This is a genomic window from Bordetella sputigena, assembly GCF_965137885.1.
Classification (GTDB): Bacteria; Pseudomonadota; Gammaproteobacteria; order Burkholderiales; family Burkholderiaceae_B; genus Bordetella_C; species Bordetella_C sputigena.
In genome coordinates this window covers 1-56,101 of sequence record NZ_CBCSCA010000005.1, presented here as the reverse complement: position 1 = coordinate 56,101, position 56,101 = coordinate 1, and the positions used below count along the sequence as shown (strand labels likewise).

At 66.2% G+C, this 56,101-nt stretch carries 54 protein-coding genes (1 of these 54 cut by a window edge); 28 read left to right on the top strand and 26 right to left on the bottom strand.

Translation table 11 applies throughout. The annotated features are described in order from the left end of the window. The 5 genes from flgL to ACNA0R_RS11390 all read left to right on the top strand — a co-directional run. Window positions 1–415, top strand: the final stretch of a protein-coding gene (gene flgL / locus ACNA0R_RS11410) for a flagellar hook-associated protein FlgL (RefSeq protein WP_415826125.1). It extends 1,127 nt beyond the left edge of the window; 415 of the gene's 1,542 nt are visible here — the last part of the coding sequence; the start codon falls outside the window, past its left edge; its stop codon occupies window positions 413–415. A 71-nt stretch (window positions 416–486) separates the two neighbouring features. Continuing rightward, complete coding sequence (locus ACNA0R_RS11405; protein ID WP_415826124.1) at window positions 487–2,370, top strand: methyl-accepting chemotaxis protein; 1,884 nt, start codon at window positions 487–489, stop codon at window positions 2,368–2,370. 7 nt (window positions 2,371–2,377) lie between these two features. Continuing rightward, window positions 2,378–2,878, top strand: coding sequence for a hypothetical protein (locus tag ACNA0R_RS11400; protein ID WP_415826123.1), 501 nt, complete (start codon window positions 2,378–2,380; stop codon window positions 2,876–2,878). A gap of 90 nt (window positions 2,879–2,968) precedes the next feature. Next, window positions 2,969–4,714, top strand: a complete 1,746-nt coding sequence (locus ACNA0R_RS11395; RefSeq protein ID WP_415826122.1) for a methyl-accepting chemotaxis protein — start codon at window positions 2,969–2,971, stop codon at window positions 4,712–4,714. A 379-nt stretch (window positions 4,715–5,093) separates the two neighbouring features. Further along, a complete protein-coding gene (locus ACNA0R_RS11390; RefSeq protein WP_415826121.1) occupies window positions 5,094–6,767 on the top strand; it encodes a sulfatase-like hydrolase/transferase in 1,674 nt (557 codons plus the stop codon). Between the two features lie 19 nt (window positions 6,768–6,786). On the opposite strand, the gene fliR is transcribed toward ACNA0R_RS11390, so the two are convergent. The 13 genes from fliR to fliF all read right to left on the bottom strand — a co-directional run bounded on the left by fliR (window position 6,787) and on the right by fliF (window position 18,167). Next, a complete protein-coding gene (gene fliR, locus ACNA0R_RS11385; RefSeq protein WP_415826120.1) occupies window positions 6,787–7,572 on the bottom strand; it encodes a flagellar biosynthetic protein FliR in 786 nt (261 codons plus the stop codon). A gap of 22 nt (window positions 7,573–7,594) precedes the next feature. Then, window positions 7,595–7,864 (bottom strand): flagellar biosynthesis protein FliQ, encoded by a 270-nt coding sequence (gene fliQ / locus ACNA0R_RS11380; protein WP_415826119.1) that lies wholly within the window; start codon window positions 7,862–7,864, stop codon window positions 7,595–7,597. Between the two features lie 13 nt (window positions 7,865–7,877). After that, on the bottom strand, window positions 7,878–8,624 hold the full coding sequence (gene fliP / locus ACNA0R_RS11375; protein WP_415826395.1) for a flagellar type III secretion system pore protein FliP: 747 nt from the start codon (window positions 8,622–8,624) through the stop codon (window positions 7,878–7,880). Between the two features lie 59 nt (window positions 8,625–8,683). Further along, a complete protein-coding gene (gene fliO, locus ACNA0R_RS11370) occupies window positions 8,684–9,058 on the bottom strand; it encodes a flagellar biosynthetic protein FliO (protein WP_415826118.1) in 375 nt (124 codons plus the stop codon). Window positions 9,059–9,065: 7 nt separating this feature from the next. After that, window positions 9,066–9,608, bottom strand: coding sequence for a flagellar motor switch protein FliN (gene fliN / locus ACNA0R_RS11365; protein WP_415826117.1), 543 nt, complete (start codon window positions 9,606–9,608; stop codon window positions 9,066–9,068). Continuing rightward, entirely contained in the window at window positions 9,601–10,608 is a 1,008-nt protein-coding gene (gene fliM / locus ACNA0R_RS11360) for a flagellar motor switch protein FliM (protein WP_415826116.1), read from the bottom strand. The genes fliN and fliM overlap by 8 nt, the downstream gene beginning before the upstream one ends. Window positions 10,609–10,610: 2 nt before the next feature. Beyond that, complete coding sequence (locus ACNA0R_RS11355; RefSeq protein ID WP_415826115.1) at window positions 10,611–11,201, bottom strand: flagellar basal body-associated FliL family protein; 591 nt, start codon at window positions 11,199–11,201, stop codon at window positions 10,611–10,613. A 179-nt stretch (window positions 11,202–11,380) separates the two neighbouring features. After that, window positions 11,381–12,826 (bottom strand): flagellar hook-length control protein FliK, encoded by a 1,446-nt coding sequence (locus ACNA0R_RS11350; protein ID WP_415826114.1) that lies wholly within the window; start codon window positions 12,824–12,826, stop codon window positions 11,381–11,383. A 14-nt stretch (window positions 12,827–12,840) separates the two neighbouring features. Continuing rightward, a complete protein-coding gene (gene fliJ / locus ACNA0R_RS11345; protein ID WP_415826113.1) occupies window positions 12,841–13,290 on the bottom strand; it encodes a flagellar export protein FliJ in 450 nt (149 codons plus the stop codon). After that, the gene (fliI, locus tag ACNA0R_RS11340; protein WP_415826112.1) at window positions 13,283–14,761 is read right to left on the bottom strand and encodes a flagellar protein export ATPase FliI; all 1,479 of its coding nucleotides are present in this window, start codon (window positions 14,759–14,761) and stop codon (window positions 13,283–13,285) included. The genes fliJ and fliI overlap by 8 nt, the downstream gene beginning before the upstream one ends. Beyond that, entirely contained in the window at window positions 14,758–15,495 is a 738-nt protein-coding gene (gene fliH, locus ACNA0R_RS11335) for a flagellar assembly protein FliH (protein WP_415826111.1), read from the bottom strand. The genes fliI and fliH overlap by 4 nt, the downstream gene beginning before the upstream one ends. After that, entirely contained in the window at window positions 15,488–16,495 is a 1,008-nt protein-coding gene (fliG, locus tag ACNA0R_RS11330) for a flagellar motor switch protein FliG (RefSeq protein WP_415826110.1), read from the bottom strand. The genes fliH and fliG overlap by 8 nt, the downstream gene beginning before the upstream one ends. Further along, a complete protein-coding gene (fliF, locus tag ACNA0R_RS11325; RefSeq protein WP_415826109.1) occupies window positions 16,485–18,167 on the bottom strand; it encodes a flagellar basal-body MS-ring/collar protein FliF in 1,683 nt (560 codons plus the stop codon). Before fliF ends, fliG begins: the two co-directional genes overlap by 11 nt. 293 nt (window positions 18,168–18,460) lie before the next feature. On the opposite strand from fliF, the gene fliE reads away from it, so the two are divergent. Both fliE and ACNA0R_RS11315 read left to right on the top strand, forming a co-directional pair. Further along, entirely contained in the window at window positions 18,461–18,805 is a 345-nt protein-coding gene (gene fliE / locus ACNA0R_RS11320) for a flagellar hook-basal body complex protein FliE (RefSeq protein ID WP_415826108.1), read from the top strand. Between the two features lie 79 nt (window positions 18,806–18,884). Beyond that, window positions 18,885–20,048, top strand: coding sequence for a putative bifunctional diguanylate cyclase/phosphodiesterase (locus ACNA0R_RS11315; RefSeq protein WP_415826107.1), 1,164 nt, complete (start codon window positions 18,885–18,887; stop codon window positions 20,046–20,048). A 97-nt stretch (window positions 20,049–20,145) separates the two neighbouring features. Here ACNA0R_RS11315 and ACNA0R_RS11310 read toward each other — a convergent pair whose 3' ends face one another. The 7 genes from ACNA0R_RS11310 to ACNA0R_RS11280 all read right to left on the bottom strand — a co-directional run bounded on the left by ACNA0R_RS11310 (window position 20,146) and on the right by ACNA0R_RS11280 (window position 25,906). Beyond that, a complete protein-coding gene (locus ACNA0R_RS11310) occupies window positions 20,146–20,970 on the bottom strand; it encodes a flagellar brake protein (protein ID WP_415826106.1) in 825 nt (274 codons plus the stop codon). A gap of 20 nt (window positions 20,971–20,990) precedes the next feature. After that, the gene (locus ACNA0R_RS11305) at window positions 20,991–21,317 is read right to left on the bottom strand and encodes an EscU/YscU/HrcU family type III secretion system export apparatus switch protein (RefSeq protein WP_415826105.1); all 327 of its coding nucleotides are present in this window, start codon (window positions 21,315–21,317) and stop codon (window positions 20,991–20,993) included. A gap of 145 nt (window positions 21,318–21,462) precedes the next feature. After that, the gene (gene fliK / locus ACNA0R_RS11300) at window positions 21,463–22,914 is read right to left on the bottom strand and encodes a flagellar hook-length control protein FliK (protein WP_415826104.1); all 1,452 of its coding nucleotides are present in this window, start codon (window positions 22,912–22,914) and stop codon (window positions 21,463–21,465) included. A gap of 232 nt (window positions 22,915–23,146) precedes the next feature. Then, a complete protein-coding gene (locus tag ACNA0R_RS11295) occupies window positions 23,147–23,500 on the bottom strand; it encodes a flagellar protein FliT (RefSeq protein ID WP_415826103.1) in 354 nt (117 codons plus the stop codon). Window positions 23,501–23,546: 46 nt separating this feature from the next. Beyond that, the gene (gene fliS / locus ACNA0R_RS11290) at window positions 23,547–23,975 is read right to left on the bottom strand and encodes a flagellar export chaperone FliS (protein WP_415826102.1); all 429 of its coding nucleotides are present in this window, start codon (window positions 23,973–23,975) and stop codon (window positions 23,547–23,549) included. 5 nt (window positions 23,976–23,980) lie between these two features. After that, a complete protein-coding gene (gene fliD, locus ACNA0R_RS11285) occupies window positions 23,981–25,390 on the bottom strand; it encodes a flagellar filament capping protein FliD (protein WP_415826101.1) in 1,410 nt (469 codons plus the stop codon). Window positions 25,391–25,510: 120 nt separating this feature from the next. Beyond that, the gene (locus ACNA0R_RS11280) at window positions 25,511–25,906 is read right to left on the bottom strand and encodes a flagellar protein FlaG (RefSeq protein ID WP_415826100.1); all 396 of its coding nucleotides are present in this window, start codon (window positions 25,904–25,906) and stop codon (window positions 25,511–25,513) included. A 283-nt stretch (window positions 25,907–26,189) separates the two neighbouring features. On the opposite strand from ACNA0R_RS11280, the gene folC reads away from it, so the two are divergent. The 4 genes from folC to purF all read left to right on the top strand — a co-directional run bounded on the left by folC (window position 26,190) and on the right by purF (window position 30,628). Then, window positions 26,190–27,500, top strand: a complete 1,311-nt coding sequence (gene folC / locus ACNA0R_RS11275) for a bifunctional tetrahydrofolate synthase/dihydrofolate synthase (protein ID WP_415826099.1) — start codon at window positions 26,190–26,192, stop codon at window positions 27,498–27,500. Between the two features lie 47 nt (window positions 27,501–27,547). Continuing rightward, window positions 27,548–28,546 (top strand): SPOR domain-containing protein, encoded by a 999-nt coding sequence (locus ACNA0R_RS11270; RefSeq protein WP_415826098.1) that lies wholly within the window; start codon window positions 27,548–27,550, stop codon window positions 28,544–28,546. Further along, complete coding sequence (locus ACNA0R_RS11265; protein WP_415826097.1) at window positions 28,543–29,031, top strand: CvpA family protein; 489 nt, start codon at window positions 28,543–28,545, stop codon at window positions 29,029–29,031. Before ACNA0R_RS11270 ends, ACNA0R_RS11265 begins: the two co-directional genes overlap by 4 nt. A 76-nt stretch (window positions 29,032–29,107) precedes the next feature. Beyond that, complete coding sequence (purF, locus tag ACNA0R_RS11260) at window positions 29,108–30,628, top strand: amidophosphoribosyltransferase (RefSeq protein ID WP_415826096.1); 1,521 nt, start codon at window positions 29,108–29,110, stop codon at window positions 30,626–30,628. 70 nt (window positions 30,629–30,698) lie between these two features. On the opposite strand, the gene ACNA0R_RS11255 is transcribed toward purF, so the two are convergent. The 4 genes from ACNA0R_RS11255 to map all read right to left on the bottom strand — a co-directional run bounded on the left by ACNA0R_RS11255 (window position 30,699) and on the right by map (window position 35,746). Beyond that, complete coding sequence (locus ACNA0R_RS11255) at window positions 30,699–31,193, bottom strand: disulfide bond formation protein B (protein WP_415826095.1); 495 nt, start codon at window positions 31,191–31,193, stop codon at window positions 30,699–30,701. A 44-nt stretch (window positions 31,194–31,237) separates the two neighbouring features. Next, window positions 31,238–31,954: a MarC family protein gene (locus ACNA0R_RS11250; protein WP_415826094.1), complete on the bottom strand. Its 717-nt coding sequence runs from the start codon at window positions 31,952–31,954 to the stop codon at window positions 31,238–31,240. 280 nt (window positions 31,955–32,234) lie between these two features. Further along, window positions 32,235–34,874: a [protein-PII] uridylyltransferase gene (locus ACNA0R_RS11245; RefSeq protein WP_415826093.1), complete on the bottom strand. Its 2,640-nt coding sequence runs from the start codon at window positions 34,872–34,874 to the stop codon at window positions 32,235–32,237. A gap of 50 nt (window positions 34,875–34,924) precedes the next feature. Then, entirely contained in the window at window positions 34,925–35,746 is an 822-nt protein-coding gene (gene map, locus ACNA0R_RS11240; protein WP_415826092.1) for a type I methionyl aminopeptidase, read from the bottom strand. Window positions 35,747–36,057: 311 nt separating this feature from the next. On the opposite strand from map, the gene rpsB reads away from it, so the two are divergent. The 16 genes from rpsB (at window position 36,058) to ACNA0R_RS11160 (ending at window position 51,870) form a co-directional block, all read left to right on the top strand. After that, a complete protein-coding gene (gene rpsB / locus ACNA0R_RS11235; RefSeq protein WP_415826091.1) occupies window positions 36,058–36,807 on the top strand; it encodes a 30S ribosomal protein S2 in 750 nt (249 codons plus the stop codon). 114 nt (window positions 36,808–36,921) lie between these two features. Further along, window positions 36,922–37,800, top strand: coding sequence for a translation elongation factor Ts (tsf, locus tag ACNA0R_RS11230; protein WP_415826090.1), 879 nt, complete (start codon window positions 36,922–36,924; stop codon window positions 37,798–37,800). A gap of 118 nt (window positions 37,801–37,918) precedes the next feature. Beyond that, on the top strand, window positions 37,919–38,635 hold the full coding sequence (gene pyrH / locus ACNA0R_RS11225) for a UMP kinase (RefSeq protein ID WP_066349092.1): 717 nt from the start codon (window positions 37,919–37,921) through the stop codon (window positions 38,633–38,635). Window positions 38,636–38,650: 15 nt separating this feature from the next. Then, window positions 38,651–39,211 carry a ribosome recycling factor gene (gene frr / locus ACNA0R_RS11220; RefSeq protein ID WP_415826089.1) on the top strand — a complete coding sequence of 187 codons (561 nt, stop codon included), beginning with the start codon at window positions 38,651–38,653 and terminating at the stop codon, window positions 39,209–39,211. Between the two features lie 31 nt (window positions 39,212–39,242). Then, the gene (uppS, locus tag ACNA0R_RS11215; RefSeq protein ID WP_415826088.1) at window positions 39,243–40,007 is read left to right on the top strand and encodes a polyprenyl diphosphate synthase; all 765 of its coding nucleotides are present in this window, start codon (window positions 39,243–39,245) and stop codon (window positions 40,005–40,007) included. 117 nt (window positions 40,008–40,124) lie between these two features. Continuing rightward, window positions 40,125–40,988, top strand: a complete 864-nt coding sequence (locus tag ACNA0R_RS11210) for a phosphatidate cytidylyltransferase (protein WP_415826087.1) — start codon at window positions 40,125–40,127, stop codon at window positions 40,986–40,988. Further along, window positions 40,985–42,229 carry a 1-deoxy-D-xylulose-5-phosphate reductoisomerase gene (locus ACNA0R_RS11205; protein ID WP_415826086.1) on the top strand — a complete coding sequence of 415 codons (1,245 nt, stop codon included), beginning with the start codon at window positions 40,985–40,987 and terminating at the stop codon, window positions 42,227–42,229. The genes ACNA0R_RS11210 and ACNA0R_RS11205 overlap by 4 nt, the downstream gene beginning before the upstream one ends. A gap of 70 nt (window positions 42,230–42,299) precedes the next feature. Then, window positions 42,300–43,634 carry an RIP metalloprotease RseP gene (gene rseP, locus ACNA0R_RS11200; protein ID WP_415826085.1) on the top strand — a complete coding sequence of 445 codons (1,335 nt, stop codon included), beginning with the start codon at window positions 42,300–42,302 and terminating at the stop codon, window positions 43,632–43,634. 212 nt (window positions 43,635–43,846) lie between these two features. Continuing rightward, the gene (bamA, locus tag ACNA0R_RS11195; protein WP_415826084.1) at window positions 43,847–46,180 is read left to right on the top strand and encodes an outer membrane protein assembly factor BamA; all 2,334 of its coding nucleotides are present in this window, start codon (window positions 43,847–43,849) and stop codon (window positions 46,178–46,180) included. A gap of 101 nt (window positions 46,181–46,281) precedes the next feature. Then, window positions 46,282–46,839, top strand: coding sequence for an OmpH/Skp family outer membrane protein (locus ACNA0R_RS11190; protein WP_415826083.1), 558 nt, complete (start codon window positions 46,282–46,284; stop codon window positions 46,837–46,839). A 9-nt stretch (window positions 46,840–46,848) separates the two neighbouring features. After that, complete coding sequence (gene lpxD, locus ACNA0R_RS11185; protein WP_415826082.1) at window positions 46,849–47,964, top strand: UDP-3-O-(3-hydroxymyristoyl)glucosamine N-acyltransferase; 1,116 nt, start codon at window positions 46,849–46,851, stop codon at window positions 47,962–47,964. 61 nt (window positions 47,965–48,025) lie between these two features. Next, complete coding sequence (gene fabZ / locus ACNA0R_RS11180) at window positions 48,026–48,487, top strand: 3-hydroxyacyl-ACP dehydratase FabZ (protein WP_415826081.1); 462 nt, start codon at window positions 48,026–48,028, stop codon at window positions 48,485–48,487. Then, entirely contained in the window at window positions 48,488–49,282 is a 795-nt protein-coding gene (gene lpxA / locus ACNA0R_RS11175) for an acyl-ACP--UDP-N-acetylglucosamine O-acyltransferase (RefSeq protein WP_415826080.1), read from the top strand. After that, window positions 49,279–50,487: a lipid-A-disaccharide synthase gene (gene lpxB, locus ACNA0R_RS11170; RefSeq protein ID WP_415826079.1), complete on the top strand. Its 1,209-nt coding sequence runs from the start codon at window positions 49,279–49,281 to the stop codon at window positions 50,485–50,487. Before lpxA ends, lpxB begins: the two co-directional genes overlap by 4 nt. Then, window positions 50,474–51,082 (top strand): ribonuclease HII, encoded by a 609-nt coding sequence (gene rnhB, locus ACNA0R_RS11165; protein ID WP_415826078.1) that lies wholly within the window; start codon window positions 50,474–50,476, stop codon window positions 51,080–51,082. Before lpxB ends, rnhB begins: the two co-directional genes overlap by 14 nt. Continuing rightward, entirely contained in the window at window positions 51,079–51,870 is a 792-nt protein-coding gene (locus ACNA0R_RS11160) for a TrmH family RNA methyltransferase (RefSeq protein WP_415826077.1), read from the top strand. The genes rnhB and ACNA0R_RS11160 overlap by 4 nt, the downstream gene beginning before the upstream one ends. A 32-nt stretch (window positions 51,871–51,902) precedes the next feature. On the opposite strand, the gene ppsR is transcribed toward ACNA0R_RS11160, so the two are convergent. Further along, window positions 51,903–52,733, bottom strand: a complete 831-nt coding sequence (gene ppsR, locus ACNA0R_RS11155) for a posphoenolpyruvate synthetase regulatory kinase/phosphorylase PpsR (protein ID WP_415826076.1) — start codon at window positions 52,731–52,733, stop codon at window positions 51,903–51,905. Window positions 52,734–52,893: 160 nt separating this feature from the next. On the opposite strand from ppsR, the gene ppsA reads away from it, so the two are divergent. Next, a complete protein-coding gene (ppsA, locus tag ACNA0R_RS11150; protein ID WP_415826075.1) occupies window positions 52,894–55,257 on the top strand; it encodes a phosphoenolpyruvate synthase in 2,364 nt (787 codons plus the stop codon). Between the two features lie 6 nt (window positions 55,258–55,263). On the opposite strand, the gene ACNA0R_RS11145 is transcribed toward ppsA, so the two are convergent. Beyond that, entirely contained in the window at window positions 55,264–56,082 is an 819-nt protein-coding gene (locus ACNA0R_RS11145; RefSeq protein ID WP_415826394.1) for a methylated-DNA--[protein]-cysteine S-methyltransferase, read from the bottom strand. Window positions 56,083–56,101 lie beyond the last annotated feature (19 nt).

The following is a 56,101-nucleotide window of genomic DNA, read 5'->3' as shown; positions in this document are numbered from 1 at the left end:
CGGCAACCCGGAAGACGGCGACAGCTTCACGGTCAATCCGACCGGCAGCGCCAGCGTGGATATGTTCGCCACGCTGGGCGAGCTGATCACCGCTTTGAAGTCGCCGGCGCAGAACGATCCGGCGGCCCAGGCCAAGCTGGTGAACTTGCTGGCAACCGCCAACAAATCGCTGTCGATCAACCTGGACAACGTGTCCACGGTGCAAGCCTCCGTCGGCGCCCGCCAGAACGAACTGGACGCGCTGGACACGACCGGCAGCCAGCGCACCTTGACGCTGAACAAGACACTGACCGACCTCACGCAGATCAATTACTACGACGCCATCTCCACGATGAGCATGCGCCAGTTGTCGCTGCAGGCATCGATGTCGGCTTTCAACGCGGTCAAGGGCACCACCTTGTTCAGCATGAAGTAGTGAAGTCCTTTCGGTTTTGATAGATATGTGTTTCCCCATAGGGAACGACGGTTCGGTGGATAGATAACGATATGTTTGCCAATATGAAAATCCGCACTTCCATCATCGCGCTGCTCGCGTTGTATCTGGCGGCGATGCTGGTATCGAACGCCGTCGCGTGGTTGGGATTGCAGTCCAGCAACAGCAAGCTCGACACGGTCAACACGCTATACAGCGACCAGGTCACGAATCTGTACGCGTCCTATGCACAGGTGTTGCGCGCGCGCCAGGTCCTGAACAACGCCTACGAGATGATCCAGACCAACCGTCCGGATGAGGGCATGAGCCAGATCTCGCGCGCCGCAGCGTTCAAGGCGGACGCCGATAAGCGCATGGGTCTGTTCAGCCAGTCGCCCAAGCTGCCCGCGACGGTGGATATGTCGACGGCCATCATGGCCAACTACAAAACCTACGCGGGACTGATCGACGAGCAGATCAACACCCTGCGTTCGAAGCAGATAGACTCGTATCTGGCATCGTCCAAGGCATCGTCGGCCGCCAACCAGACCTTGGACAAATCGGTCCAGGCCATGCTGGAGTATCTGGACAAGGCAACGGACGAGATGGTGGCGCTGGGGCACACCGACTTCTCGCTGGCGCGTACGGTGACGGTGGTCATGGTGGCGTTCGCGATCTTCCTGACGATCGCCTGCTGGCTCGTGTTGAGCCGCATGGTATTGCGTCCGCTGCGCGAGGCCGGTGCGCATTTCGACAAGATCGCCGCCGGCGACCTGAGCCAGCACGTGGAGGTGCGCAGCGCCAACGAGATCGGCCTCCTGTACAGCGCGGTCAGGCGCATGCAGGAAAGCCTGACGCGTACCGTGTCGGCGGTGCGCCGCGGGGTCGATGAGATCAATGTGGGCTCGCGTGAAATTTCCGCCGGCAACACCGACCTGTCCAGCCGCACCGAGCAGCAGGCATCCTCGCTGGAAGAAACGGCGGCGTCGATGGAAGAGCTGGCCTCCACGGTCAAGCAGAACGCGGAGAACGCGCGCCAGGCCAACCAGCTGGCGGCCAGCGCCTCGGACGTGGCCGAGCGCGGCGGTTCGGCGGTGGCCGAGGTCGTGAACACGATGCAGGAGATCTCCGGCAGCTCGCGCAAGATTTCGGAAATCGTCAGCGTGATCGACGGCATTGCGTTCCAGACCAACATCCTGGCGCTGAACGCGGCGGTGGAAGCGGCGCGCGCGGGTGAACAGGGCAAGGGATTCGCGGTGGTGGCGGGCGAAGTGCGCTCGCTGGCGCAGCGCAGCGCGCAGGCGGCCAAGGAAATCAAGGCGCTGATCGAGGACTCGGTGACCAAGGTGGGCGCGGGCTCGCAGCAGGTCGAGCGCGCGGGCGCCACCATGCAGGAGATCGTGACGTCGGTGAAGCGGGTGACCGACATCATGGGCGAGATTTCGGCGGCGTCGGAAGAACAATCCAGCGGCATCGACCAGGTCAATCGCGCGGTGTCGCAGATGGACGAGGTGACGCAGCAGAACGCGGCGCTGGTGGAAGAAGCGGCCGCCGCGGCCGGTTCGCTGCAGGAACAGGCACAGCGCCTGGCCGAAGCGGTGGCGGTGTTCAAGCTCAGCCAGGGACATGTGATCGACGTGCCCGCGCGCGCGATCGCGTCGCCGGCCGCGCCGCGTGTCGCGGCACCGGCCGCCCAGCCGGCGGCTCCGGTCGACGCGCCGCGCCTGAATAATGCGGCTCCGGCGAAGGCAGCGGCGTCTTCCGCGCCCCCGACGACCGCCGCCGCGCCCCGCGCGGCCAAGCCGGCGCCCGCACGCGCCGCCGCGGCGCCGCGCACGCGTGCGCCGGCCGCCAATGATCACGCCGCGCCGCGCACGCCGCCCGCCGCCAAGCCCCGTGCCGTCGCGGCCGGCGGTGGCGCCGCGGCCATGAGCGACGACGATTGGGAATCCTTCTAGGACCGCCATGATTCGCACTTCGCATCTCATCGTGAAATGGCGCGCCGGCCTGCTTGCCTGCCTGGCAAGTATGGCGCTGCTGGGTGGCTGCGCGACGGGACAGTATTTCTCCAGCGACGCGGTGGCCGGCCTGCAGCCGGGCAAGACCACCATGTCCGACGCGGTTTACGCGTTTAACGGCATGCCGCAGCAGGTCCTGCCCCAGTCGGATGGTTCCACTATCGCGCTGTGGTCCTATAAGACGACCGTGGTGACGGACGCCATCTACTTCCGCCGCGAGGCGAGGTTGCAATTCGCGCCCGACGGCCGGCTGGCACGCGTGCTGGATACCACCAACGTTCCCTTGCAGGGCAACACGCGGCAGCGGCTGCTGGGCAATACATCCGTTCCCCAGGATCCCGCGCTGGCCTCGGCCGAGACGACGCAGCCGTCGGCCGCGCAAGGCAGCACGGCCAGCGGCGGCACGACAACGAACGGCACGACGGCGATACCCGTGCCCGCGCAATAACGCGCGGCATCCGACCACCAGTACGCCGCCCCCCGAGGGCGAGAGTACTTGGCGTTTTTTTCGAATCTGATTGCGAGTTTGGAGGGCCTCATGGAAGCCATCGCAGAAACGAGCCGTAAGGCCAAGGCCAGCAAGCGCAAGGCGACCCGTCCGCCCAAGGTCAAGCGCAAATTCTCGGTGCGCGATACGCGTGTCGGCACGCTGTTGATGATCGTCCTGGGTATCTTCGCCCTGCTGATCGCCGCGGTGGGCGGCATGGCGGCCTTCTTCCTGAACCAGAACTACCGGGCGGTGATAGACCTGGGCGCATTGACCGATCGCGCAACCCAGGTGCAGATCATCAACGCCAACATGCTGCGCGCCCGCGTCGCGCTGCTGGTCTCGGCCCGCGAGCTGCAGGAAGCCGGTGCCCCCAATGTTTCGCCCGAAACCGCCGCGACCGCCAAAAAGGATGCGGCCGATTCCCTCAAGTCGGCCAACGACCTGCTGGCGGACGTGCGCAACAGTTTCGGCGAATTCCAGAAGAACATGCTGGAAGACGATACCGGCCGGCAGCTGTCGATGAACCTGGTGCGGCGCTACCGCTCCTATATCGACGACGGCGTGGACACCATGGTGGAAGCCCTGCGCAGCCAGGACTACAGCACCTTCTACATGGTGAATACGGAATACGGCACGCCCCGCAGCGCGGCCTTCGTTGACGCGATCGAGGAATTTTCCAAGTACATCAAGGCCGCGCAGACCGAAACCGGTACCCAGGCCAGGCAGAACCTGAACCTGGCGTTGATCGCCGTCGCCGGCGCCGTGGGCCTGGCCATCGTCTTGATGATCCTGGCGCGCATCGTCTTCGGCCGCATGGTCGTGCGTCCGCTGGTCGAAGCCGGCCAGCACTTCGATAAGATCGCCAATGGCGACCTGACGCAGCGGGTGGACATCCGTTCGCAAAACGAAATCGGCATGCTGTATGGCGCGCTCAAGCGCATGCAGGAAAGCCTGACGCGTACGGTGTCGTCGGTACGCCGCGGCGTCGATGAGATCAATGTGGGCTCGCGTGAAATTTCCGCCGGCAACACCGACCTGTCCAGCCGCACCGAGCAGCAGGCGGCCTCGCTGGAAGAAACCGCGGCGTCGATGGAAGAGTTGGCCTCCACCGTCAAGCAGAACGCGGATAACGCGCGCCAGGCCAACCAGCTGGCGGCCAGCGCCTCGGACGTGGCCGAGCGCGGCGGTTCGGCGGTGGCCGAGGTCGTGAACACGATGCAGGAGATCTCCGGCAGCTCGCGCAAGATTTCGGAAATCGTCAGCGTGATCGACGGCATTGCGTTCCAGACCAACATCCTGGCGCTGAACGCGGCGGTGGAAGCGGCGCGCGCGGGCGAACAGGGCAAGGGATTCGCGGTGGTGGCGGGCGAAGTGCGCTCGCTGGCGCAGCGCAGCGCGCAGGCGGCCAAGGAAATCAAGGCGCTGATCGAGGATTCGGTGACCAAGGTGGGCGCGGGCTCGCAGCAGGTCGAGCGCGCGGGCGCCACCATGCAGGAGATCGTGGCGTCGGTGAAGCGGGTGACCGACATCATGGGCGAGATTTCGGCGGCGTCGGAAGAACAATCCAGCGGCATCGACCAGGTCAATCGCGCGGTGTCGCAGATGGACGAGGTCACGCAGCAGAACGCGGCGCTGGTGGAAGAAGCGGCCGCCGCGGCCGGCTCGCTGCAGGAACAGGCGCAGCGCCTGGCCGAAGCGGTGGCGGTGTTCAAGATCAACGAAGGACAGGTGATCGACGTACCGGCGCAGCAACTGGCGGGCGGCGCGGCGTACGCGCCGCTGGCGGCAAGCTGACCCGCAATCCCCGCGTTGCGACAAAAGGCGTCCCGGTGCAATCCGGGCCGCCTTTTTCTTTGGCGCCACGGCGTGGCGCTGCTGCGCGAACATGCCCGCCGATGCCCCGGTCGACATTGCGGCCCAGGGCGCGGCCGGCAAGGGTAGCGCCCGCGGATGCCATGGGCAGGGGTGCTCCTGGACGGGTTCCGTTGGAAAGGCGTGGAACGCGGTCGTATCGGCGGACCGGCGGCAGCGAATCTATTCGGCGCTCCCGTATCCAAATCTGCTTTCCATTTTTCGATGGCTCGAAGAGGGGATGTCGACGTAGCGGTACGGCCGGTCCGGTGGCGCATGCAACGGCGTGCCCCGAGCCCATGCCCACGTGTCCGCGTCCTGCTTGCGTCCGACGACGAAATCCGCCGCCTGTCTTCATCGCGCCCTGCGCGCCATCCTGCCGCGCGGCATACCGGAATGGCTGATCCTGTTCTACGCCGCCGGCGCCTATCTTGCGCTGGATGGTTTCTTCGCCGTGCAACGGTTCCACGCCATCGGCCTGAACACGCAGGGACACCTGGGGCCGGCCGAGTACCTGCGGCAGGGCGTTTTCATACTGGAATACCTGGTCGCCATCCTGGCGTTGTATGCCGCCACGCGGGTCCGGCCCGGCGTGGGCGCGCCCTTGCTGCTCCTGCTGTGGTTGCTGGTGACGGTGGACCTGGCCGCGCATGCGATCTACGGCCGTCCGGCGGGCATAGGCAACATCAGCGCGTTGAATGCATCGGCGGCCATGCTGGGCGCGGCCTTGCAGCAGTATGGCCACACCATCGCGGTGGCGGCCGGCAAGGGCGCGGCGCTGTTCGTACCGCTGGTGCTCAAGAGCCTGGTCCCGCGGCGGCAGCGCGCGCCGTGGGCCACGCCGGTGCTGCTGGTTTGCGTACTGGCGGGCATGTATGGGTACATCCTGGCGCAGCGCGGGCCGCCCGCGCTGATCGGCTTTCCCAAAGGCTTTTCCTATGGTTTCGGCACCCTGGCCATCCAGGCCAATGACCTTCTGGACCATCCGCGCTTCCAGCAGGCTCGCGCGTCCATGGGGGACACCCACGACTTCCGCAACGTGATCGTGATCGTCGACGAGTCGGTCGAATACGCGCATTTCGCACGGGCGTTCCGGGACCAGGGCGGACTTTACGCCGATTTCGGCCGTGCCTATAGCGGCGCCAATTGTTCAGCCGCGTCGAACTACATTCTCAGAAAGGCGTGGTGGCGCCGTGCCGACAGCGGCCATGTGGATATTGCTCGCACCGATAGCCTGTTCGCCCTGGCCAGGCAACGGGGATACACCACCACGTACATCGACGACCAGGGGGTGCTGGACGATCCCGCCACGCGCAACTACATCAGCGATGACGAGCTTGCCGACATCGACGACGTCGTCGAGAACCGAGGCCCGCTGTACCAGCGCGATGCGCTGGCCGCGCGCCAGATCGAACAGCGCGCCGCCTCGGGCAGGAATTTCATCTTCATCAACAAGGATGGCGCGCATTTCCCGTATCGGGACTACATTCCGCCCGGCCTGGTGTCGGGCGACAAGAACACCGATTACATGACGGCGATCCGCAGGAACTCCGTCGATTTCCTGGCGGCGCTGGAACACGGACTGCCCCCCAACACCATTGTTTTCTACACCTCGGACCACGGCCAGAACCTGACGACCCGCGCGACCCATTGCAATACGGGCGACGATGCGACGGCGGAGGAGTATCGCGTGCCTTTCCTGGTGCGGGCGACGGATCCCGCCGTCCAGGCTCGCCTGCGACTATCCGCGGCGGTCCAGCACGACAGGCTGACCCACCTGGAGTTCTCCGAATCGGTGCGCGAGGCCTTGGGCTATCGGGTCGCCGGCGTGGCGTCGCTATTTGCCCCGGCGCCTATCGATACGCCGTTCTGCGGACTGTATGGGTCGCCCAAGGTGTTTTTCGGGGTAAGGCCGGCATGCAAGCCGCTGGGGGTAGCGCTGGCCGGGGCCGCGGCCGGCGGCCCGCCCGCCGGCGCCGGCGCCGGCGAGCCGTGAGCCTTGGCCGGGACGACCGCTATCCCGCCAGCAGTCCCGCCAGCCGTTCCATCGCGTTGGCGCCTTCCTGGAACAGCTCCGCCAAGGACGCGGTGCTTTTCGGCAGGGCGACGGCCAGCAGTATGACGCCCGCCGAGAGGGTGATGGGAAATCCCACCGCGAACACCGACAGCTGCGGCGCGGCGCGGTTCAATATCCCCAGCGCCAGCTGGATCGCCAGCAGGGAGGCCAGCAGCGGCAGGGCCAGCAGCAGCCCGGACGAGAAAATCTTGGTGCCCAGCTGCGCCACCATGAGCCAACCGTCGGAGTGCAGCGATGCCGTGCCTATTGGTACCAGGGTGAAGGTCTTGACCAGCATGCCCAGCATCAGCAGGTGCCCGTTCACGCTCAGGAAGGTCAGCATCGCCAGAATGTTGAACAGCCGCGCCAGTACTTCCGTATTCGCCTGGGTGGTGGGATCGAAAATGGTCGCCAGCGACAGGCCCATCTGCAAACCGACGAAATCGCCCGCCGTCTGCACCGCCGCGAAGCAGACGCGCATGCAGAAACCCATGGCGATGCCGATGAAGACCTGCTGCGCCAGGATCCACAATCCGGCCAGCGAGCCCGGCGCCACCGCGGGCATGGGGGGCAACGACGGCGCGATCGCCACCGCCAGCACCGCGGCCAGGCCGATCTTGGTCGTGCGCGGTGCGCTGCTTTCGCCGAACAACGGCGCGATGCCTATCAATGCCAGCAGGCGGGTGAATGGCCACACGAAGGTGTTGATCCACCCGTACCATTGATCCAGCGTGAAGGTGATCATGGCGCCATGCCGCGAGGGCGGCTCACGAGACCAGGTTGGGTATCTGGTCCATGATCTGGCGGATATAGTCGGTCATCATGCCGATCAGCCAGGGGCCCAGCAACACCAGCGTGGCGGCAACGGCCACCAGCTTGGGAATGAAGGACAGCGTCATTTCATTGATCTGCGTCGCCGCCTGAAACACGCTGATCAGCAGGCCGACCGCCAGCGTGACGAGCAGCAGCGGCCCGGCCACGACCATGATCATGCGCATGGCCTGGTACGTCATCGTCATTACGGTTTCGGCATCCATGGCGGACCTCCGGTCACTGGTAAAAGCTGCGGGCCAGCGAGCCCAGCAGCATGTGCCAGCCGTCGGCCAGCACGAACAGCATCAGCTTGAACGGCAGCGATACCGAAATCGGCGGCACCATCATCATGCCCAGGCCCATCAGCACGCTGGCGACCACCATATCGATGATCAGGAAGGGGATGAAGATGGTGAAGCCGATCTGGAAGGCGGTCTTCAGTTCGCTGGTGATGAAAGCCGGCACCAGCACCTTCATCGGCACCGCCGACGGATTGTCCAGCGGCGGCTGGTTCGTCAGGTTGGCGAATAGCGATAGATCGGTTTCGCGCGTCTGGTGCATCATGAAGGTGCGCAGCGGCTGCGCGCCGCGCTCGATCGCGGTTTCGAACGAGATCGCGCCATTGGACAGCGGTTCGTAGGCGTCCTTGTAGATCTGGTCGAACACCGGTGACATGGTGTAGGCGGTCAGGAACAGGGCGAGGCCGACCAGCACCAGATTGGGCGGCGTGGTCTGCGTGCCCAGCGCATTGCGCATCAGGCTGAGTACGATGATGATGCGGGTGAAGCCGGTCATCATCAGCAGCGCGGCCGGAATGAACGTCAGCGACGTCAGCATCAGCAGCGTCTGCACGCTCAACGAATAGGTTTCGCTGCCGTTCGGGCCCGGCGTGGCGGTCAGCGCCGGCAGGGTGGCTTGCGCCGATGCCGCCAGCGGCGCGCAGGCCAGCGCCAGCAGGGCCAGGACGCGCAGCATGCGGCGCATGGCGCCTGCTTCGCCGGGTCCGGCGCGAAAGATTCGATTCATGGGACCATCCGACCGCATCAGCCGCGGCGCAAAGCCTGGGTGAGTTTGCTGGCGAAGGAAGCGTCCGCGCCGGTTTTCGCGCCACGGCGGGCCAGTAGCGACGTCACCAGGGCGCCGGGCTGCTTCGCCGGCGCGGCGACTTCGCCCGCGGGCAGGGTGTGCAACAGATTCATCTGGCCGACCGTCACGCCCACCAGCAGCCAGGCGTCGGCGACTTCGACCAATACGATGCGCTGGCGCGGGCCGAGCGTCAGGCTGTCGATGATGCGCATCGTGCCGCCCGGCGCGCGTCCGGCCAGGCCGGCGCGGCGCGCCAGCCAGCCGCAGGCCAGGATCGCCGCGATGACGACGATCAGGCCCACGATGACGCGGAAGGTTGCGGCGTCGCCCATGCTGCGCTCAGCGGCGGCCGTTCAGGCGGTTGATGCGTTCGGCGGGCGTGATGATGTCGGTCAGGCGGATGCCGTACTTATCATCGACGACCACGACTTCGCCCTGGGCGATCAGGTAGCCGTTCACGAAAATGTCCATGGGCTCGCCGGCCAGGCCGTCCAGCTCGACGACCGAACCCTGCCCCAGCTGCAGCAGGTTCTTGATCGTCAGCCGCGTGCGGCCCAGTTCCACCGTCAACTGGACGGGCACGTCCATGATCAGGTCGATGTCGGCGCTGGATTTCTCGGCGGAACCGGACAAGGGCTTGAATACGGATGCGCCGGCCGGCTTGGCCGCGGGCGCCGCGGGAGCGGCAGGCGCGGCGGCCGTGGATGCGGCGGTGGCGGCGGTCTGTTCGGCCAGCGCGTCGGCCCAGTCGTCGGCCGGCTTCAGGCCGTCGGCTTGCGTGGGCGGGGCCGCGCGCGACTGTTCCGCCAGGGCGTCGGCCCAGTCGTCGCTTGGCGCGGCGGGTTTGTTTTGATCGGGCCGCTCGGCGTTCTGGTCAGTCATGGTCGGGGGCCTCGTTCTCGGGGTCCAGAGGTGTAAGCAGTTTGTGTACGCGCAGCGCGTACTGGTTGTTGAACACGCCGTAGCCGCATTCCATGACGGGCACGGCATCGATGTTGGCGGTCACGATTTCCGGCACGTCGACCGGCAGCACGTCGCCCACCTTCAGCTTCATCAGGTCGCGTATCGATGAAGGGATGCGGGCGAACTCTGCGATCAGTTCGACGTCGGCGCTGCGGATCTGGCGTGACAGCTGGCGCGCCCAACGCTGGTCCACGGCTTCCAGCGCGGTTTCCTGCAGGGGCCGGGTCAGGATGTCCCGCACCGGTTCGATCATCGAGTAGGGCAGGCAGATATTCAGATCGCCGCCCGTGGCGCCGAACTCGATATGGAAGGGGGTCACCACCACGACTTCGTTCGATCCGGTGATGCTGGCGAACTTCGTGTGCATTTCCGACCGCACGTATTCGAACTCGATCGGATAGACAGCCTCCCAGGCCTTGCCGTAGCTTTCCAGGGTCAGGTTCAGCAGGCGCCGGATGATGCGCTGTTCGGTGGTGGTGAAATCCCGGCCTTCGACCCGGGTGTGGTAGCGGCCGTCGCCGCCGAACAGGCTGTCGATGACCAGGAACACCAGGTTGGGGTCGTAGCTGAACAGGGCGGTGCCGCGCAGCGGCTTCATCTGCACCATGTTCAGGTTGCTGGGCACGGGCAGATTGCGTTCGAAATCCGAGTACTTCAGGATGCGGATCGACCCGACGGTGATGTCGGCGTTGCGGCGCATGAAGTTCAGCAGCACGCTGCGCATGTGCCGCGCGAAACGCTCGTTGATCAGCTCCAGCGTCTGCATGCGGCGCCGCACGACCCGCTCCGGAGAGCTCAGGTCATAGGCGCGCACGCCGTCCTGTTCGTCCTGGCTGGTTTCCTTGCCGTCGCTTTCGCCGGTGACGCCCGCCAGCAGGGCGTCTACTTCGTCCTGCGATAGGAACGCCTCGTAAGCCATGCTTATTGCACCACGAATTCGGTGAACAGCACGTCGGTGACGTACTGTCCGTCAGGCAGGGGGGTGAATGGCTTGTTGATCGCCTTCATCAGGGCGTTGGCCAGGTCGACCTTGCCTTGCGGCGTCTGCACGCTTTCCGGCGTCTGCGCCGACAGCAGCATCAGCACGCGGCTGCGCACTTCCGGCATGTACTTCTCGATGCGCTGGCGCGATTGCTCGTCGGCCACGCGCAGCGTCATGGCGATATGCACGATGCGCTCGCGGTCGGCGCTCAGCAGCGTCACGGTAAAAGGCGTGATCGGGATAAAGATCGGCGCCGGCACGGCCTGCGGCGTCTGCGGCGGCGGAACGAAAGTCGTCGGCGCGGCGCCAACCGGCGGCTGCTGGGCCTGCCCCACATTGATCTGCACGGCGGAATTGGCCGCGTTGCGTTGTGACCGGGTCGTGATCATCCAGGTCGTCGCGACGCTGGCGCCGGCGACGATCAGCAGAACCAGCAGGCCGATGATCGGGCGGAGGAATCGCGACGAGCCGCTATTGCGCATAGGCAGCGTGCTGCGCGGCGGCATGGTGGGGGTTTTGGATGTCGCCATCTCGGATGGTGGTTGGTTTACCGGGAAAACGGATATCGATTATTCGCTTGCATTTTGCCTGACTTGGGCAGGCGGCACGCAAGGGAAAAACAGGGCGAAAACTGGGTATCTCCGCCTATTGCTCGCGGGGTTTCGATGGGTGCCGCCGGGCGCGGTTCGCCCGGGCCGATTGCGCGCGCTCATGCGAAGGTGTCGACTCGTCCGGCTTCGGCGCGGCGCGCGGTCGGCACGGCGATCTGCACCGTGTCGCCCGATGCATCCGTCTGCGCTTGCGCGGAGCCGCCGGCGCCATGTCCCGGACGGTCGCCGCCCTGGTTCATGCCGCCGAAGCCGGCCTGCGCGCCCTGGTCGCTGACATTGGCCTGGCCCAGCGAGATACCGGCCTGCGCCAGGCTTTGCTGCAGCTGCGGCAGGGCGGATTCGACGGCCTGCCGCACCGCCGCGTGGGCCGACACGAAGGAAGCTTCCGCCACGCCGTTGTTCAACTTGATGGTGACGCTGAGCGGACCCAGGTCGGGCGGATCCAGGCGCAGTTGGGCGGTGTGCGAGTCGTTGCCGGCGCGGTGGGTCATCAGGACCAGTTGGCCGCCAAGCTCGGCGCCCCATTGCGGCTGGCCGACCGGCGTGTGGATGGCGGGGGCGGCGGCGCTCTGGGGAGTGCCGGACGCCGGCGCCTGCCAGGTGGAGGCCAGGGCTTGCGCCATATCGGTCGGCGCGGCATGGGCATTGGCGCGCGGCACGGCGTCGGCCGGCGTGTCCTTGTCGGCGCCGGATCGCGTGAGGTTGGCCGCGGCACGCAGCGCATCGTCCTGCGAAGGCGCGGAGGCATCCGCGCGGGTGTCCGCCATGGCGGCCGCGGGCGCCTGTTCGTTGGCGCGCGGGTCCGCGCCGGCGGCGCCACGCGCATCGGCGGCGACGTGCGCGCCCGGATGCGCCGTCGCGCCGGGATGGGCGGCGCCAGCGGCGGCGCGGGCATTCGTCGCTCCGTTCAGCGTACCGTCCGCGGACGGCATGGGGGCCGAGGACGCTGGTGCGGTCGCCAGTCCCGCGGCTGGGCCGGTCGCGGGCGCCGTCGCGCCCGGCGCCGGAGCGGCGCCTGCCGCGTCCGTGCCGGCCGTCGCTACGCCGTTTGCGTCGGCAAGCAGGGCGCCCGCGGCAGTGGCGCCGCCGGCCGCTGCCGTGGCCTGGCCATCCGTGGCGCCCGCCGCCGCATTGGCCGGGGCCGCCTGCAACTGCATCGACAGCGTGGCGATAGCCAAGGCCTGCTGCGCCAGCGTCGGCGCGGCGTCGGCGGCGACCGCCGCGGCGAGCTTGTCGTCATCACGCTGACCGTCGTCGGCCAGCGCGTCTTCACCGGCCGGCGTCGTCGCCTGCGGATCGGCGGCCGCGGCGTCGGCCGGCGCGCGCGGGGCGCCGTCGGCGGGCGCGGCGGCGTCCTGGCTGGCGCGCTGGCGCGCCATGATGTCGGAAAAGCGCGAGGCGTCCTTGCCGTCGCGCGCGCCGCGGCTATCCGGCACGGACGCGGCGGGCTTCGTCGCGCCGGACGTCGCCGCGCCGGAGGCCGATGGGCCGGACGGAGGAGCGGAGGGCGTGGCCAAGGCAAGCATGGCAAGCGGGGAAGTCATGGTCGGCGTCCTCTTCAATGCAATCCTCCGCCGCGCCGGACCAGGCGCGCGGAATACTCGTCGTTCAGGCGTTGTTCGCGGCGCGCGTCCTCGCGCGCCTGCACTTGCTGCTGGCGCTGCGCCAGCGCGTCGAAGGAATTCAGCTTGCGGCGCTCTTCACGCCAGTGCTCCTTGCCCTGTTCCAGATGCGTGGAGGCTTGCTCCAGGACCGCGCGCTGCTGGTCGATCGCATCGTCCAGCGTGGCGATGAAGCGCTGGTAATTGTGGCAATCGGCGGCCGACATGCCGCTCATCATGGCATTCTGCAGGCGTTGCAGATAGTCGGCGCGATAGTCGTTCAGCATGGTCAGCTGCTGTTCCGCGTTGTTGCGCGCCACATGCAGGCCGCCCAGCCGCTTGGCCGCTTCGTCCGTATTGTCCTGGGCCAGCGAGATCAGCATATCCAGGGGGAGTTGGCTAGGCATGCGATTCACCCATCTGTAAAGTGGCCTGCAACTGCGCGATGGCAGTGGTGTAGTCCACGTTTTCGCCGACGTTCTGCTGCAGGAAGGCTTCCAGCCGCGGATAGCGCGCAATGGCGTCGTCCAGCGCCAGATCGTGCCCGGGCGCGTAGGCCCCCACGGCGATCAGGTCGCGGTTGCGTTGGTAGCGCGACACCACCTGCTTGAAGCGCCGGACCACGGCGAACTGCTCGTTGCTGATCAGCGAGGTCATGGCGCGCGAGATGGAAGCCTCGATGTCGATGGCCGGGTAATGCCCGGCTTCGGCCAGCTGGCGCGACAGCACGACGTGGCCGTCCAGAATGGCGCGCGCGGAATCGGCGATCGGATCCTGCTGATCGTCGCCTTCCGCCAATACGGTGTAGAACCCGGTAATCGAGCCGGCCTTGCCATTCGGCCCGGGCGCGCCCATGCCGGCGCGTTCGACCAGGGCCGGCAGGCGCGCGAAAACCGACGGTGGGTAGCCCTTGGTGGCCGGCGGCTCGCCGATGGCCAGGGCGATTTCGCGCTGCGCCATCGCATAGCGGGTCAGCGAATCCATGATCAGCAGCACATCCAGGCCCTGGTCGCGGAAGTGTTCCGCGATGCGGGTGGCGTAGGCGGCGCCTTGCAGACGCAGCAGCGGCGACACGTCGGCGGGCGCGGCCACCACCACCGAGCGCGCCAGGCCTTCGGGCCCCAGGTTGTGCTCGATGAATTCCTTGACTTCGCGCCCGCGTTCGCCGATCAGCCCGACCACGATGATGTCGGCCTTGGTGTAGCGCGCCATCATGCCCAGCAGCACGCTCTTGCCGACGCCCGAACCGGCGAACAGGCCCATGCGCTGGCCGCGGCCGACGGTGAGCAGGCCGTTGATGGCGCGCACGCCGACGTCCAGCACCGTATCGATGGGCGCGCGCGACAGAGGATTGATGGGCAGGGCGGACAGGGGGGCCGCGTCGGCGCCGACCAGCGGACCCAGATCGTCCAGCGGCCGCCCGCCGCCGTCCAGCACGCGTCCCAGCAGGGCGTTGCCCACCGGCAGGTGACGACCCAGCGCGGGCTTGGCGTTGCCGTTCAGAATGGCCTTGCGCGGCAGGGGAATCTGGCGCTGCAAGGGCGGTTCCCCGGGGACGACGCGCGCGCCGGGAGGCAACCCGGAGATATCCGACTGCGGCATCAGGTAAAGCGTATGGCCGTCGAAGCCTACCACCTCGGCATCGGCCCAGTGGTCGTGGCCCGGCGCGATCTCGATGCGGCACACCGCGCCCACGGGCAGGCGCAGGCCGGTGGCCTGCAGCACCAGACCGGTGGCGCGCGTCACGCGGCCGGTCGCCAGCCACGGGTCCGTCGAGCTGGCGCGTATGGAGCCGATCTGCAGTTGCGTGACCCAGCGGTCCACCACCGGAACGGCGGGGACGCCGGGCAGGGTGGGGGCAGCGTGGGCGTCGCTCATTCGGCGCTCTCCAGCGGCATGTCGCGGCCCAGCGAGGCCGCGACGCGGCGCCAGCGTGTTTCCAGCGTGGCGTCGATTTCGCCCAGCGATGTCTCCGCCCGGCAGCCGCCGCGCGTGATCGATTCGTCGGCCAGCACGCGCCAGTGGCCGGTCTTGAGTTCTTCCGCCAGGTGCAGCCGGACCAGCTCCAGGTCCAGCGGGTGCAGCCACAGGCGCAGCGGAGCGCTGGCGGTCGGATTCATGTGCAGGACTTCACGTACGGCCGTCAGCAGGGCGTCGGATTGGTTGGCGACGGTGATGCGTACGACCTGGCGGGCGATGTCCAGCGCCAGGGTCATCAAGGCCTGGCCGGTTTTTTCTTCCAGCTGCGCCAGGGACGTTGCCGTGGCGTCGGCGATCGCGCGCAGCCGCGCGGCTTCGTCGGCGCCTTGCTTGCGCGCATCGGCCAGGCCTTCCGCGAGGCCCGCCTTGCGGCCTTCCGCCAGGCCTTCTTCGTAGCCGCGCGCGCGGCCTTCGGCCACGCCCAGGTCGTAGCCTTCGGCACGGCCTTCCTTCAGGCCGCGGGCATGGCCGGCGCGCCGCGCTTCTTCCTGCACCTGGCGCGGATCGGGGCCCGGGTCCGGCCGCGCTTCCGGCTCGCGGGCGGCCGCGTCCTGCTCCTCGAACGACGCCAGTCGCCAGCGCTGCCAAGGCGCGCTGGCGGGCGGCGCCGGGACGGCGCGGCGCTCAGACATATGCGTCGTCTCCCTGGCCGCCCAAGACTATCTGGCCGCTTTCGGCCAGGCGGCGCGCGACCAGCAGGATCTTCTTCTGCTCGGCCTCGACCTTGGACATGCGGATGGGGCCCTGGGCCTCCAGATCCTCGCGCAGCATTTCGGCGGCGCGGCTGGACATATTGCGCAGGAACTTGTCGCGCAGGTCCTCGACCGCGCCCTTGAGCGCCACCATGAGGGTGTCGTTGTCGACTTCCTTGAGTATGAGCTGGATGCCGCGGTCCTCGACGTCGAGCAGGTTTTCGAACACGAACATCTCGTCGACGATTTTCTGCGCCAGGTCGGCATCGCGTTCGCGCAGGCTGGCCACGACGTTTTCCTCGTCGGAGGAGTTCATCATGTTCAGGATCTCGGCGGCGGTACGCACGCCGCCCATCTTGCTGCGCTTGGCGCCCTGGCCGGCCAGCACCGCGTTCAGCGTTTCCGTCAGTTCGGACAAGGCCGCGGGCTGCACGCCGCCGAAGGTGGCGATGCGCAGCATTACGTCGTTGCGCAGGCGTTCGGTCAGGCGCGTCAGCACGGCGGCGGCCCGGTCGCGTTCGAGGTGGACGAGGATGGTGGCGATGATCTGCGGATGCTCGTCGCCGATCAGTTCGGCCACGATGTGCGGATCCAGCCAGTTCAGGGCGTCGATGCCGCTGCCGCTGTCGCCGGCTTCCAGGATGTCCTCGATCAGGCCGGCCGCGCGGTCGCTGCCCAAGGCCTTGGTCAGCACGCTGCGGATGTAGTCGTCCGAGCCCAGGGTCACGGCGATGAACTGGTCGGATTCCTGGCGGAATTCCTCCAGCACCTCGGCCACGTCTTCGCGCGTTACCTGTTTCAGCTGGGCCATCGCGGCGCCGACCTGCTGGACTTCGCGCGCGCTCAGGAAGCGGAAGACTTCCGCCGCGGCGTCCTCGCCCAGCGACATCAGCAGCACCGCCGCGCGCGTCATGCCATCGATGGGTTTATCACTTGGCATCTTTGCTCATCCAGGTACGCAGCACCATGGCCACCGCGCGCGGGTCCTTGCTGGCCATATCGCGGGCGCGCTTCATGTTGTCGTCGAAACGGTCCATTTCCTTGGCGCGGGCCTGCTCCTGCGCATCGCGCAGGGCTTCCTGCCGCTCGATCTCGGCGATCTCGGGATCGATCGGCGGGTTCATATACCGTTCGTAGATCGGCCGTACCAGCGAACGCCACACCCACACCGCCAGTATTGCCAGGACCAGCCAGCCCAGCGCGGTCTTGGCCATCGAGATGTTCGACGGATCCTTCCACCACGGCGTCGTGGGTTCGCTGTCGTTGAACTGGCTGTTCACCACATTCAGGGAGTCGCCACGCGCTTCGGAATAGCCCATGGCTTCCTTGACCAGCGTGGTCAGCTTGTTCAACTGCTCTTCGGGCAAGGCCTTGGGTTCGCCGTCCTTGTCGGGCATGTAGTTGATCACCACCGCCACGGACAGCCGCTTGACCGATCCCACGGGCTGCTTGATGTGGCTGATGGTGCGGTCGACTTCGTAATTGGTGGTGTTCTCGCGGCGCTGGGTCGACGGCCCTTGCTGCACGGCCGCGCCGGCGGCGGCGGTCGTCTGTTGCTGACCGGCCTGGCCGGGTTGCTGGGCGCCGGGCTGGCCGGGACGCTGCTGGGTGGCGGGCGGGTTGGCGATGGGCGCCTGGGCGTTGGCCGGCGGCTCGTTGCTCAATGCGCCCGGCACGCCCTGCGCGGGATTGACGCCGTTCTGCTGCGAATCGTTGGTCTGCTGGCTGCGCACGGCGGCCTGGCCCGGTTCCTGGTTGGGCCGGTAGACCTCCGAGGTTTCCTCGCGGCGCGCGAAATCCATGTCGACGCTGGCCTGGGCGTGCACATTGCCCGGGCCGACCAGCGGATTCAGGATCGCCAGGATGCGTTCGACCGTGCGTTGCTCGGTCTCTCGCACGTAGCGCGTCTGGTCGGCATCCATGCCGCGGCCTTCACCGGTGGGCGAGGACAGCAGGCGGCCGTTCTGGTCGACGATGGACACATTGCTGATCGTCAGGTCCGGCACGCTGGACGCCACCAGCCAGGAAATTGCCGACACCTGTGAGTCGCCGATGCTGCGGCCCGGGTACAAGGTCAGGACCACCGAGGCGGTCGGCGGACGGCGGTCGCGCACGAACAGGGTCTGGCGCGGCAAGGCCAGGTGCACCCGCGCATGCTGCACGGCGTTCATCGACTCGATCGAGCGCGCCAGCTCGCCTTCCAGCCCGCGCTGGTAATTGATCTGTTCGGTGAACTGGCTGGCGCCGAAGCGCGTGTTGTCCAGCAGCTCGAAACCGACCGAGCCGCCGCGCGGCAGGCCCTGGCCCGCCAGCTGCAGGCGGGCGTCATAGACTTTTTCCGCCGGCACCAGGATGGCCGTGCCGGTCTCGTTGAAACGGTAGGGCACGTTCATCTGGTTCAGGGCGGTGACGATGGCGCCGCCGTCCCGGTCGTCCAGATTGGAGAACAGTACCTTATAGTTTGGATCGCGACCCCACATCACCGCCGCGACGATCAGCGCGATGACCGCCGCCGCCGCGCCCAGCAGCAGCGGTTTCGGAACGTTCCGCAGCTTCTCCAGCACGGGAAACCGGGACATCAGGGAAGAGGTCAGTGTGGCCTGCTGGTTCATCGGCTGGCCCCGCTCGCCAGACGGCGCGAGTTCCGGGGATGTATGTCGGGGGTGGGCAAGTTACACATGCAACGTGCTTCGGGTATCGGAGCGTGGATTATGGCGGCGCGGTCCCACATCCCAAGGGAAGAAAAACCCGGGTTTTTGGCGTCATTTGCCATTTATGTCTTGTGCGGTACAAGCCCCGCCGGCCAAGCAGGGGAAATATCGGGTTTTTTGACTTCATTTGTGCCGTATGCTGTCGCCCCCGGGGCGGTAGTCTCTTGCCACCGACAAATAAGGATAGATTTCCCATGGCAATAGCCGGACTGGCTGGAATAGAAAACATGCTCGAGCAGATGCGCCAGGTCGTGCGGGTCGCCGAAGGCGGCAGCGCCGGCGGCGTGAACGGCTCGAATGGCGCGTCGGCCATAGGCGACGGTTTCGCGGCGGAGCTTCAGCGCTCGCTGAAGCGGGTGTCCGGCGCCCAGAATGCCGCCGTGGCCCAGGCCAAGGCATTCGAACTGGGGGCGCCCAACGTTTCCTTGAACGACGTCATCGTTGATATGCAAAAGGCCAACGTCGGATTCCAAACGGCGGTGCAGGTGCGCAACCGCCTGGTTTCGGCCTACAAGGAAATCTCGTCCCTGACGGTGTGAGACTTGCCGGTTTTGTGCAAGAATCCTGCCCGTGCGGCACGCTTCGGACTATTTCCGTTATCGCCGTTGACGGTGTGCGATGCTTGACACTCTTACATTGCTTGTCGTAGCCGTAATCCAGTTCGAAATCATCGGCGTGGTGCTGCTGACAACGTGGTTCATTTCCCGGCGCGCCCGCGGCGCGCTCGGAGGTGGCGGAGCCATGGCGCTGGTCGCGGCGATGTGCCTGTTGCCGATCTGGTATCTGTGGGATACCGGCATCGCCCAGATCGCCGGATTCCACTGGATACTGCTGACGCTTATCGTGGTGGTGCCTTCGGGCCTGCTGCTATTCCTGGCCTTGCACCTGGTGCGCTCGGAGGCCATCCTGCGCGCGGTGCGCATTACCCGCAGCGGCCAGAGCGTGCTGGGGCTGTCGCAGGTGGCGGATTCCGAGGCGCTGGAGGAAGACCTGCGCCAGGCCATGCAGGAAACCGGGCAGCTCTACGTCCACTACCAGCCCATCTACAGCGCGGGCACGCGCACGCTGGTGGGCTTCGAGGCATTGCTGCGCTGGAACCACCCGCATCGCGGGCTGGTCGCGCCCATGCAATTCATCCCACTGGCGGAACAGACCGAGTTGATCGTGCCGCTGGGCGCCTGGGTGCTGGAGACCGCCTGCGCGGAAGCGGCCACCTGGCCGGAGCCCTGGTATCTGTCGGTCAACCTGTCGCCGGTGCAGCTGGAAAAGATCCAGCTGGTGCGCGACGTACGGGCCGTCCTGGACCGCACCGGCCTGAAGGCCGAACGGCTGGAGCTGGAAATCACCGAAGGCGTGCTGGTCGCGGCGGAGGGCGGGGAAATCTCGCGCCTGGCCGAACTGCGGCGCGCCGGGGTGCGGATCGCCATCGACGATTTCGGCACCGGGTATTCCAGCCTGGGCTATCTGCGGCAGCTGCCGTTCGACACCATCAAGATCGACCGGTCTTTCGTGCGCAATCTGGAAACCGATTCCAGCGCCCAGGCCATCGTCGGCACCATCGTCGAGCTGTCGCGGCGGCTGAACCGCGAAATCGTCGCCGAAGGCGTGGAAACGGAAGGCCAATACGCCATCCTGAACGCGCTGCAATGCCATCGGGTGCAGGGCTGGCTGCTGGGCAAGCCCATGCCGCCCGAGGAAATCGCCGCGCATTACTTCCCGTCCACGGCCGAAGAGAGCGAAGTGCGGGAAGTGCCCTGGATCGACCAGGCCGGCACCGCCTGAGCCGGCGGGCACCCGCAAGGCCCCCCCACGCGACCCAACCCGCCACGCCGCGCCTCGCCCGATTCCTGAGCGAGCCGAAGCTCTGTCTCGCCCGCGGTCAGCTGCTGGCGCGCGCCTTCTCCAGGCGCCACACCACCTGTTGCAGCCACGCCTCCTGGCGCCCGGTCAGCGCGGCGAATTCGGCGCCGATATGCGTCAGTGGATCCGGAATGGTCAGGCTGGGCCGTATGGTCGGCGGCTCGGCTTGCGGCTGTTGATCTTCATTGTCCGAGGCCTGCGCCAGCGGCTGGCCCGACAGCGGGATCACCGTGCGCACCTGTAGATCGGTGGTCATGTTGCCGAAGTCGCCGAAGTCCAGGTAGACATCCTGCATGATGGCGCCCTCCGCGGGCATTTCGCTGGCCAGCCGCTCGACGCGCAGGCCGATGCCTTCCACCGATATATCGCGGATAGTGAACAGTACCGGCTTGGCCGTGAGGTCCGGCCGCCACTGTCCCGCGCAACGCACCGCCGTGCCGATGATGGAGGCGCGAAACAGCTTGCGCCGCTGGATGCGCGATACGCGTTCCGGCAGCGGGGAAACGAAGGCGGCGCTACCGTCGTCGAAGCGCACCAGGTCGGGACGCGGTACGCGGAAGTGGATTTGCACGCCGCCGTAGCCATTGCCGTGGAATTGCAGCACGGTACCCACCCGCAAGCCGCGGCTGTCGTTGGTGGCGAAGTCCGATCCCGCGAAATCGCGCGGCCGCCAGAAGAAATGGTCGGTCTGTTTGTCGATGCCCAGCACCAGTATCGCGGTTTCGCGATCGGCGGCATCGCGCACCAGGGTCGTGCAGTCCTGGTGCGTCAGTTCGAAAATGGCGGAGCGTATTTCCTCCGGCCGCGTCAGCAGAAAGTCCGATTCAGGCTCTTTCAACGGCATGGCGAATTCCAGCGTGGGTATCAATCGTTTCGGTCAGTGGGCATGCCGGGCAGCGCCTTGTCGGGCCTTGCTTCCAGACGGTAAAGCCATGCCAGGAGTTCGGCGACCGCCAGGTATAGCTGCGGCGGTATGTGCGCATCCAGGTCGACCTGCATCAGCAGCCCGACCAGTTCGGGCGACTGGTGTACGTACATGCCGTTTTCGCGGGCGGTACGTATGATGGTGTCGGCCAAGGTGCCGTAGCCCTTGGCCACGACGCGCGGCGCGGTTTCGCCGTCCTGATAGGACAGCGCGACCGCGGCGGCGCGTGCAGGCTCGTCGTTGCCGGCGGCGGGCGGCAGGCTCATAAACTTCCTTCCTGTCGCTGTGCGACTTCTTCCCCAAGGGAGCATCCGCGCCTGGGGCGGCCCGGCGCGAGGGATAGTGTGCCCACCTGTCGCTGCGCGACCTCCTCCCCGAGGGAGGATGCGCGCTTGGGGCGGCCCGGCCCGCTCATAGCGCGGGCTCCGGGTCCGGCGCGTGCGCGCTGATGGTGAATTGCGTCAATTGCAGGCCGGCGCCTTCCATGCGTTTGCGCAGGTCCGCGCCGCCCGCGATGATTTCGCGCTCGCTTTCGGGCGCGACGATCTGCAGGGACAGGCGCTGGCCGGACAGGGAGATATTCGCCTCCACCGTGCCCAGGCGCGGCATGGTCAGCACCAGGCGGGTGGCCCAGCCGGCCGCCGGTTCGTCGACGTCGCCCATGTAGGCCTGCGCGTCGCGCTGCTCGCGGCGGATCTCCCACCACATGCCGGTGCCGGGCCAAGCCGTGCCTTCCCAGGCCAGGGTCTGGTTGGCCAGTACCTCCAACTGCTGGCGCACCAGTAGCGTGGCGTCCGGATGGATGCCCGGAGGCGCCGCCGGCGCGTGCGCCGGTGTGGACCCGGACCACGTCGGCGCGGACCCGCCGGCCGGCGTCCCATCGGCCTGCGCCATCGTCGGCGCGGCGCTGGTGGGCAGGTTGAAGCGCGGATTGTCCGCCAGGATGGATTGCTTGGGAACGGGCGTCTGTATGTTCTGGGCCTGGCTGGCGTCCAGGCCAGCCTGGGGTTCGCCGCGCAGTTGGGCCACGCCGCGCTGGCCGTAGGCCACGTCGCTGAGGTGCGATTCGTAGAACAGGCCGCTGGTTTCGATGGTCTGTTTCAGCGCCTGGGCCAGCGGTCCGGGCTGCGGCGTGCCGGGGGGCAGGGCGGCGGCGCGCGCCGCTTCCGCGCCCTGTGCGCCGGAACTGGCGGCGCCCGCGCCGGGGCGAGCGCCGTTGGCAAGCTGCGCCATGTCGTCGGCGGCGTTCAGCGCGGCGTTGGCCGCCGCGGCTTTGTTCGCGCCGCTGGCGGCCTGGTCGCGCGCGGATCCCGCGGACCCTGGCGCGCCCTGGTTCTGGCCATCCATGTCCTGCTGCGTACCGTCGTCGCGTTGCTGCACGGCACGGGGCTCGCCGGGCATGGCGCCGGCGGCGCCGGGGCGCGCGCCGGGTCCTTGCGCGGCGCTATCGGGGCCGGTGTCGGCGCTTGCGTCGCCCGACCACAGCGGGGCCTTGCCGGCCAGGGCCGGGGCGGTCTCCGGATACTGGGCGAGCAGGGTGAGGATGACGCGGGCCGTTTGGCCCAGCGTGGTGGGCGCGGACGGCGTGGTGCCGGTGCTGACGAAGCGGCTGCGCAGCGCGGCGGCAAGCTCGGCCTGTTCGGCCGCCTCCCGCAGCGCGGCGCGCTCGCGTCCGGTCAGATTGCCCAACTGGTCGTTGCCGCGTCCCTGCGGATCGGGCCGCACGCCATCGGCACCGCCGGGCGGAATGACCGCATCTCGAAGCGCGGTGTTGGTGCTGCCTTGCTGCGCGAGCTGCGTTCCCAGCACGGCGTCCAGCCGCTGCACCAGCAGCGAGCTGAGCGCGGTAGGGCCTATGCTCATTGGTAAGCCCTCCTGTCGCTACGCGACACCTCCCCAAGGGAGGACGCGCCTCCTTCGGGCGGCCGGGCGGAGGCGCGGATGTAAGCCCTCCTGTCGCTACGCGACACCTCCCCAAGGGAGGGAGCGCCTCCTTCGGGCGGCCGGGCGGAGGCACGGATGTGGGCCCTCCTGTCGCTACGCGACACCTCCCCAAGGGAGGGAGCGCCTCCTTCGGGCGGCCGGGCGGAGGCACTCATGCCACCGGCGCCTTAAACCCGTAAGCATTGAGCGCGGCCTGCTGTCGCTTCATGCGGCCGAGGAGCTCGCTCATGCGGGCCAGTTCCGGAATGGCCAGGTCGCGCGTATTGGCGTCGTTTTCCAGGATCTGCACCAGCATGTCATGCTTCTGGCGCCGCTCCGCATCATCCAGCGGTTCCGTCACGCCGATGGTGCGCAGCCGTTCGACGATCTCGCAATAGGCTTGTCCGAACTGCAGGACGCTGGTCCAGTCCTGCGCGCGGGCGGAGTTCAACATCGCCGCGGTGACCGCGACGATCTCGCGATAAAGCTCGAGAATGATTTGCGAGGACGAGGACGAGGACGGCATAGATAGTCTTGTGACAGCGGCGAGTAGTGTTGAGGGGCCTTGGCGATCAGCTTTTGGCGGCTTCGCCGGTGCGATCCACCGATGTCTGCCAGGCTTCCTGAAGCTGGGCCAGCAGCGTATCGGCGGTTTCCAGCAGCGCGGCATCTCCCTTCAGGTTGGCATTGATCAACGTACGCAGAACGTAGTCGTAAAGGTTGTTCAGATTGGCGGCGATCTCACCGCCATTCTGCAGGTCGAGCGCCTGCTTCAGACCTTCATCCACCAGGCGGATCGCCTTGCTGATGGCGATGGCCCGCGCGGAGCCATTGCCTTGTTCGATATGGATGCGCGCCTGGCCGATGGCCGCGCGCGCAGCCGTGTAGAGCAACGTGATGAGCCTTTCCGCGCTGGCGCTCATCACCTGGGTTTCAAGCCCTACGTCCGCGTAGGAGCGCACGGAGTAGGCATTATCCGGACGGCGGTATGCGTAGGTCATTTAAATTACTTCTGGTTGGAGAGCGCGGCGAATTGCTGCGTCAGGTACGAGCTGGTGTTGTTCATCTGCGCAACGAAGGAATCCAGCTGGACGAATTGCGCGCGCAGGTTGGCGATGTCGGCATCGATGCGATCGCTCACGCTGTCGTACTGGTCCTGCAGCGACTTCTTGGTTTCGTTCAGGCCGGCCGTGCGGGTAGCCAGCAACCCGTTCGAACCCAGGATGCCCTTGATCGCGGTTCCCATGCTGGTACCCAGCGTGGTCAGGATATCGCCGACGTCCTTGGGATTCTTGGACAGCGAGTCGTTCAGCGAATGCAGGTGCGTGCTGTCTATCGTGTTCAGGTTCAGCACCAGCGTGCCGTCATCCGGCGACGTGGTAATGCCCAGATCCTGGATCGTCCGCAGCGTATCGGTGCCCGAGGACAGTACGCGCAGGGCGCTGGCCAGGCTGGACGAAATGGAGCGGGTGGTGCTGTCGCCGGTCAGGGCCGAACCCTGGTTCGTCGTCGGATCGTACTTGGTCAGCGACGTCACCAGCGTCTGCAGCGTGTTGTAGGCGCTGACGAAACTCTGCACGGCCGACACCACGCCGGAAGAATCCGTGGCGACGTTGACCGTCACCGGGTCGTCGGTGACATCGGTCAGCGAGATGGTGACGTTGTCGATATTCTTGTCCAGCGTATTGGAGCCGCTGACGATCTGCACACCGTTGATGGTGGCCTTGGCGTCCGTCGCCTCTTCCTGCTGCGTCATGCCGCCGGTGGGCGTCGCCGCGGCGTCGTAGCCGATCGCGCTCTGGATATCGGTGTTGGTCGAGGTGATCTTGGTCACCGCCGCCTTGGTGCCGGTCGCCGACGACGTCAGCTGCAGATAGCTCTTGCCGTCGCCGTCGGTCAGGATGGACGCCGTGACGCCGGCCTTGTCATCCGCGTTGATGGCGCGGGCGATGCCGTTCAGGGATGTGTCCTTGCTGACGTCGATGGTCTTGCTGGTGCCGTCGGCCAGCGTCACCGTAATGCTGCCGCCCGTGCCGATCTTGGCGGTACGGTCGCCGATCGCGCCGGACTTCAATTGTTCCGCGGTGGCCAGCTGGTCCACCTGGATCTTGTACTTGGCCGGCGTGGCGCCCGCCTGCGTCTTCACCGTGAACGCGGTGCTGCCGCCGACGATGGTCGCCGTCGTGACGTTGTAAGTCTTGGGATCGGCCAGCGCGTTCGAGGCCGTTTGCAGCGTTTCGATGGCCTGCTGCAGGGTGCCGTATGCGGAGAGCTGCGTGGTAACCAGGGTCTGCTGGTTCTGGATAGGCACCAGCGCCAGCTTTTCGTTGTCCTTGAGGCTGTCCAGAATGCCCTGTAGATCCAGGTTCGAACCGGAGCCCAGGGAGGTGACTGGCGGTAGGGATGAGGTTGCCATCGTGCTGTTTCCTTGATGCGCTTATTCTGTCAAACAGGCGGCCCGCCCGATAAGCCGGGCAAGCGGCATAAGGCGGGCTTGTTCGGTGCTTTCAGTCGCCCTCGGCGGGGTGCCAGCCAATCAGGCGCTGGTTTCGACGCCGCCGCCCTGCATTTTGGTGATCATCTTGGCGATGTTCAGGACTGTCTCGCTGGGGATGGTCTTGATGACGTCCCCGGTTTTCGAGTCCTTGATGGAAATCACGACCCGATGGGTGTCCTGGTCGATTTCGAACTGCATCTGGGTCGACCAGGCTTCCATCTGCTCGTTGATTTTCTGTAGCGCCCGCTCCAGCGAAGATTGCGGGTCGGACGGCTGGCCGGACGAACCGCCATCACTGGTGGCGCCATCCGCGCCGGCCCCTTTCTGGGCGTCCGCGGTCGGGGTTACCAGAACGGCCGCATCGGGCAACGGTGCAGGTTGAGCCTCGACGGGCTGGACCGGGAGGGCCGCGGGGGCGATAGGGCTGACAGCCATAAGGACTCCACTTCTGCTGTGCGTCGGCGACGCGGGTTTCTGGGTAGACAACCACGTAACGGCAGAGTGCGGGGGAACTTAAGTCCACCCCCGAAGCGCTGGCGCGCTTCCCCCTCAAGGGGGCACGCCTGCGGACCGGCGGAGCCGGATCCGCGGCGTCCCGATTGCGGGGCACCGGTTATGCGCGGGCGGGCGGTTCTGTGGGCGCTTCTAAATGCTGCGTGCCTCCCGTTCANGGAGGGCGGCTGTTAAAATTGCGGTTGCTCCAGTTACGTTTTTCGCCATGTCTCTTACCGCTCCTCCGGACGCCGGCGCCACGCTCACGCAGTGGCTGGCCTATCTGGAATCGCTGCATCCCAAAACCATCGATCTGGGCCTGGAACGGGTGCGCGAGGTGGCGCGGCGGCTGAGGATCGAGCTGGATTGCGTCAAGATCGTCGTCGGCGGCACCAATGGCAAGGGTTCGACCTGCGCCATGATCGAAGCCATGCTGCTGGCCGCGGGCTTCAAGACCGGCCTGTACACCTCGCCCCACCTGATCGACTTCAACGAGCGCGTGCGCGTGAACGGCGAACTGGCCTCGGACGCCGACCTGATCGCCCAGTTCCAGGCGGTGGAAGCCGCCCGCGGCGACACCTCGTTGACCTACTTCGAATTCACCACCCTGGCCGCGCTGCGGCTGTTCGCCCAGTCGCGGCTGGACGCCGTGGTGCTGGAAGTCGGCCTGGGCGGACGCCTGGACGCGGTCAATATCGTCGACGCCGATTGCGCCGTCGTCACCAGCGTCGACCTCGACCATATGGACTGGCTGGGCGACACCCGCGAAAAAATCGGCTACGAAAAAGCCCATATCTACCGTCCCGGCAAGCCGGCCATCTGCGCCGACCCCGTGCCGCCGCAAAGCCTGCTCGATCACGCCGCCGCCATCGGCGCCGACCTTTGGCTCTTCGGCCGCGACTACAACTATTCGGGCGATCGCCAGCAATGGGCTTACGGCGGCCGGTCCCAGCGGCGTGGCGCGCTGGCCTATCCCGCCTTGCGCGGCGCCAATCAGCTGCTGAACGCCGCCGCCGCCCTGGCCGTGCTGGAATCCCTGCGCGACCGGCTGCCCGTGCCGCAACAGGCCGTGCGCCAGGGCCTGCTGCAGGCCACGCTGCCGGGCCGATTCCAGATCCTCCCGGGGCAGCCCACCGTCATCCTGGACGTGGGGCACAATCCCCACGCCGCGGCGGTGCTGGCGCAGAACCTGGACAACATGGGCTTCCACCCCTACACCTATGCGGTGTTCGGCATGCTCAACGACAAGGACGTCGCCGGCGTGGTCGCCAAGCTCGCCGGGCGCATAGACCGCTGGTATTGCGCGGGCCTGCCCGGGCCGCGCGGCGGCAGCGGCGAAGCCCTGGCCGAACGGGTGCGCGCGGCGCTGCCGCCACCCGGCGCGGGCGACGACGTACCGCTCATCTGCCCCTACGCCGATCCGGCCCAGGCCTATGCCGCGGCGCGCGCCCAGGCGGGTGAGAATGATAGAATCGTGGTGTTCGGATCGTTCTTCACGGTCGCCGCCGTGCTCCAGTCTCTGGGGCGAAAATCCTGAATTTTCCATCGCGCATCGGCGCGCCGGCTGCAAGGAATTCGTGCTTCATGGGTTTGTTCAATCGCAATGATTCCTCGTCGGACGCGCCGACGGGCCGTCCTCGTCCGTCGGTATCCAGCGAAGCGCAGGCGGCCGAACTTCGTTCGCGGGCGCGGCGCCGGCTAGCCGGCGCGATCGCCCTGGTGCTGGCGGCGGTCATCATCCTGCCCATGGTGCTGGATTCCGAACCGGCACGTGTCAGCGACGACATTCCCATCCGCATCCCCGACCGTAATTCGCCCTACCAGCCTGCCGTGTCCGATCCGCAGCCGCCGGCCGATGCCGGCGCGGCGGGCAGCGCCGGCGCGGGCACGCCCGCCACGGCAGGGGTGGCCGCGCCCGTCACCGCGGGCCCGCAGGGCCAAGCGGGACAGCCGTCGTCAGGCCAGCCGGCAGCGGCCGGCGGTACGCCTTCCCCCGACGCCGGCAGGCAGGCCACGCAGCCCCGGGCTGACGCCACGCGGCCCGGCGGTGATCCGGCGCATGCCGACGCCAGCCGTGCCGACGCCAGCCGCACCGACACCAGCCGCACCGATGCCAGCCGCACTGACGCCAGCCGCGCCTCCACCCGTCCCGACGCGCGCGCGGACGCCTCGCGGCCGGAGTCCAGGCCGGACAGCCGTCCCGAATCCAAGCCGCCCGCCAAGCCCGAGCCCGCCGCACGCACCGACGACGGCAGCAAGGCGCTGGCGCTGCTGGAAGGCCGCTCGAGCGGCGGTTCGGCCCCGGCCAAGCCCGCGGCAACCGATACCCGCGCCAGCGCGGACACCAAGGGCAATTTCGTCCTGCAGATCGCCGCGTATACCACGCAGGCGGACGCGCAGGCCCGCCGCGACAAGTTGCACGCGGCCGGCGTGACCAACGCATTCGTCCAGGAAACCAGTGTGGGCGGCAAACAGCAATACCGGCTGCGCGTGGGGCCATTCCCTTCGCGCGAGGCGGCCCAGGCGGCCCAGGCGCGGTTGCGCACCTTGGGTTATGACAACGGTTTCATCGCCGCGCAGTGACCGGGTTCGATTTCGTCGTGGTGGCGATCATCGCCATATCGGGGCTGCTGGGCCTGGTGCGCGGCCTGCTCAAGGAAATCCTCTCCTTGCTGGCGTACATCCTGGCCTTCGTGGCGGCAATCTGGTGGGGCCCGACGGTCTACGGCTGGCTTGCCCAATGGATAGAAACGACGGTGCTGCGCATGGGCGCCGCCTATGCGGCCGTATTCCTGGTGGTGTTGCTGGGAGTCGGCCTGGTCAATATGACTTTGTCGGCGCTGATCCGCACCACCGGCCTATCGCCGGCCGACCATGGGCTGGGCGGTCTGTTCGGGCTGGTACGCGGCGCGCTCATTGTGCTGGTGCTGGTCACGGTGGCCGGCTACACGCCGCTGCCGCAGGAGCCCTGGTGGCGCGACGCGATGTTCTCCCATACGGCCACAGAAGCCGTCAAACATACCAAAGTGTGGCTCCCGCCCTCCCTGGCGTCCATGCTGCCGTATTGAAGATGGCCATATCGAGGCCATATTGAGCGTATTCGTATCGTTCGTAAGAACGCAGTAGGATCAACAGGAAATTGCCATGTGTGGAATTGTCGGCGTCGTGGGGCGCAATCCGGTCAACCAGCTGCTCTACGATAGCCTGCTGCTGCTGCAGCACCGGGGGCAGGATGCGGCCGGCATCGCCACGGCGCAGGGTAGCCAGTTCAACCTGTACAAGGCGCACGGACTGGTCCGCGATGTCTTCCGCACGCGCAATATGCGGGCATTGCCGGGCAATAGCGGTGTCGGCCAGGTCCGCTATCCCACGGCGGGATCCAGCGCCAGCGAAGAGGAAGCCCAGCCGTTCTACGTGAATGCGCCTTTCGGCATCATGATGGCGCACAACGGCAACCTGACCAATTGGCGCGAACTGCGCGAATCCCTGTTCCGCGTCGATCGCCGCCACATCAACACCAATTCCGATTCCGAAGTCCTGCTGAACGTGCTCGCGCACGAACTGCAGTCCGCCGCGAATGGCATCTCGCTGGATGACGACGCGATCTTCCGCGCCGTCGCGGCCGTGCACCGCCGTGTGCGCGGCGCTTATGCCGTCGTCGCGCAGATCGCCGGCTACGGCTTGCTGGCCTTCCGCGATCCCTACGGCATTCGTCCTCTCTGCATCGGCCGGCAGGAAACCGAGCAGGGTGACGTCGAATGGATGGCGGCTTCGGAATCCGTCGCGCTGGAAGGCAGCGGTTTCAGCTTCGTGCGCGACGTGGCCCCCGGCGAAGCGGTGTTCATCGACCTGGAAGGCAAGCTCTATAGCCGCCTGTGCGCCGAAAATGCCCAGCTCGTGCCGTGCATTTTCGAATACGTGTATTTTGCCCGGCCCGATTCGCTGATGGACGGCGTGTCCGTCTACGACGCGCGCCTGCGCATGGGTGAATACCTGGCCGATAAGGTGGCGCGCAGCATGCGGCTGGGCGATATCGATGTCGTCATGCCGATTCCGGATTCTTCCCGTCCCGCCGCCATGCAGTTGGCCGCGCGCCTGAACCTGGATTATCGCGAAGGCCTGATCAAGAACCGCTACGTCGGCCGTACCTTCATCATGCCGGGCCAGGCCGTGCGCAAGAAATCGGTGCGGCAGAAGCTCAACGCCATCGGCCGCGAATTCCAGGGCAAGAACGTGCTGCTGGTGGACGATTCCATCGTGCGCGGCACGACCAGCCGGGAAATCGTTGAAATGGCGCGCGCCGCCGGCGCCAACAAAGTGTTCTTTGCCTCCGCCGCGCCGCCCGTGCGGTTTCCCAATGTCTATGGCATCGATATGCCCACGCAGCGGGAGCTCATCGCCACCGGCCGTAGCGACGAGGAGATCGCCCGCACGATAGGGGCCGACGCGTTGGTGTATCAGGATCTGGACAATATGCAGCAGGCGGTGCGCGACCTGAATCCGGCGATGTCCCGCTTCGAGGCGTCCTGCTTCGACGGCCAGTACATTACCGGCGACATCACGCCGGAATACCTGGAGCGCCTGGGCCAGAGCCGCGGCGAGGCCGACGAGGAATCGCGCGGCGGCCTCTTGTTCAACATGGGCTACGCCGCCAACGACGCCTGATCGCTCGGCGCAAGCGAAAAGCGGCGGACCGTGATGACCGGTCCGCCGCTTTTCTTTTTGGGCGTGGTATTCAGCGCGCGCCCACCGCCTTTACGTCCGACGAAGCAGCGCCTCGCAAGCTCAGGAAAGCCAGGATGGCGAACAGCACCAGGCTCCATACCGCGTATTCCACGCCGAGCACCTTTACTACGGCGTCCATGCAAGTGGCATAGATGCCGAACACGGACGGCAGCGCGGCATCGAGCCCGCTGCCGGCGATGAACTTGTCGGCGAAGGTCTGCTCGCACGACAGCAGTTGCGAAGCCACGGTGTATTGGTAATAAGCGGCCCATACGCCGCATAACGATAGGATCAGGCCCAGCAGCGCGCCCACGCGCCGCATCACGGGGCCGAGAAAGGCCAGCACCAGGCAGACGACGCCGATGACGATATAGATCAGCCGCTGCAGCACGCACCACGCGCAAGGTTGCAGACCGAAGGCATACTGGGACACCAGCGCGATGCACACGGCGCCGAAGGCCAGGATGGCGATCAGGACCAGAGTACGTTGCGAAGTCGACATCATGATGTTTCTTATCCTGTGGCGTAAGAAGGTGAAAGGTGCTGGCGCTATTGCGCGGAGGCCGCCGAGCCGCCGTTGACGGCTTCGACCAGCACGCTCAGCAAGAGTTCATGCACGCCGTCCCAGACGATCTGCACCCCCAGGCACAACAGCACGAAGGCCGACAGCCGCATGAATACCGCCGTGCCGTTGTCGCCCAGCCTGTACAGGAATTGCGCGGCGAAGCGCAGGCAGACATACAGCGTCAGTGCGGTGACCAGGATGCCGGGCAGCGAACCGACCAGCTTGACCAGGCTGACGATATGGTCCGGTTCGCGCAACGAAGCGCCCACCGTAATCGCGGCGGCAATGGAGCCCGGGCCGCAGGAGATCGGGAAGGTCAGGGGATAGAAGGCGCGTGCCTTGGCCATCTCCGGCGTGAAGGATTCGGCCGCGCGCGCGGCGCTCTGGGCGCCGCCATCCGGCGAATTCACCAGACGCCAGGCGCTGGCGATGACCAGCAGCCCGCCGCCCACGCGGACGATGGCCAGCGACAGCCCGAAGAAACTCAACAGCACGTTGCCGGCCACCATCGCGATGGTCAACATCACGCCGACATTGATGGCAACCCGCTTGGCCAGCGCCACGCGAGTCGTGCTGGAAGCGCCTTCGGTCAACGTCCAGAAGATGGGCGCGACCGCGGGGGGATTCAGGAAAGGCAGCAGCGTGGCCAGCGCGAATAGGAAACTGCGACCAAACACCAGCAGATATTCGTGCACGAGCATGGGGAAGGGGCGTGGCCGGCAACTAGGAACGTCGATTGTAAGCGTCGGGCTATCGTCGCGGCCATGTCAGCGTGGAGGTAATGCAGCATCCAAAGCCGCAATTGTGCGTCGGATTTCATCCGCCCCCAGGCCCAGGGCGCGCGGCTCGCGCTCCGCCGGTCCGCGAGACACAGGTGCAGCCCGATCGAGGACGCCGAGGATCCGGGCGGGCGGCTAGCCCGCCGCCGGTCCTCCAGCGTCGTCCCCCTGGGGGGAAGCGCGCAGCGCTTCGGGGGGCGCCTCACGCCGCCGCGCGTTGCACGCCGTCGCCGGATAGGGCATCAAGGACGGCGCGTTCGAACTGCATCTGCGAACGCGGCCTTTCCAGGGCCGCGCCTTCGATAATAAAAACGTCTTCCACGCGGTCGCCCAGCGTCATGACCTTGGCCATTTGCAGGTTCACGCCATGGCCGACGAACACCCGCGCCAGGGCGTGCAGCAAGCCCGGGCGATCGGTGGCCGTGACCGAAAGCCGCCACGATTTGCTGCGTTCGTCCGGCTGCAGCTCGGCTTGCGGCGACACCGGAAATACGCGCGACATCCGCGATTGCCGCAGCCGTCCATAGGACATGGTGCCGGCCGCGCCGCTCGCGGCGGCCGTCCCGCCGTCCTTGAGCCGGGCGGCCAATTCATGTTCGACCAGCGCCGCTTGCGCGCGCAGATCGCTGGCGCCATCCGGCAGCAGCACGATAAAGCTGTCCAGCGCCCAGCCGTGGCGCGTGGTATGGATGCGTGCGTCCTGGATGCTCAGGGACTTGGCGTCGAAATAGCCGCAGATCGCCGCGAACAGGTCGGGCGCATCGCGGGTATACACCATGACTTGCAGGCCTTCTCCGTGCTCCGTGGGCCTGGCCTTGACCACTGCCTGGTCCGGCGCCGGACGATGGTAAAGATGGCGCGTATGCCAGGCGATGTCGGAAGCGTCGTGACGCAGGAAATAGGCAACGTCCAACTGCTTCCAGAAGGCTTCGCGCGCGTCGTCGCGCAGGCCCGCCAGGCGCGTCAGCCGCGCCGCTTCGGCCTTGCGATGATTCAGCACCGTGTCGGCGTCATGATGCGCGCCGCCCAGCGCGCCCAGCGTCAGGCGGTACAGGTCTTCCAGCAGCTTGCCTTTCCAGGCGTTCCAGACCTTGGGGCTGGTGCCGCGGATGTCGGCCACCGTCAGCAGATACAAGGCGGTCAGGTGGCGTTCATCCTTGACCGTGGCGGCAAACTCGCGCACGACCTCCGGGTCGGACAGGTCGCGCTTCTGCGCCACCGTCGACATCAGCAGATGCTGTCGCACCAGGAACTCCACCAATTCGGCGTCCTCGGGCGCCAGGCCGTGTTCATGGGCGAACTTGCGCACCTCGCGGGCACCCAATTCCGAATGGTCGCCGCCTCGCCCCTTGGCGATGTCGTGGAACAGCGCGGCGACGTAAAGCAGCCAGTGCCGGTCCAGCTCGGAAATCAACTGGCTGGCCAGCGGATACTCCTGCGCGTGTTCCGGCATGGTGAAGCGGCGCAGGTTGCGGATGACCGTCAGCGTATGCTGGTCCACCGTATAGACGTGGAACAGGTCGTGCTGCATCTGGCCGACGATGCGCCGGAACACCGGCAGATAGCGCGGCAGGATGTTCAGCATGGTCATGCGGCGCAGTTCGTGCACGATGCCCGAAGGCTGCTGCAGGATCTGCAGGAACAGGCGGCGATTGACCGGATTGCGCCGGAACTGGGCGTCGATGCGGTGGCGTGCGTGCCAGATCGCGCGCAGCGTGCGCGCCGACATGCCTTTCAGGTCGGGATGCTGCTGCATGACCAGGAAGGCGCGCAGCAGCAGGGTCGGATTGCGCTCGAACGCGTCGTCGCGGATGACGTCCAGCCGGTCGTGCAGCCTGCGGAAGTCATCATCGATATCGCGCGCGTCGGACGCCGGCCGCGGAAACAGCCGTTCCTCGATATTCTGGACCAGGATGGAATTCAGCTGCGTGACCAGGCGCGCGGCCCAGTAGTAGCGCTGCATCATCAGTTCGCTGGCGCGCCGCGTGGCCGTCGCCTTGATGCCGTAGACCTCCGCCAGGGCCGGCTGCAGATCGAACAGTACGCGGTCCTCGCGGCGCTTGGACATCAGGTGCAGTTCGATGCGCAGGCGCTTGAAGGCCTGTTCGGCCCGCCGCAGGCCGCGCGCTTCGGAGGCCGTCAGCAGGCCGGCCTTGGCGATCTCCCGCCAGCTATCGCCGAAGCCGGCGGCGCGCGCCATCCACATGATGACCTGCAGATCCCGCAGGCCGCCGGGCGATTCCTTGCAGTTGGGTTCCAGCGCGTAGGGCGTGTCCTGGTAGCGCGCGTGACGCTGCTGCATTTCGACGCGCTTGGCGCGAAAAAACACTGCGGGATCCAGGCGTGCCCGCATCGCCGTGTCGAAGCTTTTCATCAGCGCGCGATTGCCGGCCAGCCAGCGCGATTCCAGCAGCGCGGTTTCCACGGTGATGTCGGCGTCCGCCTCGCGTTCGCAATCGGCGATGGTGCGCACGCTGTGGCCGGGTTCCAGGCCCAGGTCCCACAGCGCCGCCACCAGCCGCTCGATGGCGGCTTCCTCATCGCGCGAGGGCGGGTGCGGCAGCAGTATCAGCAGGTCGACGTCGGAATGCGGGTACAGCTCGCCGCGGCCGTAGCCCCCCACGGCGGCCAGCACGGCGCCGGGCGGCAGGGGGCATTGCTTGATCAGGTCGCGCAGCGTCTGGTCGGTGATCCGGCGCAACTCGTGCAGCAGCGGATCGGGCCGTTCATGTTCGCGGAAGGCGGCGATGGCGGCATCGCGCCTGGCGCGCATGCGCGCGCGCAGGGCAGGCAGGTCCGCGGCGTCGGGCGCCGCGCAGGAAGGTTCGGCTTGCGTGCTCATACGGCGGTCCTTCCGGTATTCGCTGTGCGGCGGTCGGTTGGGCGGCGCCGCTAGGCGGCCGGAACGGCGACGTTTTCGGTGACGAAGGCGGGCGGGGCCGGCATGCCGGGGGACACCGTCAACACTTCATAGCCCGTTTCCGTGACCAGGACGGTATGTTCCCACTGCGCCGACAGGCTGTGGTCGCGCGTCACCACCGTCCAGCCGTCCGACAGCTGGCGGATTTCGCGACGTCCCGCGTTGATCATGGGCTCGATGGTGAAGATCATGCCCGGCACCAGCTTTACGCCCGTGCCCGGCTTGCCGTAGTGCAGCACCTGCGGGTCTTCGTGGAAGCGCCGCCCCACGCCGTGGCCGCAGAACTCGCGCACCACCGAAAAGCCATTGCTTTCGGCGTGCTTCTGGATGGCGCTGCCGATGTCGCCCAGCGTTGCGCCCGCGCGCACCTGGCGGATGCCCAGCCACATGCATTCGTAGGTGATGTCGGTCAGGCGGCGGGCCAGGATCGAGGGTTCGCCGACGTAGAACATCCGGCTGGTGTCGCCGAACCAGCCATCTTTAATGATGGTGACATCGATATTCAGTACGTCCCCGTTTTTCAGGACCTTATCGCCAGGGATGCCGTGGCACACCTGATGATTTACCGATGTGCAGATGGCGCCGGGAAATGGCGGGTAGCCGGGGGGCGCATAGCCGACGGTGGCCGACTTGACCTTGAGTTCGTTGGTCAGGTAGTCCAGCGCCAGACGGTCCAGTTCGCCGGTCGTGACGCCGGGCTTCACGTAAGGCGTCAGGTAATCCAGTACGCGCGCGGCGTCCTGGCAGGCCAGGCGCATTTGGTCGAGATCGGCGGGGTCGGTGACTATGCCCATGTATCAGCTTGAGGATTGGCTTGGAAAAATAGTAGAATTATAGGCTTCCCTGAAAAAGCAGGGGAGCTTCCCTGTGAAGTCTGCCTGGAAATCCTGACTGGAGACCCCCTGACTGGAGACCCCCTGACTGGGGATCCTGACTGGAGATCCGGCGGAAAGCCAGTGCGAAGTCTAATCGCTCTAATCGCGCGCCCAGCCAACGAGGGTGTCGACGGTATCGCCGCGGCAAGGTGGCCCCAACGGGTAACCCCAACGCCGAAGCGGACTGTCCGATGCAGGCCTGGCGCAAGTCCAAACCCTTGGAGAATACTATGTCCCTCATGCGTGAAATGCTGGAAGCCGGTGTCCACTTCGGCCACCAGACCCGTTACTGGAATCCGAAGATGGCTCCGTTCATCTTCGGTCAGCGTAACAAGATCCACATCATCAACCTCGAACAAACGGTCGGCAAGTACGTCGAAGCCACCAAGTTCGTCAAGCAACTGGCCGCTCGTGGCGGCACGATCCTGTTCGTGGGCACCAAGCGCGCCGCCCGTGAACTGATCGCCGGCGAAGCCGCCCGCTGCGGCATGCCTTTCGTCGACGCCCGCTGGCTGGGCGGCATGCTGACCAACTTCAAGACGGTCAAGACCTCCATCAAGCGCCTGAAGGACATGGAAGCCGTGGTCGCCGAAGGCGGCGCGGAGCGCATGATCAAGAAGGAAGGCCTGCTGTTCCAGCGCGAACTGGAAAAGCTGAACAAGTCCATGGGCGGCATCAAGGACATGAACGGCCTGCCGGACGCGCTGTTCGTGATCGACGTCGGCTACCACAAGATCGCCATCGCCGAAGCCCGCAAGCTGGGTATTCCGGTCGTGGCCGTGGTCGACACCAACCACTCGCCGGATGGCATCGACTACGTCATCCCCGGCAATGACGACTCCGCCAAGGCCATCGCGCTGTATGCCAAGGGCATCGCCGACGCCGTGCTGGAAGGCCGCGAGCAGAACCTGAACGGTCTGGTCGAAGAAGGCGGCGAAGGCCAGGAAGAGTTCGTCGAAGTCCAGGACGGCCAGGCCTGATAGCCGGGCGCCCCGCGGGCGCCCGCGCCGGATGCACGCCATGCGGGTGCATCCCCGAATCGAAACAACATGCCCCGGCTTGCCGGGGCGTGCTTTAGAAAGAATGGAGCGAACATGGCTGAAATTACCGCCTCGATGGTCAAGGAACTGCGCGAAAAGACCGACGCGCCCATGATGGAATGCAAAAAGGCGCTGACCGAAGCCGAGGGCGATCTGGCCCGCGCCGAGGAAATCCTGCGCGTCAAGCTGGGCAACAAGGCCAGCAAGGCCGCCGCGCGCGTCACGGCCGAAGGCCTGATCGGCTTGTACATCTCGCCCGATGCCAAGCAGGGCGCCGTGATCGAAGTCAACTGCGAAACCGACTTCGTCGCCAAGAACAACGACTTCGTCGCCTACGTCAACACGCTGGCCGAACTGGTTGCGACCAAGAACCCGGCCGACGTGGCCGCGCTGTCCGAACTGCCCCTGGAAGGCGGCACCGTCGAAACCGTGCGCACCGCCCTGATCGGCAAGATCGGTGAAAACATCTCGATCCGCCGCTTCGAGCGCATCCAGACCGCCAACAAGCTGGCCAGCTACGTGCACGGCGGCAAGATCGGCGTGCTGGTCGACTTCAACGGCGCGGACAGCGTCGGCAAGGACCTGGCCATGCACATCGCGGCCACCAAGCCCAAGGCCCTGAACGCCGAAGGCGTCCCGGCCGCCGATATCGCGACGGAGCGTTCCGTGGCGGAGCAGAAGGCCGCCGAATCCGGCAAGCCGGCCGACATCGTCGCCAAGATGGTCGAAGGCTCGGTGCAGAAGTTCCTGAAGGAAGTCACGCTGCTGTCGCAGCCCTTCGTCAAGAACGACAAGCAGACCGTTGAACAGATGCTGAAGGCCGAAAACGCCGGTATCGCGCGTTTTGCCCTGTTCATCGTCGGCGAAGGCATCGAAAAGAAAACCACCGATTTCGCGGCGGAAGTCGCTGCCGCCGCTGCCGGCCGCGCCTGATAAGTTCCCGATAAGTTCTTATCCGTCCGCATTGCAGTTCTTTTTATTACAGGCCGGCGCGTGACCGGCCTATTTCTTGTCTTACACTTCCGTCGGATCGTTTCTAGGGATATCGCTCATGGCCAGCAGATCGTATAAGCGGGTTCTTCTCAAACTTTCCGGCGAAGCGCTGATGGGTGATGACGCATTCGGCATCAACCGCGCCACCATCGCCCGGATGACCGAGGAAATCGCCGAAATCGTCAATCTGGGCGTGGAGCTGGCCATCGTCATCGGCGGCGGGAATATTTTCCGCGGCGTGGCGCCGGGCGCCCAGGGCATGGATCGCGCGACCGCGGACTACATGGGCATGATGGCCACCATCATGAATGCCCTGGCCCTGCAGGATGCGTTGAAACACCGCAGCGTCGACACGCGCGTGCAGTCGGCACTGAACATCGAACAGGTGGTCGAACCTTATATCCGGCCCAAGGCCTTGCGCTACCTGGAAGAAGGCAAGGTGGTGATTTTCGCCGCCGGCACCGGCAATCCTTTCTTTACCACGGACACCGCGGCGGCATTGCGCGGCGCCGAAATCGGCGCGGAAATCGTGCTCAAGGCGACCAAGGTCGACGGCATCTACAGCGCCGACCCCAATAAGGATCCGACCGCCACGCGTTATTCCCGCATCAGCTTCGACGAGGCCATCGTGCGCCGTCTGGAAGTCATGGACGCCACGGCATTCGCCCTGTGCCGCGACCAGAAGCTGCCCATCAAGGTGTTCTCCATCAATAAGTCGGGGGCGCTGAAGCGGGCGGTCACTGGCGAAGATGAAGGCACACTGGTACACGTTTGAATTGAAGGAGTCGCAATGAGCGTCGCAGACATCAGAAAATCGGCCGAGTCCCGGATGGCCAAGTCCATCGAAACGCTCAAGGTCAATCTGTCCAAGATCCGCACCGGGCGCGCGCATACCGGTATCCTGGATCACGTGCATGTCGAGTATTACGGCTCGCCCGTGCCCATCAGCCAGGTGGCTAACGTCAACCTGGTCGACGCGCGCACGATCAGCGTGCAGCCCTATGAGAAGACCATGGCCGGTCCGGTGGAAAAGGCCATCCGTGAATCCGATCTGGGGCTGAATCCCGTCTCCATGGGCGAAACCATCCGCGTGCCCATGCCCGCGTTGACGGAAGAGCGCCGCCGCGATCTGACCAAGGTCGTGAAGAACGAAGGCGAGGATGCCAAGATCGCGGTGCGCAATCTGCGCCGAGAAGGGAACGAAGCCTTGAAGAAGCTGGTCAAGGATAAGTCCATCTCGGAAGACGAAGAGCGCCGTGCGCAGGACGAAATCCAGAAGCTCACCGATCGCTGCGTGGGTGAAATCGACAAGCTGATCGCGCAGAAAGAAGCGGAGATCATGACCGTCTGACGCGAGCGCGCCGCGCGGTCTTTGCAACCTCATGACTATCAGTTCCACCCAGGCGGTCCCGCCGACGTCGGATATACCGCAGCATGTTGCCATCATCATGGATGGCAACGGCCGCTGGGCCACGCGACGGCATCTGCCGCGCACCGCCGGACACGCCAAGGGCGTGCAGGCCGTGCGCCGGGTCGTGGAGGCCTGCGGCCGCCGCGGCGTCCGCTACCTGACCCTGTTCGCCTTCAGCTCCGAAAACTGGCGCCGCCCGGCCGAAGAGGTCTCGCTGCTGATGCGGCTGTTCGTGCAGGCGCTGGAACGGGAAGTCGACAAACTCGACTCCCAGGGCGTGCGGCTGCGCGTGGTCGGCGATCTTTCTCCCTTCGAGCCGCGCCTGCGCGAATTGATCGAACAGGCGCAGGCCCGCACCGCGCACAACGACCAGCTGCATCTTTCGGTATGCGCGAACTACGGCGGGCGCTGGGACATCCTGCAGGCCATGCGCCGCATGCTGGTGGAAAATCCCGCGCTGGCGCAGGCGCCGGACGGCATCGACGAGGCCACGCTCAGTCGCTATCTGTCGATGGCATGGGCGCCCGAACCGGACCTGTTCATCCGCACCGGCGGCGAACAGCGCATTTCGAACTACCTGATCTGGCAGCTGGCGTACACCGAGCTTTTCTTCACCGACCGCTATTGGCCGGACTTCGGCGGCCCGGAACTGGAAGAAGCCTTCGAATGGTACCGGACCCGCGAGCGGCGTTTCGGGCGTACCAGCGCCCAGGTCAATGCGGCCGGAAAACGCTAGGCTTGCGCGACCCGTACCCCTGCCGTCACGCGGCCGCATGAAAAGGGGGCAGAATATGGTGTTCCCACCATCGCGGCGGGCACCTGCCCAGGCACCCGCCCAAGATTAGGAGACTTCATGCTGCGCCAGCGCATCGTCACAGCCGTCATCCTCCTCGCCGTCCTGGCCGCCACCATGGCGGCGTCCACGCCCTGGCCTTTCATGGTGCTGCTCGCCGTCGCGACCGCCTGCGCCGGCTGGGAATGGGCGCGCCTGACCTTGCCCGAGGGCGGTGGCGCCGGCGCCATCGTCGTGGGCGTGCTGCTGGGCGCCGCGGCGCTGTGCGTGACCCTGTGGTGGACCGGCGGCAGCCGCTACGACTTCGCCGCCGAAGCCTCCAGCGCGCTGCTGTTCAACTGGGTGGTGCCGCTGTCGGCCCTGTTGTGGATCTTCGGCGCGACGGTCGCGGTGGTCCGCGGACGCAGCGACGCGCCGCCCGCCAGCGTGGCCCTGACGCTATTCGCCATCCTGGCCCTGATGGCGGCCTGGGCGGTGCTGGCCTTGCTCTTCATGACACATGGAGCCGTTTTCCTGCTGTCCCTGCTGGCGCTGGTGTGGGCCGCGGATATCGCGGCCTATTTCGGCGGCCGCGCCTTGGGCCGCCACAAGCTGGCGCCGCGCGTCAGCCCCGGCAAAACCATCGAAGGCGCCATCTGCGGGGTCGCGGCCGCCGTCATCTGGATAGGCGTCAGCAGCGTGTGGGAGGGCACCTTCGGCCACGCCCTGGTCCAGCGCTGGACGCTCTGGGGCGCGCTGCCGATCGCGGCGTTGCTGGGCGTGTTGTCCATTGTCGGCGACCTGTTCGAGTCGCTGCTCAAGCGGCGCGCCGGGCGCAAGGATTCCAGTAATCTGTTGCCCGGCCACGGCGGCGTCTACGATCGCATCGACGCCATCCTGCCGGTGGCGCCCGTGGCCCTGCTTCTCAGTGGAGTACTGTTTTGACTGCGTTTCAGCGTATCGCCGTGCTGGGCTCCACGGGATCGATCGGCGAAAGCACCCTGGACGTTATCGCCCGGCATCCCGACCGGCTGGGCGTCTACGCGCTTTCGGCCCATAGCCGCATGGAAAAGCTGGTGGAACAGGCGCGCGCCAGCGCCGCCCGCGTGGTGGTCGTGCCGGACGAGAATGCCGCGGCGCGTTTCCGCCAGGCGTGGGCGCAGGCAGACGCAAAAGCATCCGCGCCGCCGGAGATCCGCGTCGGCGCCCAGGCGCTGGCCGATACGGCCGCGGATCCGGAATGCGATACCGTGATGGCGGCCATCGTCGGCGCCGCCGGCCTGCCTTCCGCCCTGGCGGCGGCGCGCGCCGGCAAGCGGGTATTGCTGGCCAACAAGGAAGCCCTGGTGGCCGCCGGTTCGCTGTTCATGGCCGCGGTGCGCGACCACGGCGCCGAACTGCTGCCCATCGACAGCGAGCACAACGCCATCTTCCAGTGCCTGCCGCATGGCGAGCGCGCTTCCGCGCCCACGCGGCCGGCCGCCGGGGTGCGCCGCCTGATCCTGACGGCGTCCGGCGGCCCGTTCCGCCAGCACGACCCGGAAGACCTGCATGCCATTACGCCGGCGCAGGCCTGCAAGCATCCGAACTGGAGTATGGGGCGCAAGATTTCCGTCGATTCGGCCACCATGGCGAACAAGGGGCTGGAAGTGATCGAGGCCCACTGGCTGTTCGCCATGCCGGCCGATCGCATCGAAGTCCTGATCCATCCGCAAAGCGTCGTCCATTCCATGGTGGAGTATGAGGACGGCTCCGTGCTGGCGCAGCTGGGCCAGCCGGACATGCGTACCCCCATCGCCTACGGCCTGGGATTTCCGGACCGCCTGGCCAGCGGGGTAGGGCTGCTCGACCTGGCGCGCTGCGGGCGGCTGGATTTCGAAAAGCCGGATCTGCGCCGCTTTCCCTGCCTGGGCCTGGCCTTCGATGCCCTGGCCGCCGGGCAGGGCGCCTGCATCGCGCTGAATGCGGCGAACGAGGTCGCCGTGGACGCCTTTCTGCGCGAAACGGTGCCGTACACCTGTATCCCGGCCGTCATCGCCCAGACTCTGGAGTGGCACGCCGGTCGGCCATCTGTTACGCTGAACAGCCTTGACGACGTCCTGGCGGAAGACGCCGCGGCGCGGACGCAAGCGCAACATATCCTGGCGCGTTCCCCGGTCGCCGCCGCCCACCCCAGGGGCCGTTAGTGCGTTAGTGCGTTAGCGCGCTATAGCGGCCATCGCGGGCCATCGCGCGACCCCCACCCGGTATCCGTTCATGCTATTCACCTTGCTTGCCTTCGCCGTCGCGCTGGGTATCCTGATCACGTTTCACGAACTCGGCCACTACTGGGCGGCGCGGTTGTGCGGCGTGCGGGTGCTGCGGTTTTCTGTGGGTTTCGGCAAAGTCCTGCTGCGCCGCATCGATCGCCACGGTACCGAGTGGGCGGTATCCGCCATTCCCCTGGGCGGCTACGTCAAAATGCAGGATGACCCGCCCGCCGGCGCCGCGCCGGCGGAATCCGCCCGGGCCTTCAATCGCCAGCCGGTCGGCAAGCGCATCCTGATCGTCGCCGCGGGCCCCGTTTTCAATCTGATCCTCGCGGTGTTCCTCTATGCCAGCCTGAACCTGGCCGGCGTGGAGGAGCCCGCCGCCTTCATCGCACGGCCGGCTGCCGGTACCCCCGCGGCCCAGGCCGGGCTGCAGGCCGGCGACCGCATCGTGTCCATCGACGGCGAGCCGATAACGTCCTGGAATGACGCGCGCTGGCAGCTGATGGACCATATCTCCACCGGCGGGCGGGTGCAGCTCGGCGTCAGGACCGAGCAAGGCGCCGTCCACGAACGCGAGCTGACGCTGGGTGAGAACCGCCTCGATCCCGCGCAGGGCGATCCGCTGGCGGCCTCGGGCCTGCGCCTGCAGGAGCCGCGTCCCGTCGTACGCGGCCTGGTGCCCGATAGCCCCGGGCAGCAGGCCGGGCTGCGTAGCGGCGACGTCGTGCTGGCCGTCGATGGCCAGCCGGTGCAGGACGTCGGCTCGGTCATTCGCATGGTGCAGCAGCGCGCCGGCACGGCGGTGCCCTTGCTGGTGCGGCGCGATGGCGCCGATATCTCCCTGACGGTAACGCCGAAGGCGGAACGCCTGGACAACGGCGAAACCGTCGGCCGCATCGGGGTGCAGCTGGGCGGCGACGTGCCCATGGTGACGGTGCGCTACGGTCCCATCGACAGCGTGTGGCAGGGCGTCACGCGTACCGCCGATACGGCCTGGTTTTCGCTGCGCATGATGGGCCGCATGGTGACGGGCGCCGTTTCCTGGCGCAATATCAGCGGCCCGGTGACCATTGCCGATTATGCCGGGCAGACGGCGCGCGTCGGCCTGGCGGCCTATATCGCCTATCTGGCGCTGATCAGTATCAGCCTGGGCGTGCTCAACCTGCTGCCCATTCCCATGCTGGACGGCGGCCATTTGCTGTACTACCTGCTGGAGATCGTGCGCGGCAGCCCGCCGCCCTCGCGCTGGCTGGACATCGGCCAGCGTGCCGGCCTGGGCCTGCTGGCGGGCCTGATGGGCCTGGCCCTGTTCAACGATTTCGCCCGGCTTTTCACCTAGCTTGCACCTGGCTTATGCCCCCGGGCCGGGCCCCGGCCAAGTCCCTGGACAGGCCCTTGTCAGCCCATTGGCGGTGGGCCGCCGCGAACGTCCGGTCATGCCGGCGGACGCCCGGGATGGCTGGTGCCTTTCGCTCAGGCGGGTTCTGCCTTAAAATCCTCCGCCATTTGCACCTATAACTCCGCCATTTGGACCACCAAGGATCCCCCAGGATGTTTTTCCGCTGGATGTTTAAGCCCAACAAGGGTATTTGGGCGGGCCTCATCGCCATGCTGATGTTGCTGCCGGCACTGGCCAACGCCTTCGAACCCTTCGTCGTCAAGGACATTCGCGTGGAGGGGATCCAGCGTATCGATGCCGGCACGGTGTTCGGCTATCTGCCCTTCAAGGTCGGCGATACCTTCACGGAAGACACCGCCACGGATTCCGTGCGCCGTCTTTACGGCAGCGGCTTTTTCAGCGACGTGCGCATCGACACCAACAACAACGTGGTTGTGGTCGTGGTGCAGGAACGCGCGACCATCGCGTCCATCACGTTCAACGGCATGCGGGAGTTCGACAGCAAGGCGATCCTGGACTCGCTACGCAACGTCGGCTTCGCGGAAGGGCGCATCTTCGACCGCTCCATGCTCGAGCGCGCCGAACTCGAACTCAAGCAGCAGTACATGTCCAAGGGCAAGTACGGCGTGGAAGTGACTTCCACGGTGACGCCGCTGCCGCGCAATCGCGTCGGCATCAGCTTCGATATTTTCGAAGGCGACGTGGCGCGCATCCGTGAAATCCATTTCGTCGGCAACAAGGCCTTCTCGGAAAGCGAGCTGCTGGACCAGATCCAGATGACCACGCCGGGCTGGCTGACCTGGTATACCGACACGGACAAATATTCGCGCGAAAAGCTGGAAGGCGACGTCGAGCGGATCCGCTCGTTCTACCTGGATCGCGGCTATCTCGAAGTCGCGGTGGAACCGCCGCAGGTCACCATCTCGCCGGATCGCAAGAACATCTACATCACCTACACGCTGCACGAAGGCGAACCGTACAAGGTGCGCAGCGTGAAACTGGCGGGCAATCTGCTGGGCCTGGACAAGCAGATCGATGCGCTGGTGCAGGTCAAGCCCGGCGAAACCTTCTCGGCGGCCAAGACCAACGATAGCGCCAAGGCCATTACCGACTACCTGGGCGAACTGGGCTACGCCTTCGCCAACGTCAATCCGAATCCCCAGATGGATCGCGCCAAGCACGAAGCCGATCTGACGTTCTACGTGGATCCCAGCCGTCGCGTCTACGTGCGCCGCATCCAGATCGGCGGCAACACCCGTACGCGGGACGAGGTCATCCGCCGCGAAATGCGCCAGGAAGAAGCCGCCTGGTATGACGCCGGCGATATCAAGATGTCGCGCGATCGTATCGACCGCCTGGGCTATTTCAACGACGTCAACGTCAAGACCGATCCGGTTCCGGGCTCGCCCGACCAGGTCGACGTCAACGTCGACGTGAAGGAAAAGCCCACCGGCATGGTCAACCTGGGCGTGGGCTATGGCTCGACCGACCGCGCCATCTTCAGCGCCGGTATCAGCGAAGACAACGTCTTCGGCAGCGGCACTAACCTGACCCTGCAGCTGAACACCAGCAAGACCAACCGCGCCGCGGTGCTGTCGCATACCGATCCGTACTGGACCAAGGACGGCATCAGCCGCACCACGTCGCTGTATTACCGCCAGCAGCGTCCGTTCATCGACAACGACGGCGAGTACCGCGTCGATACGATGGGCCTGGGCATGAACTTCGGCGTGCCCATCTCGGAGTACGACCGCATCATCCTGGGCGCGTCCGTCGAGCGCAACAAGGTCCACCTGGACAGCAATTCCCCGCAGGCCTACCAGGAATACGTCGACCAGTACGGCGATTCGACCACTTCGGTCCTGCTGACCACCGGCTGGAACAAGGACACCCGCGACAGCGCGCTGGCGCCGACCAAGGGCTACTTCACCAAGCTGCAGGCCAACGTGTCCACGATGGACCTGAAATACACCATGCTGTCCGCGCAGCAGCAGTACTACCTGCCGCTGGGCCGCAGCTACACCCTGGCCCTGAACGGCATGATGGACTGGGGCCAGTCCTATGGCGGCAAGGACTTCCCGGTCATCAAGGACGTCTACGCGGGCGGTATCGGTTCGGTGCGTGGCTACGAAGGCGCGTCCCTGGGGCCGCGCGATACCCTGACGGGCGATTACCTGGGTGGTGCGCGCCGTATCGTGGCCAACGCGCAGCTCTACCTGCCGTTCCCGGGCGCGACCAAGGACAAGACCCTGCGCTGGTTCCTGTTCACGGACGCCGGCCGGGTGCAGCCGGGCAATGGCTTGACCTGCACGGCGGGCAAGCACAACGAAGTCGAGGATCCTTGCGGATGGCGCTATTCCGCCGGCGTGGGCCTGTCATGGCAATCGCCGCTGGGACCGCTGCAGCTGTCCTACGGCCGGCCGCTCAACGCGAAGTCGGGTGACGACACCCAGAGCTTCCAGTTCCAAATCGGTACTGGTTTCTAAACGCAAATCAAAGGTGGCCGGATGTTTCCGGTCGCCCATGAGCGTGCCGGTTTAGTGGCACAATAATGGTTTGCTTGACCTTATCGGAAGGTGAAATTTTCATGATGTCTATTTTCGTACGCAAATTGACCCGTTCATCGCGCAAGAGCTCCGTCTCGCTGACGGCTGTGCTGGCGCTGGCGGGCGCGCTGCTGCTGGGCGCGTCGTACGCGGCGCCCGCGGCTGCGCAGGGGACGAAAATCGGCTTCGTCAATACCGAGCGTATCCTGCGCGAATCCGGCCCCGCTCGCGCGGCCCAGGCCAAGATCGAATCCGAGTTCAAGGCCCGTGATGCCGAACTGCAGCGCATGGCGACCAATCTGCGCGCCCAGGCGGAAAAGTTCGACAAGGACGCGCCCGTGTTGTCCGAGTCCGATCGCATGAAGCGCCAGCGTGACCTCAGCAACATGGACGGCGACCTGCAGCGCCGCCGCCGCGAATTCCAGGAAGACTTCAACCGTCGCCGCAACGAGGAATTCTCGGCCATCGTGCAGAAGGCCAACGCGGCCATCAAGAACATCGCCGAAAAAGAAAACTACGATCTGATCGTGCAGGACGCCGTCACTGTCAGCCCGCGCGTGGATATCACCGATAAAGTGATCCAGGCCCTTGGCAAGTAAGCGTCGCCCATGCCGGTTCTGCTAGATTCCACTCGCGCGCCCTTACTTGACGAGTTATTGGCGGATACCGACACCCAGGGTCTGACGTGGCAGATCAGCGCCCCACCAGGTGGGGCGCTTCCCCGGATACAGGGGCTGGGGACGCTGGCCACCGCGGGGCCGGGCGAAATCAGCTTTCTTTCCAATCCTCGCTACCAAAGCCAATTGCCCGCGACGCGGGCCGGCGCGGTCATCGTCACGCCGGATATAGAACAGGCTTTGTCCGGGCCGGCATCGGCCCAGTCCGCCCCCTCCACACCGGCGGCCTTCGCCCGTGTGATCACGGCCAACCCCTATCTGCTGTACGCCCGTATCGCGCAATGGTTCGACCGTGCGCGGCGGCCGGCCTTGCCCGCCGGCGTGCATCCCTCCGCCGTGGTGGCGGATGACGCCGTCATTGAAGACGGCGTGCGGATCGGGCCGCACTGCGTGGTCGAATCCGGCGCCCGCATCGGGCGTGAAACCGTGCTGGGGCCGGGCTGCGTCATCGGGGCGGGGTCTTCGGTCGGCGCGGGCGGATTGCTACATGCGCGCGTAACGTTGTATGCGGGCGTAACCGTCGGAGCACGGGCGGTCATCCATTCGGGGGCGGTGCTGGGAGCGGATGGTTTCGGCTTCGCGCCGGATCCGGCGCTGGGCAAGGGCGCCTGGGGCAAAATCCCGCAGTTCGGCGGTGTGACCGTGGGCAACGATGTCGAAATCGGCGCCAACACCACCATCGATCGCGGCGCGCTGGAAGACACCCTGATCGGCGACGGCGTCAAGCTGGACAACCAGATCATGGTCGCCCACAACGTCCGGATCGGGGCGCATACGGCCGTGGCGGCTTGCGTCGGCATCGCCGGCTCCACGACCATAGGCGAACGCTGCACCATAGGCGGCGCGTCCATGTTGTCCGGCCACCTGACCCTGGCCGACGACGTGCATATATCCGGCGGCACCGCCATTACGTCGAATATTTCCAAGCCTGGCCGCTACACCGGGGTGTACCCGTATGCGGAACATGGCGAGTGGCAGCGCAACGCGGCTGTCATCCAGCAGTTGGGCCAGTTGCGCCGCCGCGTGCGGACGCTGGAACAGGAATAACATCACGGCGCGTCGCTAACGCGGCATGCCGTAAGAAGAATTGCAATGCAGGAACATACTCATGGAACTCGACATTAAGGGGATCCTGGATCGCTTGCCGCATCGGTATCCGATGCTGCTGATCGACCGCGTGATCGACATCCAGCCCGGCAAATCCATCGTTGCCTTGAAGAACGTTTCGATCAACGAACCATTCTTCACGGGTCACTTTCCCCATCATCCCGTCATGCCTGGCGTGCTGATCCTGGAAGCCATGGCGCAAGCCGCCGCACTGTTTTCGTTTTCGGATGAATCGGCCCTGAAAAGCAACGATGCCGCTGGTTCGTCCACGGTGTATTACTTCGTCGGCATCGACGGCGCGCGTTTCCGCCGCCCGGTCCTGCCCGGCGACCAATTGCGTATCGAAGTGGACGCCGAACGGTTGAGCCGCAGCATTTGCAAGTACGCCGGGCGCGCCCTGGTGGACGGTCAACTGGTCGCCGAAGCCAAGCTCATGTGTGCCATCCGCAGCCTGGACGCATAAATGACCGATCACATTCACCCTACCGCCGTGGTCGATCCGGCTGCTGAGATCGACAGTTCCGTTGTCATCGGTCCCTACAGCGTCATCGGCCCGCGGGTGCGCATCGGCGCGGGGACTGAGATCGGATCGCATTGCGTCATCGACGGCGTCACCACTATCGGGCGCGACAACCGCTTCTACCGGTTCTGCTCGATCGGCGGCATGCCGCAGGACAAGAAATACGACGGTGAGCCGACCCGGCTGGAAATCGGCGACCGCAACACCGTACGCGAGTTCACCACCTTCAATACCGGCACGGTCCAGGATGGCGGCGTGACCACCATCGGCAGCGACAACTGGATCATGGCCTATGTGCATATCGCGCACGATTGCCACGTGGGCAGCAACACCATCCTGGCCAACGGCGTGCAGCTGGGCGGCCATGTGCGGGTGGGCGATTGGGCCATCCTGGGCGGCCTGACCGGCGTGCATCAGTTCAGCACCATCGGCGCGCACAGCATGACGGGCGGCAATAGCTCGCTGATGCAGGATACGCCGCCTTATGTGCTGGCCGCTGGCAACCCCTGCCGTCCGGTGGGCATCAATGTGGAAGGGTTGAAGCGCCGCGGGTTCACACCCGCCGTGATATCGGCCCTGCGCGACGCCTACAAGGCCATATACCGGCGCGGCCTGTCGCTGGACGAAGCGCGCGCCGAATTGCGCGGCCGGCAGGAGAGCGAGCCGGAAACGCGCGAAGTCCTGCAAGTCATGCTGGACTTCCTGGATCAATCGCAACGCGGCATTATCCGGCCGTGACCACGCGCATCGGCATGGTCGCCGGCGAGCCCTCCGGGGACCTGCTGGCCGGCCGCATCATCGAAGGCCTGCGCGAATACGACGCCTCGGTGGCCTGCGCGGGGATAGGCGGGCCGCGCATGCAGGCGCGGGGCTTCGATAGCTGGCATCCCATGCACGCGCTGACGGTGTTCGGCTACGTCGATGCGCTCAAGCGTATTCCCAGCCTGCTGGCCATCTATGGCGACGTCAAGCGACGCATGCTGGCCGAGCCGCCCGCCGTGTTCGTCGGTATCGATGCGCCGGATTTCAATCTGAAGCTGGAACTCCAGCTGCGGCAGGCCGGCGTGCCCACGGTGCATTTCGTCGGGCCGTCCATCTGGGCCTGGCGCTACGACCGCATCCACAAGATCCGCCAGGCGGTCTCGCACATGCTGGTGCTGTTTCCTTTCGAAGTCGATATCTATCGCAAGGAAGGCATACCGGTCACCTATGTCGGCCACCCGCTGGCCGGAACCATACCCATGGCGCCGGATCGCGAGGCCGCCCGCGCGCGGCTGGGCGTGGAGCGCGGCGCGCGCGTGCTGGCCATGCTGCCGGGCAGCCGTTCGTCGGAAATCCGCGTGCTGGCGCCGCGTTTCCTGCAGGCCTTGCAGCAGTTGCAGGCGCGCGATCCGGCGTTGCAGTGCCTGGTGCCCATGGTGAATGCGGCGCGGCGCGCGGAATTCGAACAATTCCTGCGCCAGTATCCCGTCAGCAACCTGCGCATCGTTACGTCGGACGACGTTGCCGCCGGCGTGATGAACGGCGCCACCGGCGAAGGCCAGCCCGTGGCCTGGTCCGTCATGGAGGCCGCGGACGCGGTGCTGGTGGCCAGCGGCACGGCCACGCTGGAGGCCGCGCTCTACAAGCGGCCCATGGTTATTTCCTATGTGCTGTCGCCATGGATGCGACGTATCATGGCGTGGAAATCCGGGCAGCAGCGCCCTTATCTGCCTTGGGTCGGGTTGCCCAATGTGTTGCTGCGCGACTTCGCGGTGCCGGAGCTGCTGCAGGACGACGCCACGCCCGACAAACTGGCCGAAGCGACCTGGCGCGCGCTCACGGATGAGGCGGCCGCCGCCCGCATCCAGGCGCGGTTCACGGACTTGCATGCCGAGCTGCTGCGCGACACGCCGGCGCTGGCGGCGCGGGCCATCAACGAGGTAGCGCATGGCGCAAAGTGACATGTTCGGCGACGAAGGCCTGCGCGATGTGATCATCTCGGGGGTGGACGAAGCCGGCCGCGGGCCCCTGGCCGGCGCGGTCTACGCCGCCGCCGTCATCCTGGATCCGGGGCGGCGCATCGATGGGCTGGCCGATTCCAAGGTGCTGACCGCCCCGCGGCGCGAAGAGCTGGCGCTCGAAATCAAGGAATACGCCGTCGCCTGGTGCGTGGCCAGCGCCAGCGTGAAGGAAATCGACTCCCTGAACATCCTGCGCGCGACCTTGCTGGCGATGCGCCGCGCGGTGCTCGGGCTGGGCATCAAGCCCGGACTGGCGCTGGTCGACGGCAATCAGGCGCCGCGCCTGCCTTGCGGCGTGAAGACCGTGATCCAGGGGGATGCGCTGGTGCCGGCCATCTCGGCCGCGTCGATCCTGGCCAAGACGGCACGCGACGCCGATCTGGTGCGCCTGCATGGCAAGTATCCCAACTATGGCTTCGACCAGCACAAGGGCTATGGCACGGTGATGCACCTGGAGCGCCTGCGCGAGCACGGCCCGTGTCCGGAACACCGGCGCAGCTTTTCTCCCGTCAAGGATATGTTGATCGTGCCATGAAGCACATAGCTTCGCGCGATAACCCTCTGGTGAAATCCCTGCAGCGCATCGCCGCGACGGCGGGCCGGCGCGAATCCCAGGTGCTGCTGGACGGTATCCATCTCTGCCAGGCCTGGCTGCGGCATCACGGGACGCCGGTGCGCGCGCTGTTCGACGCCGCGCGGCTGGACCATCCCGAAATCGCCGGCCTGGCGCGCGTGCTGCCGGAGGAAATCTGCGTCAGCCTGGAAGCGCGGCTGCTGCGCGGCCTGGCCAGCGTGGAAAGCGACCAGGGTGTCGCCTTCCTGGTGCAGCCGCCCCAGCCGGACCTGCCCGACCGGATCGAGGAATCCTGTGTCCTGCTGGATCGGGTGCAGGACCCCGGCAATGTCGGCACATTGATACGCACCTGCGCGGCCGCTGGCATACAGCGCGTTCTGTTGTCCGAGGGCTGCGCCGCGGCCTGGTCGCCCAAGGTGCTGCGCAGCGCCCAGGGCGCGCATTTCGCGATCTCGCTGCATGAGCGCGTCAGCGTGGCGGACCTGCTGCCGCGCCTGGGCGTGCCGCTGGTCGCCACGGCGCTGCATGACTCGATTTCTCTCTACGATGCCAACCTGCCGGCGCACTGCGCGTGGGTATTCGGCCACGAAGGGCAGGGCATCGCGCCGGAGCTGTTGCAGGCGGCCGACCTGCAGGTGCGGATTCCGCACGATACGCAGGCCGTAGAGTCCTTGAACGTGGCGGTGTCGGCGGCGATCTGCCTGTTCGAGCAGCGCCGCCGCTTCCCTTGTCTGCCGGTGGGCGGATAGCCGCCCGCCAGGCCCACCGCCACGTGGCGGCTTCAGCCGCCCCGGTCCAGCCCGACTTCCTGCAGCACCGTCGTGGAAATCTCCTCGATGGATTTGGTCGTCGTGGACAGCCATTCAATGCCTTCGCGCCGCATCAGGCGCTCGGCCTCCGCGACCTCATAGCGGCATTGCTCGATCGACGCGTACTGGCTGTTGGGACGTCGCTCGTGCCGCACTTCCGCCAGCCGGTCGGGCTGGATGGACAGGCCGAACAGCTTGCTGCGGTGGGGCGCCAGCGTCGACGGCAGCACCCCGCGTTCGAAGTCGTCGGGCGTCAGCGGAAAGTTGGCAGCCTTGATCGCATACTGCATGGCCAGGTACAGGCTGGTCGGCGTTTTTCCGCAGCGTGACACGCCCACCAGAATCACATCCGCCTGGCCCAGATTTGTAACGAACTGGCCGTCGTCATGGGACAGGCTGAAATTGATGGCGTCGATACGGTTGCGATACTTCTCGCTGTTGGCCGCCATGTGCGAGCGGCCGATGGAGTGGCTGGACTTCAGGCCCAGTTCCTGTTCGATGTGGCTTACAAAGGTTCCAAATAGATCCAGGAAGATACCGTTGGCCTGCCGTACCCGCGCCATGATTTCGGGATGAACCAGGGTGCTGAAGACAATGGGCTGCATGCCCGTTTCGGCGGCATTGCGATCGATGCGCAGCGCGGCTTCCTCCGCCTTTTGCAGGGTGTCGACGAAGGGCAGGCGGATCTGGCGAAAGTTCACGTTCTCGAACTGCGCCAGTACCGAATGGCTGAAGGTCTCGGCCGTAATGCCGGTGCTGTCCGAGACGATGTAAACGGTCCGTTCGAGCGGGGTGTTGGTCATATGTAAAAAATTCCGACGAGGCTGGAAGTAGGGCGGATCCTACCGGGTACAATCAGGCCCCGATAAGTCACCCCAATGCGGTCCCAAGGCCAGTTTGGCCAGCGCGCGTTTCCGTGCCCTGACCAAACTCGCTTTCTTTCCATTGTAAAAGGTGACTTCAATGTCGTACGTCGTTTCGTTCGAGCAGCTCCGCATGGCGGATGTGGACTCGGTAGGAGGCAAGAACGCATCACTAGGTGAAATGATCAGCCAGCTGGCCGGCGCGGGCGTGCGCGTGCCGGGCGGCTTCGCGACCACGGCCGAGGCCTTCCGCGATTTCCTGAAATCGTCGGGCCTGGACAAGCGTATCGCCGATCGTCTCGCCTCGCTCAACCCGGAAGACGTACGTGAACTGGCGACGGCCGGGGCGGAGATCCGCCAGTGGCTGATCGACGCGCCGTTCTCGCCCGAATTCGAACAACAGATCCGTACCGCCTTCGCCGCCCTGGATGCGGACGGCAAGGGCTCGTTCGCCGTTCGTTCGTCCGCCACCGCGGAAGACCTGCCGGACGCGTCGTTCGCGGGCCAGCAGGAAACCTTCCTGAACGTGGTCGGCATCGATGACGTGCTGGACAAGATCCGCCACGTCTTTGCGTCGCTGTACAACGATCGCGCCATTTCCTATCGCGTGCACAAAGGCTATGCGCACGCCGACGTCGCCCTGTCCGCGGGCGTGCAGCGCATGGTGCGCTCGGACAAGGGCAGCGCCGGCGTCATGTTCACCATCGATACCGAATCGGGCTTCAAGGACGTGGTCTTCATCACGTCGTCCTATGGCCTGGGCGAGACGGTGGTGCAGGGCGCCGTCAACCCCGACGAGTTCTACGTCTTCAAGCCCACGCTGGAAAAAGGCCTGTATCCCATCGTCGGACGCCGCATCGGCTCCAAGCTGATCAAGATGGAGTTCGACCCCGAGCGCCCGCAGGGCCGCGCCGTGCGCACCGTGGACGTGCCGGTGTCCGAGCGCAATCGCTATTCGCTGACGGACGAAGAAGTCACCGAGCTGGCGCGCTATGCGGTCATCATCGAGAAGCACTATGGCCGTCCCATGGACATCGAATGGGGCCGCGATGGCGTCGACGGCAAGCTGTATATCCTGCAGGCGCGCCCGGAGACCGTGAAGTCGCAGCAGAGCGGCAATGAAGTGCAGCAGCGCTACCGCCTGAAGGCCACCGGCCGTGTGGTGGTGACGGGCCGCGCGATCGGCCAGAAGATCGGTTCCGGTCCGGTGCGCATCGTCGCCGACGTCTCGGAAATGGACAAGGTGCAGCCGGGCGACGTGCTGGTGACCGATATGACGGATCCCAACTGGGAACCCGTGATGAAGCGCGCCGCCGCCATCGTCACCAACCGCGGCGGCCGCACCTGCCACGCCGCCATCATCGCGCGTGAACTCGGCATCCCGGCGGTGGTGGGATGCGCCACGGCCACCGACGACCTGAAGGAAGGCCAGGCGGTGACCGTGTCCTGCGCGGAAGGCGATGAGGGCCGCATCTATGACGGCCTGATCGAAACCGAGGTCGAGGAAGTGCGCCGCGGCGAAATGCCCGCCATCGACGTGAAGATCATGATGAACGTCGGCAATCCGCAACTGGCCTTCGACTTCGCGCAGATTCCCAACGAAGGCGTGGGCCTGGCGCGCCTGGAATTCATCATCAACAACAACATCGGCATCCACCCGAAAGCGGTGCTGGATTATCCGAACGTCGATGCCGAACTGAAAAAGGCGGTGGAGTCGGCCGCGCGTGGCTATGCCAGCCCGCGCGCCTTCTTCGTCGAGAAGCTGGCCGAGGGTATCGCCACCATCGCCGCGGCGTTCTGGCCCAAGCCCGTCATCGTCCGCTTGTCCGACTTCAAGTCCAACGAGTACCGCAAGCTGGTGGGCGGCTCGCGCTACGAGCCCGAAGAGGAAAACCCCATGCTGGGTTTCCGCGGCGCGTCGCGCTATATCGCTCAGGAGTTCGATGAGTGCTTCCGCATGGAATGTGAGGCATTGAAGCGCGTGCGCGGCGAAATGGGCCTGACCAACGTCGAGATCATGGTGCCCTTCGTGCGCACGCTGAACCAGGCCGCACGGGTGGTCGAACTGCTGGGCAAGAACGGGCTGAAGCGCGGCGAGAACGGGCTGAAGCTGATCATGATGTGCGAGGTGCCGTCCAACGCCATTCTGGCGGATTCCTTCCTGGACTACTTCGACGGCTTCTCGATCGGTTCGAACGACATGACGCAGCTGACGCTGGGCCTGGACCGCGATTCGGGCATGGAGCTGTTGGCGGCGGACTTCGACGAGCGCGACGAAGCGGTCAAGTTCATGCTGCGGCGGGCCATCCAGGCTTGCCTGGCCAAGGGCAAGTATGTCGGTATTTGCGGCCAGGGGCCCAGCGACCATCCGGATTTCGCGCAGTGGCTCAAGGATGAAGGCATCCTCTCGATGTCGCTGAATCCCGATACCGTTGTCGATACCTGGCAGCGTCTGGCGGGCTGATCGGGCTCAACGTTGCTGGCCGCCTTCGCGCGCCAGCAACTCCAGCTTGCGCGCGACGCCCCATCGGTAACCGCCCGGGGCGCCGTCCGTTCGCACGACGCGATGGCAGGGGATGGCGAGCGCGATATCGTTGCTCGCGCAGGCGCGCGCCACCGCGCGCACGGCGCCCGGCGCGCCGATGCGGCGGGCGACCTCCGCATAGGAGGCGGTGCTACCCAGAGGGATTTCACGCAGGGCTTGCCAGACGCGTTGCTGGAAAGCGGTGCCGCGCACATCCAGCGGCAGCGCGAGGCCCATCTCCGGCTTTTCGACGAAGCCCACGACCTGGGCCACCCATCTTTTGAATTCCTCGTCACCGCCTTCCAGGCTGGCCTGGGAAAAGCGGTCCTGCAGCCCCCGCACCAGGGCCTGCGGATCGTCGCCCAGCGTGATCTGGCATATGCCTTTTTCCGTCGCGGCGACCAGCAGGGCGCCCAATGAACATTGGGCGACGGCGAAGCGGATGCCCAAGCCGGCGCCGCCACGGCGGAATTCGGTGGGGGTCATGCCGAGCATGGCGGGCACGCTTTCGTAGAACCGGCCGCTGGAATTGAAGCCCGCTTCGTAGATGGCGTCGGTGACCGAGCGGCCCCGCGACCGTCCGTGATCGAGTTCCTGTCGCGCGCGTGATGCGCGGACGGCCTGGGCGTAGGCCTTGGGCGTGATGCCGGTGACGGCCTTGAACACCCGGTGGAAGTGGAAGCGGCTCATGCCGGCCTGTTCGGCCAGCGTGGCGAGGTCCGTTGCCGCCCCGGACTCCATGGCCCGGCAGGCCTGCTCGACCAGCGCCGCATGGGGATGGGCG

Excerpts from the sequence above, each read along its gene's own strand:
- ACNA0R_RS11405 (WP_415826124.1), top strand. The coding sequence starts at position 487 with ATGTTTGCCAATATGAAAATCCGCACTTCCATCATCGCGCTGCTCGCG.
- ACNA0R_RS11400 (WP_415826123.1), top strand. The coding sequence starts at position 2,378 with ATGATTCGCACTTCGCATCTCATCGTGAAATGGCGCGCCGGCCTGCTT.
- ACNA0R_RS11395 (WP_415826122.1), top strand. The coding sequence starts at position 2,969 with ATGGAAGCCATCGCAGAAACGAGCCGTAAGGCCAAGGCCAGCAAGCGC.
- fliR (WP_415826120.1), bottom strand. The coding sequence starts at position 7,572 with ATGATCACCTTCACGCTGGATCAATGGTACGGGTGGATCAACACCTTC.
- fliQ (WP_415826119.1), bottom strand. The coding sequence starts at position 7,864 with ATGGATGCCGAAACCGTAATGACGATGACGTACCAGGCCATGCGCATG.
- fliP (WP_415826395.1), bottom strand. The coding sequence starts at position 8,624 with ATGCGCCGCATGCTGCGCGTCCTGGCCCTGCTGGCGCTGGCCTGCGCG.
- fliO (WP_415826118.1), bottom strand. The coding sequence starts at position 9,058 with ATGGGCGACGCCGCAACCTTCCGCGTCATCGTGGGCCTGATCGTCGTC.
- fliN (WP_415826117.1), bottom strand. The coding sequence starts at position 9,608 with ATGACTGACCAGAACGCCGAGCGGCCCGATCAAAACAAACCCGCCGCG.
- fliM (WP_415826116.1), bottom strand. The coding sequence starts at position 10,608 with ATGGCTTACGAGGCGTTCCTATCGCAGGACGAAGTAGACGCCCTGCTG.
- ACNA0R_RS11355 (WP_415826115.1), bottom strand. The coding sequence starts at position 11,201 with ATGGCGACATCCAAAACCCCCACCATGCCGCCGCGCAGCACGCTGCCT.
- ACNA0R_RS11350 (WP_415826114.1), bottom strand. The coding sequence starts at position 12,826 with ATGACTTCCCCGCTTGCCATGCTTGCCTTGGCCACGCCCTCCGCTCCT.
- fliJ (WP_415826113.1), bottom strand. The coding sequence starts at position 13,290 with ATGCCTAGCCAACTCCCCCTGGATATGCTGATCTCGCTGGCCCAGGAC.
- fliI (WP_415826112.1), bottom strand. The coding sequence starts at position 14,761 with ATGAGCGACGCCCACGCTGCCCCCACCCTGCCCGGCGTCCCCGCCGTT.
- fliH (WP_415826111.1), bottom strand. The coding sequence starts at position 15,495 with ATGTCTGAGCGCCGCGCCGTCCCGGCGCCGCCCGCCAGCGCGCCTTGG.
- fliG (WP_415826110.1), bottom strand. The coding sequence starts at position 16,495 with ATGCCAAGTGATAAACCCATCGATGGCATGACGCGCGCGGCGGTGCTG.
- fliF (WP_415826109.1), bottom strand. The coding sequence starts at position 18,167 with ATGAACCAGCAGGCCACACTGACCTCTTCCCTGATGTCCCGGTTTCCC.
- fliE (WP_415826108.1), top strand. The coding sequence starts at position 18,461 with ATGGCAATAGCCGGACTGGCTGGAATAGAAAACATGCTCGAGCAGATG.
- ACNA0R_RS11315 (WP_415826107.1), top strand. The coding sequence starts at position 18,885 with ATGCTTGACACTCTTACATTGCTTGTCGTAGCCGTAATCCAGTTCGAA.
- ACNA0R_RS11310 (WP_415826106.1), bottom strand. The coding sequence starts at position 20,970 with ATGCCGTTGAAAGAGCCTGAATCGGACTTTCTGCTGACGCGGCCGGAG.
- ACNA0R_RS11305 (WP_415826105.1), bottom strand. The coding sequence starts at position 21,317 with ATGAGCCTGCCGCCCGCCGCCGGCAACGACGAGCCTGCACGCGCCGCC.
- fliK (WP_415826104.1), bottom strand. The coding sequence starts at position 22,914 with ATGAGCATAGGCCCTACCGCGCTCAGCTCGCTGCTGGTGCAGCGGCTG.
- ACNA0R_RS11295 (WP_415826103.1), bottom strand. The coding sequence starts at position 23,500 with ATGCCGTCCTCGTCCTCGTCCTCGCAAATCATTCTCGAGCTTTATCGC.
- fliS (WP_415826102.1), bottom strand. The coding sequence starts at position 23,975 with ATGACCTACGCATACCGCCGTCCGGATAATGCCTACTCCGTGCGCTCC.
- fliD (WP_415826101.1), bottom strand. The coding sequence starts at position 25,390 with ATGGCAACCTCATCCCTACCGCCAGTCACCTCCCTGGGCTCCGGTTCG.
- ACNA0R_RS11280 (WP_415826100.1), bottom strand. The coding sequence starts at position 25,906 with ATGGCTGTCAGCCCTATCGCCCCCGCGGCCCTCCCGGTCCAGCCCGTC.
- folC (WP_415826099.1), top strand. The coding sequence starts at position 26,190 with ATGTCTCTTACCGCTCCTCCGGACGCCGGCGCCACGCTCACGCAGTGG.
- ACNA0R_RS11270 (WP_415826098.1), top strand. The coding sequence starts at position 27,548 with ATGGGTTTGTTCAATCGCAATGATTCCTCGTCGGACGCGCCGACGGGC.
- purF (WP_415826096.1), top strand. The coding sequence starts at position 29,108 with ATGTGTGGAATTGTCGGCGTCGTGGGGCGCAATCCGGTCAACCAGCTG.
- ACNA0R_RS11255 (WP_415826095.1), bottom strand. The coding sequence starts at position 31,193 with ATGATGTCGACTTCGCAACGTACTCTGGTCCTGATCGCCATCCTGGCC.
- ACNA0R_RS11250 (WP_415826094.1), bottom strand. The coding sequence starts at position 31,954 with ATGCTCGTGCACGAATATCTGCTGGTGTTTGGTCGCAGTTTCCTATTC.
- ACNA0R_RS11245 (WP_415826093.1), bottom strand. The coding sequence starts at position 34,874 with ATGAGCACGCAAGCCGAACCTTCCTGCGCGGCGCCCGACGCCGCGGAC.
- map (WP_415826092.1), bottom strand. The coding sequence starts at position 35,746 with ATGGGCATAGTCACCGACCCCGCCGATCTCGACCAAATGCGCCTGGCC.
- rpsB (WP_415826091.1), top strand. The coding sequence starts at position 36,058 with ATGTCCCTCATGCGTGAAATGCTGGAAGCCGGTGTCCACTTCGGCCAC.
- tsf (WP_415826090.1), top strand. The coding sequence starts at position 36,922 with ATGGCTGAAATTACCGCCTCGATGGTCAAGGAACTGCGCGAAAAGACC.
- pyrH (WP_066349092.1), top strand. The coding sequence starts at position 37,919 with ATGGCCAGCAGATCGTATAAGCGGGTTCTTCTCAAACTTTCCGGCGAA.
- frr (WP_415826089.1), top strand. The coding sequence starts at position 38,651 with ATGAGCGTCGCAGACATCAGAAAATCGGCCGAGTCCCGGATGGCCAAG.
- uppS (WP_415826088.1), top strand. The coding sequence starts at position 39,243 with ATGACTATCAGTTCCACCCAGGCGGTCCCGCCGACGTCGGATATACCG.
- ACNA0R_RS11210 (WP_415826087.1), top strand. The coding sequence starts at position 40,125 with ATGCTGCGCCAGCGCATCGTCACAGCCGTCATCCTCCTCGCCGTCCTG.
- rseP (WP_415826085.1), top strand. The coding sequence starts at position 42,300 with ATGCTATTCACCTTGCTTGCCTTCGCCGTCGCGCTGGGTATCCTGATC.
- bamA (WP_415826084.1), top strand. The coding sequence starts at position 43,847 with ATGTTTTTCCGCTGGATGTTTAAGCCCAACAAGGGTATTTGGGCGGGC.
- ACNA0R_RS11190 (WP_415826083.1), top strand. The coding sequence starts at position 46,282 with ATGATGTCTATTTTCGTACGCAAATTGACCCGTTCATCGCGCAAGAGC.
- lpxD (WP_415826082.1), top strand. The coding sequence starts at position 46,849 with ATGCCGGTTCTGCTAGATTCCACTCGCGCGCCCTTACTTGACGAGTTA.
- fabZ (WP_415826081.1), top strand. The coding sequence starts at position 48,026 with ATGGAACTCGACATTAAGGGGATCCTGGATCGCTTGCCGCATCGGTAT.
- lpxA (WP_415826080.1), top strand. The coding sequence starts at position 48,488 with ATGACCGATCACATTCACCCTACCGCCGTGGTCGATCCGGCTGCTGAG.
- rnhB (WP_415826078.1), top strand. The coding sequence starts at position 50,474 with ATGGCGCAAAGTGACATGTTCGGCGACGAAGGCCTGCGCGATGTGATC.
- ACNA0R_RS11160 (WP_415826077.1), top strand. The coding sequence starts at position 51,079 with ATGAAGCACATAGCTTCGCGCGATAACCCTCTGGTGAAATCCCTGCAG.
- ppsR (WP_415826076.1), bottom strand. The coding sequence starts at position 52,733 with ATGACCAACACCCCGCTCGAACGGACCGTTTACATCGTCTCGGACAGC.
- ppsA (WP_415826075.1), top strand. The coding sequence starts at position 52,894 with ATGTCGTACGTCGTTTCGTTCGAGCAGCTCCGCATGGCGGATGTGGAC.